Source organism: Brevundimonas basaltis (genome assembly GCF_014202075.1).
In the GTDB taxonomy this organism is placed as follows: Bacteria; Pseudomonadota; Alphaproteobacteria; order Caulobacterales; family Caulobacteraceae; genus Brevundimonas; species Brevundimonas basaltis.
Genome location: NZ_JACHFZ010000005.1, coordinates 109,060 through 160,478 on the forward strand (window position 1 = coordinate 109,060; position 51,419 = coordinate 160,478).

At 69.0% G+C, this 51,419-nt stretch carries 49 protein-coding genes, 6 tRNA genes and 1 pseudogene; 33 read left to right on the plus strand and 23 right to left on the minus strand.

Annotation, left to right across the window (positions count from 1 at the left end; genetic code table 11):
• Positions 1–53: 53 nt before the first annotated feature.
• Entirely contained in the window at positions 54–926 is an 873-nt protein-coding gene (locus HNQ67_RS12190; RefSeq protein ID WP_183255825.1) for an AAA family ATPase, read from the minus strand.
• A 286-nt stretch (positions 927–1,212) separates the two neighbouring features.
• Here HNQ67_RS12190 and HNQ67_RS12195 point away from each other — a divergent pair, with 286 nt between their 5' ends.
• Complete coding sequence (locus tag HNQ67_RS12195) at positions 1,213–2,043, plus strand: flagellin (protein WP_183255827.1); 831 nt, start codon at positions 1,213–1,215, stop codon at positions 2,041–2,043.
• A 55-nt stretch (positions 2,044–2,098) separates the two neighbouring features.
• On the opposite strand, the gene HNQ67_RS12200 is transcribed toward HNQ67_RS12195, so the two are convergent.
• The 7 genes from HNQ67_RS12200 to lipB all read right to left on the minus strand — a co-directional run bounded on the left by HNQ67_RS12200 (position 2,099) and on the right by lipB (position 8,043).
• Positions 2,099–2,782, minus strand: a complete 684-nt coding sequence (locus HNQ67_RS12200) for an exopolysaccharide biosynthesis protein (RefSeq protein WP_183255829.1) — start codon at positions 2,780–2,782, stop codon at positions 2,099–2,101.
• Between the two features lie 95 nt (positions 2,783–2,877).
• The gene (locus HNQ67_RS12205) at positions 2,878–3,066 is read right to left on the minus strand and encodes a DUF3008 family protein (protein ID WP_183255832.1); all 189 of its coding nucleotides are present in this window, start codon (positions 3,064–3,066) and stop codon (positions 2,878–2,880) included.
• Between the two features lie 57 nt (positions 3,067–3,123).
• The gene (locus HNQ67_RS12210) at positions 3,124–4,287 is read right to left on the minus strand and encodes an isovaleryl-CoA dehydrogenase (RefSeq protein ID WP_183255834.1); all 1,164 of its coding nucleotides are present in this window, start codon (positions 4,285–4,287) and stop codon (positions 3,124–3,126) included.
• A 37-nt stretch (positions 4,288–4,324) separates the two neighbouring features.
• Positions 4,325–5,650 carry a glycoside hydrolase family protein gene (locus HNQ67_RS12215; protein ID WP_183255836.1) on the minus strand — a complete coding sequence of 442 codons (1,326 nt, stop codon included), beginning with the start codon at positions 5,648–5,650 and terminating at the stop codon, positions 4,325–4,327.
• A 74-nt stretch (positions 5,651–5,724) separates the two neighbouring features.
• Complete coding sequence (gene mgtE, locus HNQ67_RS12220) at positions 5,725–7,137, minus strand: magnesium transporter (protein WP_183255837.1); 1,413 nt, start codon at positions 7,135–7,137, stop codon at positions 5,725–5,727.
• A gap of 59 nt (positions 7,138–7,196) precedes the next feature.
• A tRNA-Leu gene (locus HNQ67_RS12225) sits at positions 7,197–7,283 on the minus strand.
• Between the two features lie 52 nt (positions 7,284–7,335).
• Positions 7,336–8,043 (minus strand): lipoyl(octanoyl) transferase LipB, encoded by a 708-nt coding sequence (gene lipB / locus HNQ67_RS12230; RefSeq protein ID WP_183255839.1) that lies wholly within the window; start codon positions 8,041–8,043, stop codon positions 7,336–7,338.
• Between the two features lie 30 nt (positions 8,044–8,073).
• Here lipB and HNQ67_RS12235 point away from each other — a divergent pair, with 30 nt between their 5' ends.
• Positions 8,074–8,370 carry a FliM/FliN family flagellar motor switch protein gene (locus HNQ67_RS12235; RefSeq protein WP_183255841.1) on the plus strand — a complete coding sequence of 99 codons (297 nt, stop codon included), beginning with the start codon at positions 8,074–8,076 and terminating at the stop codon, positions 8,368–8,370.
• 127 nt (positions 8,371–8,497) lie between these two features.
• On the opposite strand, the gene HNQ67_RS12240 is transcribed toward HNQ67_RS12235, so the two are convergent.
• Both HNQ67_RS12240 and HNQ67_RS12245 read right to left on the minus strand, forming a co-directional pair.
• Positions 8,498–9,148 (minus strand): hypothetical protein, encoded by a 651-nt coding sequence (locus HNQ67_RS12240; protein ID WP_183255843.1) that lies wholly within the window; start codon positions 9,146–9,148, stop codon positions 8,498–8,500.
• Between the two features lie 102 nt (positions 9,149–9,250).
• The gene (locus HNQ67_RS12245; protein WP_343054914.1) at positions 9,251–10,573 is read right to left on the minus strand and encodes a S8 family serine peptidase; all 1,323 of its coding nucleotides are present in this window, start codon (positions 10,571–10,573) and stop codon (positions 9,251–9,253) included.
• 146 nt (positions 10,574–10,719) lie between these two features.
• On the opposite strand from HNQ67_RS12245, the gene HNQ67_RS12250 reads away from it, so the two are divergent.
• From HNQ67_RS12250 to HNQ67_RS12270, 5 genes are all read left to right on the plus strand, one after another.
• Positions 10,720–11,199, plus strand: coding sequence for an RNA polymerase sigma factor (locus tag HNQ67_RS12250; protein WP_343054915.1), 480 nt, complete (start codon positions 10,720–10,722; stop codon positions 11,197–11,199).
• Positions 11,196–11,930, plus strand: coding sequence for a hypothetical protein (locus HNQ67_RS12255; RefSeq protein ID WP_183255850.1), 735 nt, complete (start codon positions 11,196–11,198; stop codon positions 11,928–11,930). The genes HNQ67_RS12250 and HNQ67_RS12255 overlap by 4 nt, the downstream gene beginning before the upstream one ends.
• Before the next feature lie 48 nt (positions 11,931–11,978).
• Positions 11,979–12,146: a hypothetical protein gene (locus tag HNQ67_RS12260; protein WP_183255852.1), complete on the plus strand. Its 168-nt coding sequence runs from the start codon at positions 11,979–11,981 to the stop codon at positions 12,144–12,146.
• A gap of 182 nt (positions 12,147–12,328) precedes the next feature.
• The gene (locus HNQ67_RS12265; protein ID WP_183255854.1) at positions 12,329–14,317 is read left to right on the plus strand and encodes a terminase large subunit domain-containing protein; all 1,989 of its coding nucleotides are present in this window, start codon (positions 12,329–12,331) and stop codon (positions 14,315–14,317) included.
• A gap of 72 nt (positions 14,318–14,389) precedes the next feature.
• Entirely contained in the window at positions 14,390–15,091 is a 702-nt protein-coding gene (locus HNQ67_RS12270) for a hypothetical protein (RefSeq protein ID WP_183255856.1), read from the plus strand.
• Positions 15,092–15,103: 12 nt separating this feature from the next.
• Here HNQ67_RS12270 and HNQ67_RS12275 read toward each other — a convergent pair whose 3' ends face one another.
• On the minus strand, positions 15,104–16,495 hold the full coding sequence (locus HNQ67_RS12275) for a mechanosensitive ion channel domain-containing protein (protein ID WP_221247887.1): 1,392 nt from the start codon (positions 16,493–16,495) through the stop codon (positions 15,104–15,106).
• A gap of 225 nt (positions 16,496–16,720) precedes the next feature.
• Between HNQ67_RS12275 and HNQ67_RS12280 the strand changes: the two genes are divergently transcribed.
• Entirely contained in the window at positions 16,721–17,050 is a 330-nt protein-coding gene (locus HNQ67_RS12280) for a hypothetical protein (RefSeq protein WP_183255860.1), read from the plus strand.
• 59 nt (positions 17,051–17,109) lie between these two features.
• Here the strand turns inward: HNQ67_RS12280 and HNQ67_RS12285 are convergent, their stop codons facing one another.
• The 4 genes from HNQ67_RS12285 to HNQ67_RS12300 all read right to left on the minus strand — a co-directional run bounded on the left by HNQ67_RS12285 (position 17,110) and on the right by HNQ67_RS12300 (position 24,392).
• Positions 17,110–20,058, minus strand: coding sequence for a PAS domain-containing protein (locus HNQ67_RS12285; RefSeq protein WP_183255862.1), 2,949 nt, complete (start codon positions 20,056–20,058; stop codon positions 17,110–17,112).
• A 232-nt stretch (positions 20,059–20,290) separates the two neighbouring features.
• Entirely contained in the window at positions 20,291–20,656 is a 366-nt protein-coding gene (locus tag HNQ67_RS12290) for a hypothetical protein (protein ID WP_183255864.1), read from the minus strand.
• Between the two features lie 104 nt (positions 20,657–20,760).
• Positions 20,761–22,287 carry a phospholipase D-like domain-containing protein gene (locus HNQ67_RS12295; protein ID WP_183255866.1) on the minus strand — a complete coding sequence of 509 codons (1,527 nt, stop codon included), beginning with the start codon at positions 22,285–22,287 and terminating at the stop codon, positions 20,761–20,763.
• A gap of 122 nt (positions 22,288–22,409) precedes the next feature.
• On the minus strand, positions 22,410–24,392 hold the full coding sequence (locus HNQ67_RS12300) for an acetyl-CoA carboxylase biotin carboxylase subunit (protein ID WP_183255868.1): 1,983 nt from the start codon (positions 24,390–24,392) through the stop codon (positions 22,410–22,412).
• Positions 24,393–24,587: 195 nt separating this feature from the next.
• Here HNQ67_RS12300 and HNQ67_RS12305 point away from each other — a divergent pair, with 195 nt between their 5' ends.
• The 3 genes from HNQ67_RS12305 to HNQ67_RS12315 all read left to right on the plus strand — a co-directional run bounded on the left by HNQ67_RS12305 (position 24,588) and on the right by HNQ67_RS12315 (position 27,309).
• Positions 24,588–26,087: a hypothetical protein gene (locus HNQ67_RS12305; protein WP_183255870.1), complete on the plus strand. Its 1,500-nt coding sequence runs from the start codon at positions 24,588–24,590 to the stop codon at positions 26,085–26,087.
• A 90-nt stretch (positions 26,088–26,177) separates the two neighbouring features.
• Positions 26,178–26,678 (plus strand): peptide-methionine (R)-S-oxide reductase MsrB, encoded by a 501-nt coding sequence (gene msrB, locus HNQ67_RS12310; protein ID WP_183255872.1) that lies wholly within the window; start codon positions 26,178–26,180, stop codon positions 26,676–26,678.
• Positions 26,679–26,727: 49 nt separating this feature from the next.
• Entirely contained in the window at positions 26,728–27,309 is a 582-nt protein-coding gene (locus tag HNQ67_RS12315) for a RodZ family helix-turn-helix domain-containing protein (RefSeq protein WP_183255874.1), read from the plus strand.
• A gap of 39 nt (positions 27,310–27,348) precedes the next feature.
• Here HNQ67_RS12315 and HNQ67_RS12320 read toward each other — a convergent pair.
• Positions 27,349–27,423 (minus strand) — tRNA-Thr (locus HNQ67_RS12320).
• A gap of 100 nt (positions 27,424–27,523) precedes the next feature.
• On the opposite strand from HNQ67_RS12320, the gene HNQ67_RS12325 reads away from it, so the two are divergent.
• The 15 genes and pseudogenes from HNQ67_RS12325 to HNQ67_RS13695 all read left to right on the plus strand — a co-directional run.
• The gene (locus HNQ67_RS12325) at positions 27,524–27,706 is read left to right on the plus strand and encodes a hypothetical protein (protein ID WP_183255934.1); all 183 of its coding nucleotides are present in this window, start codon (positions 27,524–27,526) and stop codon (positions 27,704–27,706) included.
• Positions 27,707–27,812: 106 nt separating this feature from the next.
• Positions 27,813–29,102, plus strand: coding sequence for a UDP-N-acetylglucosamine 1-carboxyvinyltransferase (gene murA / locus HNQ67_RS12330; protein ID WP_183255875.1), 1,290 nt, complete (start codon positions 27,813–27,815; stop codon positions 29,100–29,102).
• Positions 29,092–29,571, plus strand: coding sequence for a DUF2948 family protein (locus HNQ67_RS12335; RefSeq protein ID WP_183255878.1), 480 nt, complete (start codon positions 29,092–29,094; stop codon positions 29,569–29,571). The genes murA and HNQ67_RS12335 overlap by 11 nt, the downstream gene beginning before the upstream one ends.
• Complete coding sequence (locus HNQ67_RS12340) at positions 29,568–30,032, plus strand: UPF0262 family protein (protein ID WP_343054916.1); 465 nt, start codon at positions 29,568–29,570, stop codon at positions 30,030–30,032. Before HNQ67_RS12335 ends, HNQ67_RS12340 begins: the two co-directional genes overlap by 4 nt.
• A 106-nt stretch (positions 30,033–30,138) precedes the next feature.
• Entirely contained in the window at positions 30,139–30,357 is a 219-nt protein-coding gene (gene infA / locus HNQ67_RS12345; RefSeq protein WP_003164348.1) for a translation initiation factor IF-1, read from the plus strand.
• Between the two features lie 12 nt (positions 30,358–30,369).
• Positions 30,370–30,948 carry a Maf family protein gene (locus tag HNQ67_RS12350; RefSeq protein WP_183255881.1) on the plus strand — a complete coding sequence of 193 codons (579 nt, stop codon included), beginning with the start codon at positions 30,370–30,372 and terminating at the stop codon, positions 30,946–30,948.
• A complete protein-coding gene (locus tag HNQ67_RS12355; protein WP_183255883.1) occupies positions 30,945–31,976 on the plus strand; it encodes a ribonuclease E/G in 1,032 nt (343 codons plus the stop codon). Before HNQ67_RS12350 ends, HNQ67_RS12355 begins: the two co-directional genes overlap by 4 nt.
• A 4-nt stretch (positions 31,977–31,980) precedes the next feature.
• Complete coding sequence (locus HNQ67_RS12360; RefSeq protein ID WP_183255933.1) at positions 31,981–32,145, plus strand: DNA gyrase inhibitor YacG; 165 nt, start codon at positions 31,981–31,983, stop codon at positions 32,143–32,145.
• Between the two features lie 63 nt (positions 32,146–32,208).
• Positions 32,209–32,284 (plus strand) — tRNA-Phe (locus HNQ67_RS12365).
• Positions 32,285–32,670: 386 nt separating this feature from the next.
• Positions 32,671–33,561, plus strand: coding sequence for a tonB-system energizer ExbB (exbB, locus tag HNQ67_RS12370; protein WP_183255885.1), 891 nt, complete (start codon positions 32,671–32,673; stop codon positions 33,559–33,561).
• A gap of 5 nt (positions 33,562–33,566) precedes the next feature.
• The gene (locus HNQ67_RS12375) at positions 33,567–34,004 is read left to right on the plus strand and encodes a biopolymer transporter ExbD (RefSeq protein WP_183255887.1); all 438 of its coding nucleotides are present in this window, start codon (positions 33,567–33,569) and stop codon (positions 34,002–34,004) included.
• 13 nt (positions 34,005–34,017) lie between these two features.
• Positions 34,018–34,737 carry a TonB family protein gene (locus HNQ67_RS13785; RefSeq protein WP_183255888.1) on the plus strand — a complete coding sequence of 240 codons (720 nt, stop codon included), beginning with the start codon at positions 34,018–34,020 and terminating at the stop codon, positions 34,735–34,737.
• A 119-nt stretch (positions 34,738–34,856) separates the two neighbouring features.
• Positions 34,857–35,615, plus strand: a complete 759-nt coding sequence (locus HNQ67_RS12385; protein WP_183255890.1) for a M48 family metallopeptidase — start codon at positions 34,857–34,859, stop codon at positions 35,613–35,615.
• Positions 35,616–35,786: 171 nt separating this feature from the next.
• Positions 35,787–35,863, plus strand: a tRNA-His gene (locus HNQ67_RS12390).
• Between the two features lie 28 nt (positions 35,864–35,891).
• Positions 35,892–36,338 (plus strand): annotated as a pseudogene (locus HNQ67_RS13695) (methyltransferase domain-containing protein); the annotation flags it as partial.
• Positions 36,339–36,558: 220 nt separating this feature from the next.
• Here the strand turns inward: HNQ67_RS13695 and HNQ67_RS12395 are convergent.
• From HNQ67_RS12395 to HNQ67_RS12410, 4 genes are all read right to left on the minus strand, one after another.
• Positions 36,559–38,409 (minus strand): patatin-like phospholipase family protein, encoded by a 1,851-nt coding sequence (locus HNQ67_RS12395; RefSeq protein ID WP_183255892.1) that lies wholly within the window; start codon positions 38,407–38,409, stop codon positions 36,559–36,561.
• A 95-nt stretch (positions 38,410–38,504) separates the two neighbouring features.
• A complete protein-coding gene (locus HNQ67_RS12400) occupies positions 38,505–38,906 on the minus strand; it encodes a DUF1489 family protein (protein WP_183255895.1) in 402 nt (133 codons plus the stop codon).
• Positions 38,903–40,810 carry an acetyl/propionyl/methylcrotonyl-CoA carboxylase subunit alpha gene (locus HNQ67_RS12405; RefSeq protein ID WP_183255897.1) on the minus strand — a complete coding sequence of 636 codons (1,908 nt, stop codon included), beginning with the start codon at positions 40,808–40,810 and terminating at the stop codon, positions 38,903–38,905. The genes HNQ67_RS12400 and HNQ67_RS12405 overlap by 4 nt, the downstream gene beginning before the upstream one ends.
• Before the next feature lie 804 nt (positions 40,811–41,614).
• Complete coding sequence (locus HNQ67_RS12410) at positions 41,615–42,520, minus strand: enoyl-CoA hydratase-related protein (protein ID WP_183255899.1); 906 nt, start codon at positions 42,518–42,520, stop codon at positions 41,615–41,617.
• Positions 42,521–42,584: 64 nt separating this feature from the next.
• On the opposite strand from HNQ67_RS12410, the gene HNQ67_RS12415 reads away from it, so the two are divergent.
• A complete protein-coding gene (locus tag HNQ67_RS12415; RefSeq protein ID WP_183255901.1) occupies positions 42,585–42,947 on the plus strand; it encodes a DUF2200 domain-containing protein in 363 nt (120 codons plus the stop codon).
• A 218-nt stretch (positions 42,948–43,165) separates the two neighbouring features.
• Positions 43,166–43,639, plus strand: coding sequence for a hypothetical protein (locus HNQ67_RS12420; RefSeq protein WP_183255903.1), 474 nt, complete (start codon positions 43,166–43,168; stop codon positions 43,637–43,639).
• On the opposite strand, the gene HNQ67_RS12425 is transcribed toward HNQ67_RS12420, so the two are convergent.
• The gene (locus HNQ67_RS12425; RefSeq protein WP_183255905.1) at positions 43,640–45,232 is read right to left on the minus strand and encodes a carboxyl transferase domain-containing protein; all 1,593 of its coding nucleotides are present in this window, start codon (positions 45,230–45,232) and stop codon (positions 43,640–43,642) included.
• 268 nt (positions 45,233–45,500) lie between these two features.
• Between HNQ67_RS12425 and HNQ67_RS12430 the strand changes: the two genes are divergently transcribed.
• Both HNQ67_RS12430 and metG read left to right on the plus strand, forming a co-directional pair.
• Positions 45,501–46,865 carry an MATE family efflux transporter gene (locus HNQ67_RS12430; protein WP_183255907.1) on the plus strand — a complete coding sequence of 455 codons (1,365 nt, stop codon included), beginning with the start codon at positions 45,501–45,503 and terminating at the stop codon, positions 46,863–46,865.
• 83 nt (positions 46,866–46,948) lie between these two features.
• Positions 46,949–48,673: a methionine--tRNA ligase gene (gene metG, locus HNQ67_RS12435; RefSeq protein WP_183255909.1), complete on the plus strand. Its 1,725-nt coding sequence runs from the start codon at positions 46,949–46,951 to the stop codon at positions 48,671–48,673.
• Between the two features lie 407 nt (positions 48,674–49,080).
• Here the strand turns inward: metG and HNQ67_RS12440 are convergent, their stop codons facing one another.
• Positions 49,081–49,947: a TerC family protein gene (locus HNQ67_RS12440; protein WP_183255911.1), complete on the minus strand. Its 867-nt coding sequence runs from the start codon at positions 49,945–49,947 to the stop codon at positions 49,081–49,083.
• A 50-nt stretch (positions 49,948–49,997) separates the two neighbouring features.
• Positions 49,998–50,876, minus strand: a complete 879-nt coding sequence (rlmB, locus tag HNQ67_RS12445) for a 23S rRNA (guanosine(2251)-2'-O)-methyltransferase RlmB (RefSeq protein ID WP_183255913.1) — start codon at positions 50,874–50,876, stop codon at positions 49,998–50,000.
• Between the two features lie 148 nt (positions 50,877–51,024).
• Here rlmB and HNQ67_RS12450 point away from each other — a divergent pair.
• From HNQ67_RS12450 to HNQ67_RS12460, 3 genes are all read left to right on the plus strand, one after another.
• Positions 51,025–51,108: transfer RNA gene (locus tag HNQ67_RS12450), tRNA-Tyr, on the plus strand.
• Between the two features lie 90 nt (positions 51,109–51,198).
• A tRNA-Gly gene (locus HNQ67_RS12455) sits at positions 51,199–51,272 on the plus strand.
• Positions 51,273–51,324: 52 nt separating this feature from the next.
• A partial coding sequence (locus HNQ67_RS12460) for a GTP-binding protein (RefSeq protein ID WP_209282537.1) occupies positions 51,325–51,419 on the plus strand: 95 nt, incomplete at its 3' end.

Below are 51,419 nucleotides of genomic sequence, written 5' to 3' on the forward strand. Positions count from 1 at the left end.
GAATCCAGTGAAATCGCGGTAATCGGAATGACGAAACCTGTTCATTGCTGTGTTCAGACGCCCGGCCGCGCGCCCTCGCGGCGGCTCAGGAAGGCCAGCCGCTCGAACAGGTGGACATCCTGTTCGTTCTTGAGCAGCGCGCCGTGCAGGGGCGGGATCAGCCGGTTCGGCGAGGTTTCGCGCAGGGCCGCGGGATCGACGTCGTCGACCAGCAGCAGCTTCAGCCAGTCAAGCAGTTCCGAGGTAGACGGCTTTTTCTTCAGGCCCGGCGTGTCGCGGATCTCGTAGAAGGTCTTGAGCGCTTCCGAGACGAGGCGCGGCTTTATCCCGGGAAAGTGGACCTCGACGATAGCCTTCATCGTCTCGTCGTCCGGGAAGCGGATGTAGTGGAAGAAGCAGCGGCGCAGGAAGGCGTCCGGCAACTCCTTCTCGTTGTTCGAGGTGATGATCACGATCGGGCGCACAGCGGCGCGGATGGTCTCGCCCGTCTCCTGGACGAAGAACTCCATCCGGTCGAGTTCCTGCAGCAGGTCGTTGGGGAATTCGATATCGGCCTTGTCGATCTCGTCAATCAGCAGCACGGGCCGGGCGGGAGCGGTGAAGGCCTCCCACAGCTTGCCGGGTTTGAGGTAGTTGCGCACGTCGTGGACGCGCTCCTCACCCAACTGGCTGTCGCGCAGGCGCGAGACGGCGTCGTACTCGTACAGGCCATTGTGGGCCTTGGTCGTGGATTTGACGTGCCAGGTGATCAGCGGCGCGTTCAGGGCGCGGGCGATCTCATAGGCCAGCACGGTCTTGCCGGTGCCTGGCTCGCCCTTGATCAGCAGCGGACGCTCCAGCGCGACGGCGGCGTTGACGGCGATCTTCAGGTCGTCGGTGGCGATATAATCCGAGGTTCCCTCGAACCGGTCGCTCTGGCGAGTCATGAACGGGCTCCGATGATGTCCGGACAGGGGTAGCGAAGGCGTGCGGGGTTAACAACGATCATGTGGGGTCCCGGGCAACGCGGCGAACCCGGAAAAGATCGGCGCCCCCGCCCGCCCGGGCGGACATTTCTGCCGGGTCTCCGGTGGTCTGCCCCGGAAAATGACCAAACCGATCAAAGGGTTGAAGGGGCGTGGTCCGGCCCGATCCTTGCGTAGCCGTGCGCGAACCAGAACCGGTTCCGCGGCCAGAAGGCCGGTCTCCCCGACCAGAATGGAAGGATATCCGATGGTTATGTCGGTCAACACCAACGTGGGCGCTCAAATCGCGCTCCAGAACCTCAACGCGACCAACGCCCAACTGGCGACGACGCAGAACCGGATCAACACCGGCAAGTCTGTGTCGAGCGCCAAGGACAACGGGGCCATCTGGGCGATCGCTCAAGGCCAACGAGCCGAAATCGGGGCGCTGAACGCGGTGAAACAGTCTCTCGATCGTGGCGTCGCCGCGGTCGATGTGGCGCTTGCGGCTGGCGAGACGGTCTCTGACCTCTTGCTGCAGATGAAGGAGAAGGCACTGGCGGCGACCGACGCGTCGCTCACGACCTCGGCTCGTGCAGCCCTCAATGAGGACTTCAAGGCCCTCCGCGATCAGATCGCCTCGGTAACCACCAACGCCGAATTCAACGGGATCAACCTGCTGAAGACCGGCGCCACCGGATTCCAGGCCCTGGCCAATGCGCAGGGTACGTCCACCTTGACGGTCGGTGCGGAAGTCATGGCTCTGGGCAGCACGACGGTATCCGTCGCCACCACGCAGTCGATCGACACCCTGACCAAGGCGACGGCCTCGCTTACGGCCGTCACCAATTCCATCGATGCGGTTTCGGGCGCGCTTGCGCGGCTCGGCACCAAGTCGAAGGCGCTCTCGACCCACATCACGTTCGTCGGCAAGCTGTCGGACGCGCTGGAATCGGGAGTGGGCAACCTGGTCGACGCCGATCTGGCGAAGGAAAGCGCCAAGCTCCAGGCCCTGCAGACGAAGCAGCAACTGGGGGTTCAGGCGTTGGGCATCGCCAACCAGACTCCGCAGCTCGTTCTGTCGCTGTTCCGCAACTGATTGTTTCCGGTTCTCGCAGGCGCCGGAGGGTTTGCCCTCCGGCGCCTCGTGCGTTTCAGGCCCCGAACAAGCCGGTTAGCCACGCCCACGCGTTGGCGGGAAGGCTCTGGGCCCACTCCCAGACCGGCAGCAGGTAGGGCGACACCCACTGCCAGGCCAGCCAGATGATCAGTCCCGCGAGGCAGAGCAGACCGACGGCGCACCAGGCGATCAGGATGGCCAGGCCGTCGCGCTGCATCAGGCCGAAGCCGAAAGTCGAGATAATCAGGGCCGGGATCAGATTGCCCCCCCAGATCGGCAGCACGAGAATGATGGCAAGCAGGAAGGTGACGATGCCGATCAGCACTTCCGATACTTCGCTGGTCATGATCGTCAGGCGTGGCTTCGACAGCCGTTCGACCTTCGTCAACCGGGGCAGGACCGTATCCAGCCCGTTGCGGTAGGCCACCCTGTCAATCCAGCGGCGCAGCGCCCATCTGGGCAGCCACAATTGATCCTGCCGGGTCGCCAGCTGCAGACCCATCAGCAACAGCGGCGCGCCCAGAATGGTCGTCGTTCCGGGAATTATCCCGATGGCGATGTTCATCAGGCCGAAGAACAGCATCAACGCCCCGAAGCCGCGCTCGCCGAACGCGTTCACCAGCTCGCCGAGGTAGAGCTTGGGGTCTTCCTTGGCTCCGATGTCCACCAGCACCTGCGAGAAGGGCCGTGTGTCGCTCTGATAGTCGTAGTCGGGCATGGGCGGCTGGCATACTCGCGCAACGGGTTTTCCGGTCTAGGCGTGACCGCGACGGCGCGCTACTTAACAAACGTCAATCGTTTGCGCCGGCGCCCTCAGGCTGCAGACGTGTGCTCCGGCTTGCCCTTGCGGCGGGTCCCCGCCATGTCTTCCAGTTCCTTCTCGCTCATCGAATCTTCCATCGATTTCGACGCGCCCTTCAGCTCGGATTTGGGCGTGTCGCCGCGTTTGGCCGACAAGGCTGCGCCGGCGGCCTTTTGCTGGGCTGCGGATTTGGTGGGCATGGCGGGTCTCCGTCTTCTCCGGCAAAGCAACCGAAGGCGAAGGCGGAAGTTCCAGGGTCAGCTGCCCAACAGTTCCCGCCCGATCAGGAAGCGGCGGATTTCGTTAGTGCCTGCGCCGATGTCGTACAGCTTGGCGTCGCGGACCAACCGCTCGACCGGCCACTCCTTGGTGTAGCCTGCGCCGCCGAGGGCCTGAACGGCCTCCAGCGATACCTTCACCGCGTTCTCGGAAGCCAGCAGGATTGCGCCCGCCGCGTCGTATCGCGTGGTCTTGCCGGCGTCACACGCCTTCGCCACGGCATAGACATAGGTGCGGGCCGAGTTAAGGGCCACGTACATGTCGGCGATCTTGGCCTGCATCAGCTGGAAGCTGCCGATGGCCTTGCCGAACTGCTTGCGTTCGCGGACGTAAGGCAGGACCACGTCCAACGCCGCCTGCATGATCCCCAGAGGGCCCGCTGAAAGCACGGCGCGCTCATAGTCCAGACCGCTCATCAACACGCCGGCGCCGCCGCCGACGGGACCCATGACGTTCTCTTCGGGGACCTCGCAGTCCTCGAACACCAGTTCGGCGGTGTCCGAGCCGCGCATGCCCATCTTGTCCAGCTTCTTCGAAACGCTGAAGCCCTTCATGCTCTTTTCGATCAGGAAGGCGGTGACGCCGCCATTGCCCTCGCCGGTGCGGGCATAGACCACCAGGGTGTCGGCCGAGGGAGCGTTGGTAATCCAGAATTTCGTGCCGTTCAGGACGTAGCGGTCGCCCTTCTTCACGGCCTGGGTGCGCATCGACATGACGTCAGAGCCGGATCCGGCCTCGGACATGGCCAGGGAGCCGACATGTTCGCCCGAAATCAGCTTGGGCAGATATTTGCGCTTCTGCTCGCCCGTGCCCCAGCGGCGAATCTGGTTGACGCACAGGTTGGAGTGGGCGCCGTAGCTGAGGCCGATCGAGGCCGAAGCTCGCGACACTTCTTCCATCGCCACCACATGCTCAAGATAGCCGAGGCCGAGGCCGCCGAACTCTTCCTCAACGGTGATGCCGTGCAGGCCCAGATCGCCCATCTCGGGCCACAGCTCGCGCCGAAACTGGTTTTTCTCGTCGATCTCGGCGGCCAACGGCGCCAAGCGATCGGCGGCCCAGCGTGCGGTAGTCTCGCGGATCATGTCGGCATTCTCGCCGAGGCCGAAATCCATGGATTGGGGTGCGTTGGGAATGCTCATGGCGGCGGCGTAGCACCACGCCGCGCGCCTGGCAAAGTCAGTCCCGGCGACCCCATTGCACGAACAGATTCCACGCCGAGACGCCGACGCAGATGACGCCGATCAGGGCTAGGATCCAGCCAATCACCATGAAGTCGTTCAGCGAGGACTCATCCACCATGGCCTTGCGGAACGAGGCGGCCGCGGCGGCGCAGGCGGCCAGTCCGGTCAGCCCCATGATCACCCAGGCGCCCGTCACGCTCCAATCGAAGCGGCGCGGAGCAGCGGGTTCGACCTCGTGGCGCAGCACCGACGGCGCAGGTTCCTGCTCGAACAGCACGGTGTCGCCGTCCGGCGCAGCGGCCACCGTTCGTTGACCGGGTTCCCAGGCGGTGCGGGCGGGTTCCCCGAAGTCCGCCTCGGTCGCGGGCGTCAGCACCAGCTGTTCGTCCATCGGCGGGAAGGGCGAGTTGCCCGGTGTAGGCGGGACCAGAGGAACGACGGGCTCCGCCGACTCGGCCTGCGCTGTCGTCGGGACGTCGGTCGGCGGATTCTCTGCGGCCGGTTCGGGCGTGGAATCGGGCTCGGGGACAGCCTTCGGCGATCCGGCGGGCGGGAACCCGGGCAGGGGCCCGATCCTTGAGCCTGCATAGGGCGAGTAGCGCTGCAGATGTATGGTGGTGACGGGTGTGGCCGTCTGGAATGCGGTGGGCTCGAACCCCGCCACCTCTTCCGGCAGGACCGCGTCCATCGAGTCTTCGGGCCGGTCCGACCCGGTTCGCGGGGCCGCCGGCGTTTCGCCAAGCAATGCGGCGACCGCAGCGGCCCGGGCGTCGCCGGGAGAGTCGGGAGGCGTCGGGAGCTCCGACGGTTCATCCTCGACCGGCGGCGGCGGCAGGGGCGCGGCCAGCAGGTCGGCGAGATGTATTGGCGTTGCCGGATCGGCGACGAACAGGGCGCGCTCGGCGGCCCTGCGACGCAGGCGGGCGTCGGGCGGCGCCGCCTCCGGCCAGCCGATCAGCGCGTCAGCGGCCTCTCCGGCATGGCCCTCGTTCAGCCGCTGCAGCACGTCGGAAGCGAGGAAGCGATCAACGCCCACGGAAATGGCGAAACTGGCGAGCGCGTCGAATTGGTGCTGATTGAGCGGGATCGACACTCGCTCGTTCAGGGCCTTCACCACGGGCAGCAGGTCGTACTGTAGCAGCAGTTCGGCATCGGCCTCGCCGACGGTCGAGCCCTCCCGCGCCGAGACCGTGTGGCCGTAGCCGATCACCCAGCGTCCGTCCTCGTTCCGCACCGCGCGTGGCCGGAAACCCTCGAAACTCTTGATGAGGACGACTCCCTCGCGGGAGACCTTCAGAGGTGGGGTGGTCGCGTCGGACACCGGATTGACCCAAATCGAGACGGAAGCGCTCGCTCAATGGGAGAACCAGCAAACCCCGCGCCGGTCCAGCGGGATCAGATCAGCACGATCGTGGCCAGACCGAGGAAGATCAGGAAGCCGAAGAAATCCGTCGTCGCCGTCACGAACACGGCCGAGGACACCGCCGGGTCGAACTTCAGCCGTGACAGCGTCAACGGGGTCAGAACTCCGACCGTCGCGGCGACCATCAGGTTGAGCACCATGGCCGCTCCGATGACCCCGCCGATGCGCCAGTCCTGCGACCACAGGCCGGCGGCCACCCCGATGAGGGGCGCAAGTACGAAACCGTTGGCGACGCCGACCACCAGTTCACGCCAGAAGGTGCGCGAGGCGTTGGAACTGTTCAGTTCACGGGTCGCCAACGCCCGGACGGTAACGGTCAGGGCCTGGGTTCCGGCGTTACCGCCGATGGCCGAGACGATCGGCATCAGCACTGCCAGGGCGATGACTTGCTGGATAGTGCCTTCGAACCAGCCGATGACGCTGGCGCCAAGCACGGCGGTGACGAGGTTGATCGCCAGCCACGGAACCCGGCTGCGCACAATCTCGGGCACGGAGGAGCCGCGGTCCTCGTCCGAAACGCCAGCGAGGCGGAGGATGTCCTCGCGGTTTTCCTCCTGGATGATGTTGACGATGTCGTCGACGGTGATCTGGCCGACGAGGCGGCCTGCGCTGTCGGTGACGGGGGCCGATATCAGGTGATATTTCTCGAAGATGTAGGCGACTTCTTCCTGATCCTGGTCGACGGTGATCTCGTTGACCGGCTCCATGATGTCGGACAGGGCGATCGTGCGCGGGGCGCGGAGCAGGCCGCTGACCGGCACGCTGCCGACCGGCCGGTTCAGCGGATCGACGACATAGATGTCAAAGAACAGCTCGGGCAGATCCTCGCCCTGTTTGCGGACGTGGTCGATGGTGTCGCCGACGTTCCAGAACTGCGGCGCGGCCATCACCTCACGCTGCATCAGACGGCCGGCGGAATCCTCCGCGTAGCCGAGCGAGCTCTCGATGGCGGCCCGGTCGACGTCGGGCATGGCGGCCAGCACACGCTCGCGCTGGTCATCCTCGAGGTCCTCGACCACGGCCGCAGCGTCATCGGAATCGAGCTCCTGCAGAGCCTCGGCCAAGGTCAGGTGCGGCACCCGCTCCAGCACGTCCTCGCGGATGCCGTCGTCGAGCTCCGGCAGCGTGTCGGCCAGCAGGTCAGCCGGCAGCCACAGCACCACGACGGCGCGATGCTCGGCGGTCAGAAAGCCCATCAGGTCGGCGACGTCGGCCGGGTGGAGGTCCTCCAGCAACGAACGGAGCTTGGTTCCGTCGCCGGCGTCGGAGGCGTCGACGACCTTCTCCACGAAGCCGGGCGTCAGGACGTAGTCCTCGTCGAGCGCGACGTGTTCGATCTCATCCTTGTGGTCAGAGGGCAGGGAGGCGGTTGCGGTTTTGCTCACGCTTGGCCTCCCTGTCTGTCAAATCAGCTTTAAGCCGATGATTTTCCTCATTTTTTCGATGGTGCGGTCGAGAAGACTCGAACTTCCACTCCGGTTAGGGAACAGCGACCTCAACGCTGCGCGTCTACCAATTCCGCCACGACCGCTCGCATCGGAGGGGGGCTGATAGCGGAGAGCGGGGCGGAAGGGAAGGGGCTTTCAGCGGGCTGCGACGGTCGGGCCGAAGACCCGGTGGAAACTGGCCCGCAGGGCCTCGTCGGCCTCGTCCATGGTCGCCGGCACGCCGAGATCGACGAGGCTGGTGACGCCGTGCTCATCGATGCCGCAGGGGACGATGCCGGTGAAATGGCCGAGGTCGGGTTCCACGTTCAGGCTGACGCCATGGAAGCTGACCCATTTGCGGACCTTGACGCCGATGGCGGCGACCTTGTCCTCGCGGGACCAGCCCGGCCCCTTGCGCTCGACCCAGACGCCCACCCGGCCTTCGCGGACGTCGGCGGGGACGCCGAATTCGCCCAGCGCTCCGATGATCCACTGCTCCAGCCCCCGCACGAAGGCGCGCACATCCCTGCCGCGCCGGTTCAGGTCCAACATCACATAGGCCACGCGCTGGCCCGGCCCGTGATAGGTGAACTGGCCGCCCCGCCCGGTGCGGTGGACCGGGAAGCGACCGGCGTCGAGCAGGTCGTCGTCCCGCGACGACACCCCCGCCGTATAGAGCGGCGGATGCTCGAGGAGCCAGACCAACTCGCCCGCCTCGCCCGTCGCGATGGCCGCCGCCCGCGCCTCCATGGCCTCGACCGCGAGCGGATAGTCGACAAGGCCCGGCGAGACCGCCCATTCGACGGGCGCGTCATCCTCGCGGATCAGCTTCGATACGGCCGGGCTTAAGGACTGGGAAAGCATGTCGCCCTCAATGTGGGGATAGGGAGCGTCATGCAACAATCGCCCGTCCAGTCCCAGTCAGCGTCAGAGTCCCCCGTGTCACAGATCGAAGCCGTAGACGTTGAGATTTCGGTCGTCCTGGGGCGCTCTGTTCTGCCGATGAGCCAGCTGCTGCGGATGGGCCGCGGGGCGGTGATCCCGCTCGACGCTTCGCAAACCGACGAGGTCTGGATCCTCGCCAACAACCACCCGGTCGCCCGCGGCGAGATCGAGATCCGCGAGGACCGCATCGCCATCACCGTGACCCGGCCAGCGGACGTCTACGATTTCATGGCCGGCGCGGCCTAGGTTCGGCCACCTGTCCAGAACGCCCGCCGCCTCGCCTTCCGGCCGCGGGCCTCCACCACACACAAACGGCAGTCCCCGCCCGCGGAAGCGGACGGGGGCGACGGCGGGGGAGGCTGTTCGCCGCGGGTCAGCGCGGGCGCGCGGCGCCGCTGGCGCTGGCGCTGGCGCCGGCGTTGACCGACGCGCCGTTGCGGTCCGCCGAGGCCGAGCCGTTTGCGGAAGCGTCGGCGTCCACCCGGCGCTCGCGGCGGGCGCGACGATCCTGACGGGATTCCGCAGCCGTTTCCGCCGAGCCCGAGCCCGAGCCGGCGGCGTCACCGGCGAGCGCGCCCTGACCCACCTGGGCCGAGCCGTCCAGCATGCCGGACGCCGATCCCTCGACCGATCCGGCCGCGCCCCGGGCCGAGCCATAGGCGCTCGACGCGGCGCCCACGGCGGCTCCGCGCGCCTGATCGGCAGTCGCTTCCCCGCGGGCCCGGGCCTGTTCAGCCGCGGCGGCGGCACGCGCCTGCGCCTGGGCGGCGCGGCGTTCGGCCCGTTCGCGCAGGCGCTCGGCGCGGGCGGTGGTCTCGCCGAGACGATCGCGGGCGAACGAGCCGTCGACCGAGCCGGTCAGGCCGCCGGCTGCATTGCCGCCAATCTGGCCGCCGAGGCCGCCGACCTGGCCGCCCAGTCCGCCGGTCAGACCACCCGAGCCGCCCAGCACCTGGGCGTTGGCGGCGCCGGCGAGGACCATGGTGAAGGCCGCCGTGGTCACGAGCATAAGGGTCTTGCGCATGTCGTCTCTCCTGCAATCAACTGGACGGAGACACCGTCCTCGCAGAGTCCAACGACGGGCCCGCCGGATTTCATCCGCACGGCAGGAAATATCGGCGGCAGATCAGCGCGCCAGCCGACCTCTCGCCCCGACCGCGCGGGGCTCGACGCGCAGATCCGCGGCGACGAGACCGCGGCCATAGACCGGGTCCGGGCCGCGCGCGCCCATATCGCGGGCCTCGGCCTCGAGCGCCCGGACGGCCCGGTCACCGCCGCCGCGACGGGCCAGCAGGCCGGCCACCAGCGGCGCTGCGAACGAGGCCCCGCGCACATTGACGTATCCCGCGCCCTGGCCGGCGGCGGCCATGTCGGCCCCGGGAGCGGCGAAGTCGACCTGAGGTCCCCGGGCGGCTTCTGGCAGGGTCCGGCCGCGCGCGTCGACGGCGGTGACTCCGATCACGTCAGGATAGCTGGCTGGATAGAGGGGCGCCGCGGCGGGGCCGTCGTTGCCGGCGGCGGCGACGATCAACAGGCCGCGCCCGGCGGCCCGCCGCACCGCCGCCTCGACCAGCGCATTGCGTGGCCCGACGAGGCTGACGTTGACCACGGGCACGTTGTTCTGGACCATCCAGCCCAGCGCCTCGGCGACCTTGGTGGAGGCCCCGCCCGAGGGCGACCCCCCGTAGACGTCGGCGACGAAGAGGGCGGCGCCGGGGGCGGCTCCGGAGAAGGGGTTGGACCGACCGGCCAGTAGGGACGCCACGGCCGTGCCGTGGGCGCCGGGCCGGTCGCCGTCGGCGAAGCCGCGCTGGCGGATGGTCGCACCGGAAAGGGCCGGATGACGCGCATCCACGCCAGTGTCGATCAGGCCTATGCGCACGCCGCTGGCCTGAACCGGTGGCGCCGCGGGCAAGGCCGGGGGAGGCGCAGGGGTGTCAGCCAGCGCACCGGCGGGGCTGTAGATGTGGTTAAACTCGAAGGTCCCGGCGGGGTCGAGGTCGCGGAGGCGGTCGAGGGCGCGGCGGAGCGGCAGGCCGTGCGGCGGGCTGAGCACCACGACGGCGAGGTCGAGGCCGTCGAGCTGCTGTTCGCGCACGACCGAGAAGCCGGCGTCCAGCGCGGCCCGGCGCCCGGCGGGGGAGAGGTCGACCGCGACGATCTCGGCCCGCAGCACGGGCCAGCCGTATGGGTCGGCTTCCAGCGCGCCGTCCGAGCGCCCGATCAGGTCGCGCACCCGCCGGGGAGCCTGCAGCGCCCGGTCAACGCGGCCGCGAACGCCGTCCTGCAGCCGGTCGGTGTCGACCGGCAGACGGTTCGGCAGGTCACCCGGCAATCCCCTCACGCCGGGGACGCCGCCGGGCAGGCCGATCTGGGCGCTGGCCGGCGCCGCGGCCAGCAGAACCGCCAACCCCGCGAAGACGGAGGCGGTCAGAATGCGTATCGTCACCGGCTTGCTCCCTGGCGGCAGTTGATGAAAGGCCATTGGCGTCAACGCCACAATGGCTGAAAAGGCCTCGCGGATGAAACGCCCCGGCCCGGACGTTTCATCCCCATGACCGGAGTTTGCTTTTGGACGGGTTTCAGACGGAGCTGGTGGCGCTTCTGCCAAGGCTGCGCCGTTTCGCGCGCGCCATCTGCCGCTCCGACGCCGACGCCCAGGACCTGGTGCAGGCGACCGTCGAGCGCGCCCTGGCAAAGCGAAGCGGCTACCGGTCGGGCACCCGCCTGGACAGCTGGGCCTTCACCATCATGAGGCGGATCCACATCGATCAGGGCCGGTCGGCGACCCGCTGGGGCCGGGTTGTGACGCCCGAGGACGCCGCCACGCCCAATGTCGCCGACGCGGCGCAGGCGGACGAGGACCTGCGCGCGGATGCGCTGGCGGTGCGCGATGCGATCGGCCGGCTGCCCGAAGACCAGCGGCTGGCCGTGGCCCTGGTGCTGGTCGACGGCCTGTCCTACGCCGAGGCCGCCGAGGTGCTGGAGGTGCCCGCCGGGACCCTGACCAGCCGACTGGTGCGGGGCCGCCAGAGCCTGATCCAGACCCTGACGGAACAGGGAGTGAGCGCATGACCGACCCCTTCGACGACGAAATCCTGATGCGCCGCGTCGACGGCGAGCTCAGTCCCGAGGCGGGTGCGGCCATCGACGCCGCCGCCGCCGCCGATCCGGCCCTCGCCCGACGGCTGGAGCGGCTGCGCGGTCTGCGGACGCTGGCCCGTGAGGCCTTTCCCGCCGCGTCCGATTCCCGCGACGCCGATCTGGCCCGCATGATCGCGGCTGCTCCGGCGCGGCGCGAGCCATGGACCGCCCGCCTGTCGCGCACCGCGCGCGCCGCCTTCGCGCCCCGCCATGCGCCGCTCTGGGGCGCGGCCGCAGCGGCCAGCTTCGTGCTGGGTCTGTCGGTGGGCTGGCTGGGGCAGGACCGGGCGCCGGGCGGCTTTGTGGTGGCCGCCGACGGGAGCCTCGCCGATGCGGCGCTGGTGCGGGTGTTGGACGACGGCCTCGCCGGCGACGGGTTGGACGCCGGGGGGCGGGCGGTCGGCCTGACCTTCCGGGACGCCGACGGCCGCTGGTGCCGCACATTCCGGTCGGGCCAGGCCGGAGTGGCGGGCCTCGCTTGTCGGAACAATGGCGTCTGGCGGCTTGAGGCCCTGGCGCCCTTCCAGCCCTCTTCCTCGGAGGTCCGCACCGCCGGAGCGGATACGCCCGCCGCCGTGCTGGCCGCCGTCGACGCCCTGATCGCCGACGAGACCCTCGACGCCGCCGCCGAGGCGGAGGCCCGCGACGCCGGCTGGCGCTGAGGTTCAGACCCAAGGGATGAAACAGGCTTTGCCGGTCGTTGGACCGGCATGGATGAAGACACCCTGCGCGCCCGCGCCGACCTCTGGCGCCGCCGCGCCGCCGAAGCGATGGACCCGCGTCAGCGCGAGGCGAGCGCCCAGCTGGCCGCCGAATACGAGGCGCTGCTGGCCTGGCTGCTGGAATGCCGCGCGCGCGCGCATGTCGCCGAGGGGTGAGGTCCGTCCCGACGGTCAGTCTCTGTCTTGACCGGGCAGGCGCCAAAGGCAGGCTCGGGAATGCTGACATTTCGCCGCCAGCCGTCATAATCTTGCGATCCAAGTCATTGATTTCGCGCCGATCAGCCGTCGATCGAGCGTCCTGAACCCGCCTGAGGGCGGTGCGGCCTGATAATAGGCGGATGGACAGGACAACGAACATCACGGCTCAGGACGCGACGGCGGAGACGCCGCCGTGGCCGGGCGACAAACCCTTCAGGCAGAGCCCTTCGGGGATGTCGCCGGACCGCTATCGCGCCGGGCTATCGCGATATCTCGCCGGGGAGCCGCTGGCGGTGGTCGCGGCGGACTACAAGGCCTCGGTCAGCAGCTTCTACCGGCATGCCCGGATCATGGGGCTGCGCAAGCGCGACGTAGGGGCCCCGACCCGGCGCAAGGGGCCGGCGCCGGTGGTGGTGCAGGCGCTGGAGGGCGGCGTGGCGCTGGCCTGCGGTACGGTCGTCGTGCGCCTCTATCGGGAGCAGCCGGAGCGGACGGTGGATCTGCTGCTGGACCAACTCGACGCCCTGTTCGGGATCAATGACATGAGAGGCGCGTCCGTGCGGCTGCGGCTGATCGAGCAGTTTCGGCGGGTGATGATGGGTTGGCGCGGCGGACGACCGCCCATGGCGGCCGCGCCGGACGAGGAAGGGGACGAGGCGCCGGGAGAGGCGCTGGAACTGCGCCCGTCCCAGCGGCCTCCCGCCGGCGACTGGTCGACCTGGCTGTTTCTCGGCGGGCGCGGGGCCGGCAAGACGCTGGCGGGGGCCAGCTGGCTGGCCGATCAGGCCGAGGCGCTGGGGGCCGGCGGGCGGCTGGCGCTGATCGGCCCGACCCTGCACGACGTGCGCGAGGTGATGATCGAGGGGGCCAGCGGCATCCGCTCGCTGCCGCGCTGGACCCGGGCGACGCGGCCCAGATTCCAGGCGTCGCGGCGGCGGCTGGTCTTCGCCAATGGCTGCCAGGCCTATGCGTTTTCGGCCGAGGACCCCGACAGCCTGCGCGGGCCGCAGTTCAGCGCGGCGTGGGCTGACGAGTTCTGCGCCTGGCGGGGCAGCGGGCCGCGCGGAGCGGCGGAGACGCTGGCGTTGCTCAGGATGGGATTGCGGCTGCCGTTGGCGCCGAGGGGCGGTGCGCCTGTCGACCCCTCCACCCCTTCGGGGTCCCCCTCCCCGCGAAGCGGGGAGGAGACATCGGACGCGGCTGCCGTCTCGTCCCCATGCAAGGGGAAGGGCGACCGCGAAGCGGTGGAGGGGTCATCGACCCATCCTCGCCTGGTGGTGACCACCACCCCGCGTCCGACCCGCGCGCTCGTGCGGCTGCGCGACGAGGCGGGCTGCGCCCTGAGCCACGCGCCGACCGCCGACAATGCGGCGCATCTGTCGGCCGGCTTCCTCGACGGGCTGGAGGCCCTGTATGGCGGCACACGGCGGGCGGCGCAGGAGCTGGAGGGGAAGATCGTCGAACTGGACGGGTCCCTGTTCACGGCGGCGATGATGGCGGCGGCAAGGGGCGAGGGACGAGGGGCGAGGGGCGAGGAAGGAGACAGTGAGGGCGCGGGCGGCGGGGCGCAGGCGGCGTCATCCTCGCCCCCTCGATCCTCATCCCTCCCCTACGACCGCGTCGTCGTCGCCATCGACCCCAGCGCAACGGCGCGGAGCGACGCTTGCGGACTGATCGCGGCGGCGAGTCACCGGCGCGCGGACGGGGTGCGATGCGCCGTGGTGCTGGCCGACCGGTCGGTGGCCGGGCTGGGGCCGGATGCCTGGGCGCGGCGGGCGGTGGCGCTGGCCGCCGAGTTCGGGGCCACGACGCTGGTGCCCGAGGTCAACCAGGGCGGCGACATGGTCAAGGCGGTGCTGAAGACCGCCGGCTGCCGGCTGAAGATCCGCGAGGTCCACGCGACGCGGGGCAAATACGTCCGCGCCGAGCCGGTGGCGGCCCTCTACGAACAGGGCCGCATCCACCACGCCGGGACGTTCGACGCGCTGGAGGAGGAACTGATGGCCTTCGGCGGCGAGATGGAGGCGGCAGGGTCGCTGGACCGGGCCGACGCGCTGGTGTGGGCGATCACGGATCTGCTGATCGACGCCCCGGACGGGGAGCGGGGGCCGAGGGTGCGGTGGCTGTGAGGGGGTGCGAATCGACCCGACCGGGGCCTGTGCTACAAGGACCGCCGGTATTCCGGCTGACGGGGGAGCGCGATGCTGGGGCTTTTCAGACTGGTGCGTCGGATCATCGAGGGGTCGGTCATCTCGATCCTGATCCTCGCGACGGTGGCGGTGCTCGGCGTTTCGGAGACGATCGGCAGCCTGCTGGCGGACCGCAGCGCGGCGGCGTTGCTGTTCCTGCTGGTGCTGGTCGTGGTGCTGGCCGATCTGATCGGCAAATTCATCTCGATCCTCAGCGCGACCTTTCCCGATCTGGTGCCGGCCGTCGGCGACGACGAACGCCGACGCGCCTCGCTGATCCAGCGGCTACGACCGGTGCAGACCGTGGGGTTGCTCTCCGGGGCCTATGCGGCGCGGCTGGGGATGTTCCTGGTGCTGTTCGCCCTGATGGGGGCCAGCTACGCCCATGCCCCGGGGGCGGTTCAGGACAGTCTTTTCGGGCCGCTGGGCGCCGGCGAGGCGATCGTGACCTTCCTGCGCGAGGGGATCGCGGGGTCGGTCGGCTATTTCCTGTTCTTCCTCGGGCCGGACGCCTTGGGGTCGATCACTGGCCGGATCGTGGACGCGCCGCTGGCGCCGGCGACGGTGGACGGGGAGATATTGCTGGTCGGCATCCGTCTGTACGGGCTGGCCTTCGCCCTGTCGGTGCTGCGCACCCTGGCGACGCCGATCATCTATCTGCGGGCGCGGCGGCGGGCGGAGAGTCTGCCGGCGGCGGCGGAACAGGCGGCCTGAGGCGGGCGGCGGCTATTCGACCGGGCGGGCCGGCGAGAGCAGGTCCTCTTCCTGCGTCGCGCGCCGCTCGGCCGCGATGGTGCGCTCGATGTGGGCGTCGGGACGCACCGACAGGGCGGGCTCGGGGGCTGTCCGGGGTGAGGCGCGGCGCGGCTTGCGGGGCGGGGCGGCGGCGGCCCCTTCCAGATCGGGCAACTGGTCGAAGCGCAGGCGGTAGATCGGCTCGGGCAGGGTGAAGCCGGCCGTCTCGACGGCGATCTTGGCGGCGCGGATGCCGGCGCTGCGGGCCTTGAGGAAGTCGGTCCCGGTCTGGTCGATCCAAGCCATGAAGCGGAGCACGATATTGCTGTCGCCGACGGTGACGATGACCCCGGTCGGGGCCGGATCGGACAGGATGAAGTCGAGCCCGGTCAGGGCCGCCACGCCGACGGCGATGGCCGCCTCCGGATCGTCCTCGGCGTCGACGCCCAGCTCGAACTCGAGCCGCCGCTCCGGATTGCGGGTGTAGTTCAGGATCACCGCCTTGAAGACGATCAGATTGGGGATGCGCAGGTGGTTGCCGTCCAGCGTCATCAGCACGGTGGCGCGCGAGGTGAGGCGGACGACCTTGCCCTCCTGCCCGTCGATGACGACGTGGTCGTTGGCGCGGAACGGCTGGCGCAGGCTGAGCATGATGCTGGAAATGTAGTTCTCGAGCGTGTCGCGGAGCGCGAAGCCGACGGCGATGCCGATCAGCCCCGCCCCGCCGAGGACGGTGCCCATCAGGGCTGTGGCGCCGAGCAGGTTGAGGGCCAGCACCACGCCGACGATGACGCTCATCGCCCGCACGGCCTGGGCCAGCAGGTCGCCGACGAAGGGGTTGGGCGTCAGCCGACGCCAGAAGCGACCGAACGAGGCGGCCCACCAGCCCAGGGCCACGCACGCGACGACGATCAGCAGGCTGAGCACGATCAGCGGGCCGCTCTCGACCGCCGAGCGCAGAAGGCCCGTCAGCTTCTGCAGGAAGGGGGAGACGCGCTCGCCGACGTCGACGCTGGCCTCGACGTCGTTGCGCACCGCGACGACGCCCTCGACCCGGCCGGCGATCTGTTCGGCGCGAACCAGATCGGCGCGCTCGGCCACCTCGCCGGCGAGGGTGACGACGCCGCCGGACGCCCGCACCCGCACGCCCGAGAGTTCGTCCAATTCGGCGTAGATGCGCTCGAGGCGGGCGGCGATGGCGGCGTCCGAGGCGGCGTCGCTGTCGGTGCCGATCGGCGCCGGCGGGGGGGTGGCTTCCGCGGGAGCGGCGGCCGGGGCGCCCGGGATCAGCGCGGTGGCGGCCGCCGGGGACGCGATCGCGACAAGAAGCGCCGCGAGCGCCAGGCAGAGGGCCGGCAGGACGCGGAGACGGTCGGCGCTCACGGACGCGATCGGGCAGGGTTCATGGCGCCATCCTGTCATCCGCCAACCGGCCTGTCACGCCGCCCGCGCGGCCGCCCGGCCGGGGAACAATCCCCCCCAGCCTGTCGTTGACCCGACGACTGTGACCCCCAAGGGCAAGTCGGCCGGACCATCGCAGCGCGCCCACGGCGCGGGCGAGGCCGGCAGGGATCACGGCCAATCGTCCCGATATCCAAGGAGATTGATATGTCGATCAGCATCAAAACCGGCGGCGCCGCCGTCGCCGCCCTCGCGATCACCCTGGCGGCCGGCGCCGTTCACGCGCAAGATCGGGGTCCCGCCCAGGAGCAGGCGCCCGCCACCCACGCGGAATCGCCCGTTGTGGTCGAGCGCGGACCAAACGGCCGCGCCACCGCTGTTCGCATCGGCGCCACCACCTACAAGGTCTGCCAGACCGAGCGAGAGGACGGCTGCATCCAGCCGCGCGCCGCGGGCCTCGGCTGGGGCGACCGTCCGCTGCAGAGCTGGCCGGGTGAGTCGCGTGGCGACCGCGCCGCCGCCCGTTCGGGGCGCTGAGGCTCAAGCCGTCCGGACCGGGGAATGAGCCTCCGGCCCCGGGAAATTGAAATCCGCGTTCAGGCGGCCCGGACCGGCTGGTCCAGCATGTCCCGCAGCCTTGCCGCCAGAAGCTCGGCGGTGAAGGGTTTGGCGATCATCTCTGTGCCGGGCTTGAGCCGGCCGTCCTGACCGATCGCGTTCCGGGTGTAGCCGCTGGTGAACAGCACGCGAATGTCAGGACGGAGTTCGCGGGCGGCGGTCGCCAACTCGCCGCCGGACATGCCAGGCATGACCACGTCGGTGAACAGCAGATCCACGGCCCGGGCCTGGCGCTCGAGCAGGCGTATGGCCGATACGCCATCGTGCGCTTCGAGGACGCGATAACCGAGACCGCGAAGCACCTCGACCGTGAAGGTCCGGACGTCGTCATCGTCCTCGACCACGAGGATGGTCTCGGATGAGGCTCCGGGCTCCAGGCGGGGGGCGGTCTCCGCCGCATCGGCGGCGTCCGGCGCCTGCGCCATGCGGGGGAGATAGAGGCGGACGGTGGCGCCTTCGCCGGGCTCAGACTGGAGATCAACGTGGCCGCCGGACTGGCGGGCGAAGCCGTAGACCATCGACAGGCCGAGGCCGGTGCCCTTGCCGACCTCCTTGGTGGTGAAGAAGGGCTCGAACACCTTGCCGAGCACGTCGGACGGGATGCCCGATCCGGTATCGCTGACGGTGATGCAGACGTAGTGACCCGGCGCGACCTCGGGCCGCCGGGCGGCGTCGGATTCGTCCAGTTGGACATTCGAGGTCTCAATCGTCAGCCGGCCGCCGTCGGGCATGGCGTCGCGGGCATTGACGGCCAGGTTCAGCAGCGACGCCTCAAGCTGGTTGGGGTCCGCCTCGATGCGCCACAGGCCGGGCGAGGTGACGATGTCGAGCTCGATGGTCTCGCCGAGTGACCGGTGGAGCAGATCGGACATGCCGACGGCGAGGGCGTCGACTTCGACCACCTTGGGCGCGAGCGGCTGGCGGCGGCTGAAGGCCAGCAGGCGCTGGGTGAGCGCGGCGGCCCGCTCGCCGCCCTTCTGGGCGCTGCCGAGCAGGCGTTCAATGCGCGGGTTGCCGCCCGCTTCGCGCAGGGTCCGCACGGCGAGATTCACATTGCCGAGCACGACGGTGAGCAGATTGTTGAAGTCGTGGGCGATGCCGCCGGTCAGCTGGCCGACCGCCTCCATCTTCTGGGACTGACGCAAGGCCTCCTGCGCGCTTTCGCGCTCGGCGACCTCGCGGGACACCCGCTCCTCCAGAGTTTCATTCAGGTCCCGCAGCGACCGTTCGACGGCGCGTTGTTCGGTGATGTCGGTATGGACGCCGACCCATTCCCGGATCTGGCCGTTCGCGTCGATGCTTGGCACAGCCCGGATCGAGAACAGCCGCCACTGTCCGTCGGCGCGTTTCAACCGGTGTTCGAAGACGAACATCGAGCGCGCCGCGACCGCCTGTTCCCAGGCGTCGATGGTCGGCTGGGCGTCGTCCGGGTGAACGGCCCCGGCCCAGCCATAGCCCTGGTAGTCCTCAAACGACTGACCGGTCAGCGCGGCCCAGCCGGGCTGTTCCCCGACCATCCGACCGTCGGCGTCATTGGTCCAGAGAATGCCCTCGACGGCGTCCACGGCTGCCCGGAAACGGTCGTTGCTCTGCTTCAGCAAGGACTCGGCGCGTCGTCGTTCCGTCAGGTCCAGCATGGCCCCGATCATGCGCGTGGCGCGACCCTCCGCGTCCCGAATGACGTAGCCGCGGTCGAGCACATAGACATGCGAACCATCGGCGGTGAGAAAGCGGTACTCGTCGGTCCAGTCGCTGCCGGTGCCGTCGATCACGGCGTGAATGCTGTGCGTCACCCGCTCGCGATCATCGGGGTGGATACGGGACACCCACCATTCCGCATCGGGACCGACCTCGTCTTGCGAGTAGCCGAACAGCTCGCGGACCGCGTCGTTCCAGAGCACCAGATTGGTGGCGAAGTCCCAGTCCCAGATGGCGTCGCGGGTGGCGCGGGCGGCGAGGCGGTAGCGCTCGGCTGTCTCGGTCAGCGCGGCCTGGGTGCGCCGCCGTTCCTCGATGTCGAGCAGGACCCCGGGAAACCGCAGCGGCGTCCCGTCGTCGGCTCTCTCGACCCTGCCGTTCGCCTCGATCCAGTAGTAGCGCCCATCGGCGCGTTTCACCCGATACTGATGCGCATAGGCGTCGCCGCTGGCGACCGCCTGTTCAACCGCCGCGGTGAGACCCTCCCTGTCATCGGGATGCACCGTGGCCATCACCTGGTCGAGGCTGAAGCCCTCGCGGCCGAGCGCCGGATCGAGACCGAACGCCTCGGCGAAGGCCTGGTCGACACTGAACTGGTCGGCGGGGATGTCCCAAACCCAGGTGCCGATGATGGCCCCGGCGGCGAGGGCCAGCTGGACACGCTCGCTGTTCTCGCGCGCCATGGCCTCGCTGGCGCGCAACTGACGTTCCGCCATGATCTGGCCGGTGATTTCGCGACAGGCGCAGAAGAAGCCGGCGACCTCGCCCGACTCGTCGCGGACCGGGGTGTAGGAAAAGGCGAAATGGGTCTCCTCGCGGTAACCCCTGCGCTCCATCCACAGCTCGATGTCGTCCATCTGGACGGGCTCGCCGGCGAACGCCTGAAAGACGATCGGCTCGAGGTTGGCGCGGATCTCGTGCCACGCCTGTAGGAAATCGGCGCCGAGGGCCGCCGGGTGTTTCGACGCCAGGATTTCCATATAGGCGTCGTTGTAGAGCAGCGTCCGGCCCGGACCCCAGGCGATGAACATCGGCTGGCTCGAGCCCAGCATCACCTCGACCAGGGCCTTGAGGGCCAGCGGCCAGCCATCGGCCGCCCCCAAGGGGGTCGCGGTCCAGTCATGAGCGCGAATCCGGCCGCCCATATCGCCGCCGCCGGTCAGGAATTTCGGCTCCACTTCCGCGCGGCCGTCCCCACGGGACCCGTCATTCGAAGTCGAGTCTTTCACGCGTCCGTCCGGCCCGCCGCGGTCGCCGGTCGCCGCGCGTGCGAAAATGTGTCTGAACCTGTCATCCCGCTCCCCCGGTCGGCGTCCGAATGGGCCGCGACGAGGCGATTCTCCCCGGACATGGTTCCCCGAAACGCGCGTATCGACAGGCGGTTGCACCCCGCGCGCGTCTCCGACGGGGATCCGGCCAGCCTCGTCGATGGCCCCGAGCAGGGCCGGTTAGACGCCGGCATCAACCCGCGGTGTAGGCTACATTGAACTTGCCTTCGTTCAGGCCGCCGATGCCCCAGTTCAGGGTCTGGCCGCCGGCGAAGGTCACCGCATAGATCTCCACCCGGCCGCCGGGCCTGTCCTCGGCGCGCACGAAAGTCACCGATTCGATCGCGCCGAGGCTGGACAGGCCGGCGGACATCTGCGGCAGTTGCAGCTCGCAGGCGGCCAGCAGGCCCTCGCCCATGATGTCGGCAGGACAGGTCCCGGCCGCGGTCTCGGCGATCATCCGGCGCAGGGCGGCTTCGTACTGGCTGTCCTCGGCGGTGGCGGGAAAGGCCATCACGCCCGCGGCGAGGGCGGCGGCGAGGCTCAAGGTCAGGCGCATAAGGGTGTCTCCGATGGGAGAGGGAGTTTGGCGCGGGCGGCGGGAAGGGACAAGCGGTTGCGTGTTGTCCGAGGCCGCGACGACCGGCGCCCACGCCTGCGAGCCTAGACCGACTTCTTGCTGAGATGGCGGGGCGGGGTCGGCAGTCCTGCGCGGGCGACCTTGCGGGCCGCGGAGTCGAGGGCGGCCTTGAGCCGCTTGCGTCGGGTCCACGGCCGCCAGGCATCCCCGGCGGTGATCGGGTCGCCGAGGTGGAAGGTGGCGATGAACGTGGCCATCGGCCCGAGCTCTTCCGGCTCCAGCGGGCGCAGGCGACAGTAACCGGCCTGACGCAGAGCCTCGATGGCCTTGCCGAGGCTGGCGTGGGACTCGAGGGCGGTCTGGACGACGGCGGCGTCGCAGCCGAACCAGTGGGCGAGGATGCCTGTGCGCAGGTCGGTGATGCGGCTGCGGGTGGCGGCCCCGGCCGCGCCGCGTCGGGCCTCGATCGACAGGTCGCACTCGGTGTCGAAGCCGAATGACCGGTTGTTGAGATTGCTGGATCCGACCCGCAACAGCACGTCGTCGATGATGGCCATCTTGGCGTGGACGATGATGGTCCGGCCAAGCGGGGTGACCGGGCTGTAGGCGTGGAAACGACCGTGCTTGTCGGCGTCCTTGAGCCGTTTGAGGAACATCGACCGGGTCCGGTCCATCGTCATCTGGTCGAAATAGCTGGGCGAGTGCTGGGTCGAGATCAGCACCACCTCGGGCCCGCGGGCCTCGCCCAGGCGCCGCGCCAAGGCCTCGGCCATGAGCGGCGAGGTGAAATACTGGTTCTCCAGATAGATGCAGCGTTTGGCGGCGGCGAACGAGGCGAGATACAGCGCCTCGCTCTCGCGCACCTGGGCGACATCCCGCCAGGCCGCGACGCTTCGCGACAGCCCGACCGGGACCCTGCGGAAGTCGGGTTTGACGCGGGCCGGCCAGGCCGAGGGCGCGGCGACGGCGCCGGGCTCGGGCAGGGTCTCCCCGGTGGCGCGCAGCCAACGTTCGCGGAACAGCCGGCCGAGGGTCCGGGCGGGCTCGCCGTCGACCAGGGTCATCACCTCGTGGCGGGAATCGAAACATGTGTGATCGCGCGGGGTCTTCTCGCGCCGGGGATTGTCGTCGAGGTGATCCGAGGTGTCCCAGCGGTCGGGCCCGATGTCGCCGCCGCCGCAGAAGGCCACGGCGTCGTCGATGATGAGAACCTTCTGGTGGTGCGAGGCCCCTATCGGCAGGGCGCCGTCCAGCACGAATTCGACCGGGGTGCCGGCAAAGCACTGACGCGCCTTGAGCGGGAAGAAATTCTGCGTCGCCGCGATGGGCAGAGCCGATTTCCAGCACAGCACCCGGACGTCGAGTTCAGGACGGTCGCAAGCCAATGCCTTGAGGAAGGCCCCGAAGCGGTCGCCGTCCGGCCCGGTGCAACCCGGCTGGGGGTCGAACAGGGTGTCGGGATCGAAGGCCCAGTTGAGCAGATGCACCGAGCGTTTGGCCTTCGACATCGCCTCGCGCGCGGCGAGAAAATAGTCGGCCATGTCGAGCAGGAAGGCGGCGCGCGGGGCGGTCCCGACCTGCCAGCAGGTGGCGCCCTCTTTCAGCAGCATGGGCCAGGTCTCCGGAAGGCGCGCTGCCGAGGATCGGCTGCGAAGGTCTATGGGGCCGCCCGGACCCGTGAAGCCTGGCCAACGACCGGGCCAACCGCGCGGTTCCGATGGCCCGGTGGTCCCTAGCCGAATTCGACCAGCACATCGTCCGCGGCGACCGGGTCGCCGGCCTTGGCGGACACCGCCTTGACCACCCCGTCACGCTCGGCCTTGAGGATGTTCTGCATCTTCATGGCTTCGATGATGGCCACGGTCTCGCCGCTCTTGACCTCCTGGCCGACCTCGACGGGGATGGCCACGACGAGGCCGGGCATGGGCGAGGTGATCAGCTTGCTCGTGTCGGCGGCCTGTTTCTCGGGCAGGCGGGCGTAGAGGGCGGCGACGGCGGGGGTCAGGACGCGGACGCGGGCCCTGGCGGCGCGGTGGCGGATGGTGAAGCCGTCGGCGACGCGGGCCACCTCGGCGGTGAAGGGCTCGCCGCCCAGCTCGGCGCGGAACTGGGCCAGGCCCGGGCGCCAGTCGATGTCGCTGAGGCGCAGGGCGCGGTCCTCGCCGGCCAGGTCGAGGGTCAGGGCCTCGTCGTCGTCATAGGACAGGGTGACGCCATGAGCGTCCTGACCGATCAGCACGGTCCATTCGGTGCGGTTGGACGGGTCGCCGGAGAGCTCGGTGAGGATCTCGTTCATGGCCGCGGCGGCGGCGATCAGGATGTCGGTCTGGCGCCGGTCGGGGGCGAGGCCGTGGAAGCCGTCGGGGAATTCGTCCTTGATGTAGCTGGTCGAGATCTGGCCCGAGCGGAAGCGCGGCTGGTCCATGACGGCGGCGAGGAAGGGCACGTTATGGCCGACGCCCTGCAGGTGGGTGTCCTCGAGCGCACGGGCCATGCCGTCGATGGCGCCGTCGCGGGTGGGGGCCCAGGCGCACAGTTTGGCGATCATAGGATCGTAGAACATCGAGATCTCGTCGCCCTCGCGGACGCCGGAGTCGTTGCGGACGGTGTAGTCCCCTTGATCGCCTTCTTCGGCGGTGTCGTAGCGGACGAGGCGGCCAATGCTGGGCAGGAAGCCGCGGTAGGGGTCCTCGGCGTAGATGCGGCTCTCGATGGCCCAGCCGTTGATGGCCAGGTCCTTCTGGGCGAAGGCCAGCTTTTCGCCCCAGGCCGAGCGGATCATCTGCTCGACCAGATCGACGCCGGTGATCAGTTCGGTGACCGGATGCTCGACCTGCAGCCGGGTGTTCATCTCGAGGAAGAAGAAAGACTTGTCCTGGCCGGCGACGAATTCGACCGTGCCGGCGCTGTCGTAGTTCACGGCCTTGGCGAGGGCGACGGCCTGAGCGCCCATGGCGGCGCGGGTCGCCTGATCGAGGAGCGGACTTGGCGCCTCCTCGATGACCTTCTGATTGCGGCGCTGGATCGAGCATTCGCGCTCGAACAGGTGGACCACGTTGCCGTGCTTGTCGCCGAGCACCTGGATCTCGATGTGGCGGGGATCGACGATGAATTTCTCGAGGAAGACCCGGTCGTCGCCGAAGGCGTTCTGCGCCTCGGCCTTCACGGCGGCGAAGCCCTCGGCCATGTCGGCGTCGGAATGGGCCACGCGGATGCCCTTGCCGCCGCCGCCGGCGGAAGCCTTGATCATGATCGGGTAGCCGATCTCGTTGGCGATCTTCACCGCCTCTTCCGTCGTCTCGATCAGGCCCATGTGGCCGGGGACGGTGGAGACGCCGGCTTCGGCGGCCAGTTTCTTGGAGCTGATCTTGTCGCCCATGGCCTCGATGGCCTCGGGGTTGGGGCCGATGAAGGTGATGCCCTCGTCGCGCAGGCGGCGGGCGAAGCCGGCGTTCTCGCTGAGGAAGCCGAAGCCGGGGTGGACCGCTTCCGCGCCCGTTTGCCGCACCGCTTCGACGATCTTGTCGGCCAGCAGATAGGATTGCGCCGCGGGAGCGGGGCCGATCAGCACCGCCTCGTCGGCCATCTCGACGGCGAGGGATCCGGCGTCGGCCTCGGAATAGACCTGCACCGTGGCGATGCCCATGCGGCGGCAGGTCTTGATGATGCGGACGGCGATCTCGCCGCGGTTGGCGATCAGGATTTTGGAGAACATGCTGCGGTCTTTGGCGTCTGTAACTCTGAAGCGAATGTGATCGCGGCGTGAGGGAAGCGCCCCGATTAGGCCGCGATCCCGCGGGAGTAAACTCATGGGGGCGTTCATCCGAACGGGGTACGGGCTTGGCAAGGTCTGTCCCGATGGGCTTTAACGCTGCCCGATCCCTGTTCCCACGGCCCGGAGCCCGACTTGATGTCCCGTATCCTCCCCGTCGCCGCGACCGCCGCGGCCCTGACTGTCAGCCTGACCCTGGGCGCCGGAACGGCCTCGGCCCAGGACTGGCGCGCCCTCGCCAGCCAGGACCTGCAGGCGGCCCGCGCCGAGCTGGCGGCGAACCACCCGGCGCCCGTCGTGCCCGGGCAGGCCAGCCAGACCTTCCAGGCCTGGCTCGACGCCGGTCTGCAGGACGCTCTTTCAAAGGTCGGCCAGTCGAACAGCGGCTCCAGCCACGCCTATCTGCTGCGCTACTACGCGGCCGGCTTCCGCGATTCGAACATCGTCATTCGCCCGAGCTACGAGACGGCGGCGGACCGCTTCTCGGCGATCAGCTGGCCGGGCCTGTCCACCGGGTGGCGCGACGGCCAGTATGTGGTGACCTATGTGCAGCCGGGCGTGCGCGGCCTGCCGCCGGTCGGCGCCGTGGTCACGGAGTGCAATCTGACTCCGATCGAGGAATACGCCCGCGAAAAGCTGGACCTGTGGGAAGGCGACCTGAACACCGAGGCCGGCCGCGTCACCACGGCGCCCTATCTGCTGTGGAACCGCAACAATCCCTATGCCAGCGGAACACCCTCGACCTGCAAGTTCAAGGTCGGGCGCCGCGAGCGCGACTATGAGTTCCGCCCGGTTCCGGTGGTGCCGGCCAACCTCGAGGCGGCCTATCGCGCCACCGTGTACACGCCCGGGCCGGTGCCGCTGGCGATCGAGACGGTCAACGGCCGTCCGTGGATCAACGTCCACTCGTTCGCCGACGACGCGGGTTGGGACGCCTTCAACGCCCAGTTGGTGTCGCAACTGCCGACGATCCAGGGACCGCAAGGCTTCGTGCTGGACCTGCGCGGCGGGAGCGGGTCGTCAAACCTCGGCTCGACCGCCCGCGGTTACGGCGTGCTGAACCGCCTGTGGACCCCGGAATTCACCCAGAGCCGCCAGCCGACGGGCGGAGACTTCGTCTATCGCGCCACCCCGGCGAACCGCGAATGGTACGCCCAGGTCATCCAGCGGATGAAGCAGGACGCCCGCTTCGTCTATGAGGCTCCGGAGGTGATCGCCCAGACCGAAGCCGTTCTGGCCGCATTCGACGCCGCCATCGCCGCCGGTCAGCCGAGCTTCACCCAGCCGCTGCCCGAGAAGGCGGCCGATCCCAATGTGGCCAACCCGGTTCAGGGGCCGGTTGTCGTTCTGGTCGACGCCGGCTGCTCGGGCGGCTGCCTCGACACCCTCGATCTGGTCAGCCGGCTGCCGAACGTGCGCATCGCCGGATCGACCACGGCGGCTGACTCGATCTTCATCGAGCAGACCGTCGAACGCCTGCCCTCGACCTATGCCAACCTGAGCTACGGTCACAAGGCTTGGGTCTCGCGTCAGCGCGGCAACAACCAGCCGTTCATCCCGGCGCAAGGCCTGACCTACACGGGCAACCCGGTCGACGAGACCGCGGTGCGGGCCTGGGTGGGATCGCTGTTTCAGTAACGCCGCCGCGCGTCGCCCTGCGTGAGCGCGGACGGAACTTCAGGGCCGGACGGGGTGGAAGCCGCGTCCGGCCCTTCCTATTTCGAAGGCATGTCCGATATCGCCCCGGCCCGACGCTCGCCCTCCGGTTTTGACCTGACCCCGCCCGACGACGACGAGCGGGCGCGGCTGGAGGCCGATCTGTCGCCCGAGGAGAAGCGCGTTCTGCTGGCCCACGGCACCGAGGCGCCGTTCTGCGGAACGCTGCTGGGCGAATCGCGGGCGGGTGTGTTCTGCTGCCGGGAATGCGGCCTGCCGCTGTTCCGCGCCGGGGCCAAGTTCGAGAGCGGCACCGGCTGGCCCAGTTTCACCGAGCCGGTTGATCCGACCCATGTGAGGGCGATCACCGACCGCTCGCACGGCATGACCCGCACCGAGACCCGCTGCGCCCGCTGCGACAGCCACCAGGGCCACGTGTTTCCGGACGGTCCGCCGCCGAGCGGGCTGAGGTACTGCATCAACTCAGTGGCCTTGAGCTTCGCGCCGGACGGGGAGCCGCTGCCGGACCCGCTGGGGCGCGGCGACGCCGCCGCGGGAATCGGGGCGGCCTGACCTTGGCCGCATTTGAGGCTAGGGTGAGTTCCTCGCAGGAGACGACGCCATGCTGATCCCCGTGCTGCTGACGGCCCTGGCCGCCGCGTCGGTCGCCTCGCCCGAGGGACCCGATCAGGACGGCGTGGTGACCACCGCTCCGGCCACGCCCCCGGTCCTCGCCGGGGCCCAGGCGCCGGTCGCCCCGGAGGTCGCCGCCGGCGCCGGCGCGCAGTCGGCCACGCCGCACGGCCTGAGCACTGACCAGCAGATCGCGCAGTGGCTGGCGGCCCGGTCCCCAGACCCGATGCCCGCCGCTGATTCGTCACCGTGGCGCGACGACCGCAAACCGCATGGCGAGTTCAGCGTCGGCATCGGCACGGGCGGCTACCGCGACTATGCGGCGGTGGTGTCCCTGCCGGTCGGCGAGAGCGGCCGGCTGGATATCAGCATCCGCCAGTCCGAGAACGATCCCTACCGCCACCGCTACGGCTATGGCGGGGGCTACGATCCGTATTTCGCCGACAGCGGCTACGCCTTCCCCGGCCAGGCCGCGCCGGGCGCCGCCATCGGCTACGAGCGCCATCTGTCGCGGGCCGATGGCCCGCCCTGGGTCCAACCCTCGCCCCGGTCGCAGCAGCCGGCGAAATAGAAAAAGGCCCGATCCGGCGGATCGGGCCTTTTGCATCAGTGGTGCCGCCGGGGGGAATCGAACCCACGACCTCAGCCTTACCAAGGATGCGCTCTACCACTGAGCTACGGCGGCGGAAACTGAGGAAGCGGCCCTATAGCCAACGGGGGACAACGGGGGAAGCCCTGATTTCCCCCGCTTGCGGAAAACTTTGTCCGCGGGTCATCATCCTCCGATGGATGAGTCGAAAAATCCGGCGCCCCTCCCGAAGCTGCCGCCCAGCTTGCCGGATCCGTTGGCGCCACCGAAGACGCCCGCTACGGAGCGGGCGCAGCGGCTGGCCACGGCGCTGAGAGACAATCTGAAGCGGCGCAAGGCGGCGACCCGGGCCGCCCGGACCGAAAAGCCGAGCAACTGAAAGTCATCGGTCGACGGGCGGACGGACTTTCGCTCGCCGGGGCGTCCGGGCTAGATAGCCGCCCCGCGCCCCGGACAGCTCGATCGGGGCGGGCCTGTGAGACGACATGGACAGCATCGCCATCCAAGGCGGCGCCCGGCTGAACGGAACCATTCCGGTCAGCGGCGCCAAGAATTCCGCCCTCAAGCTGATGGCCGCCTCGATCCTGACCGATCAGCCGCTGCGCCTGACCAATATGCCGCGCCTCGCGGACACCAAATTCCTCGGACGGCTGCTGCGTGAGCTCGGCGTCGAGGTGACCGAGAACGGGCATGGCGGCGAGCAGGAGACGCTGTTCCACGCCGCGCGGATCAAATCGACCTTCGCCCCCTATGACCTGGTCCGGCAGATGCGGGCCTCGTTCAACGTGCTGGGGCCGCTGCTGGCGCGCACTGGCGAGGCCAAGGTGTCGCTGCCGGGCGGTTGCACCATCGGGGCCCGGCCGGTCGATCTGCACCTGCAGGCGCTGACCGCCATGGGCGCCGAGATCGAACTGGACGAGGGCTATGTCATCGCCCGCGCGCGGAACGGCCTGAAGGGGGCGGAGATCGAGTTTCCCTTTGTCTCCGTCGGAGCCACCGAACACGCCCTGCTGGCGGCGGTGCTGGCCGACGGCGTCACGGTTCTGAAGAAGGCGGCGCGCGAGCCGGAGATCGGCGACCTGGCCCGCTGCCTCGTCGCCATGGGCGCCAGGGTTGAGGGCATCGACACCGACGAGCTGGTGATCACCGGGGTGAGCTCGCTGGGCGGAACAGACTGGCCGGTCATCGCCGACCGGATCGAGATGGGGTCCTACGCCGTCGCCGCGGCCATGGCCGGGGGCGAAGTGCGTCTGACGCGGGCGCGGCCGGAGCTGATGTCGGCCCTGACCGAGAAGATGATCGCGGCCGGCGTCGAGGTGACGCCGACGGCCGACGGGGTGATCGTGAAGCGCGACCCGGCCGTCCGGCTGAAGGGTGTCAACGTCGCTACCGAGGTCTATCCGGGCTTCGCCACAGACCTGCAGGCCCAGTTCATGGCGCTGATGACCACGGCGGAGGGCGACAGCGTCATCCACGAGAACATCTTCGAGAACCGCTTCATGCATGCGCCGGAGCTGATGCGGCTCGGGGCCGACATCCATGTCCACGCCGGCGAGGCGGTGGTGAAGGGGGTCGAGGTGCTGCACGGCGCCCAGGTCATGGCCACCGACCTGCGGGCCTCGGTCAGCCTGGTGATCGCGGGTCTCGTCGCCGAGGGCGAAACCACGGTCGGACGCGTGTATCATCTGGATCGCGGGTTCGAGCGGCTGGAAGAGAAGCTCGGGGCCTGCGGCGCGCAGATCCGCCGAATCAGGGGCGAGGACCATGAGCACTGAGGCGACCGCCGCCGACGACATGCCGCCGCCGGGAACGGCGGCCGAACCGCTTCGCCTTCTGGCCGAGGACGCCGACGACCTGCACATCATTTCCGCGGCGTTGCAGGACGCGATCATGCGGCCGGTCGATATCGTCTGGGAGCCGTCGGCCCGGCGGGTGACCCTGGCGCTGAGCCGTTTCTGCTGGGAGTGCGGCGGCGCCCGGGTGATGGCGGCGATGCAGTTCGGCGACGTGATCGCCGTCAAGAGTCGTCGCCTGCCGCGCGGGCCGGAGCATGCGCTGGAGCTGCTGGCCATGGATTTCGAGCCGGGCGAGGCGCCGGGCGGGCGGGTGACGCTGATGTTCGCCGGAGGCGGCGATCTGCGCATCGACGTCGAATGCCTCGACGCGGTGCTGACCGACCTTTCGGAACGCTGGCCCGCCCGGGTGGCGCCGACCCACAATGGCGACGAACCGGAGCCGGCGTGAGCGAGCACCGTCTGTCCTCGGTCGAACTGGATGCGGCCACCCTGCCGGCGGCGACGGCCGAGATCGAGCACGAGCGCCGTGTGGCCATCTTCGATCTGGTGGAGAAGAACAGTTTCGAGCCGGCCGGGGCCGACGGCGGGCCCTATGCGCTGAAGCTGTCGCTGCTGGACGGGCGACTGGTGTTCGATATCGCCGGGCCGGAGTTCGCTCGCGCCCACGGCCTGTCGCTGAACCCGCTGAACAAGGTGGTGAAGGACTATATCGCCATCTGCGACAGCTATTTCGAGGCGTTGCGGGGAACCTCGCCGAGCCAGATCGAGGCCGTCGACATGGGCCGGCGCGGCCTGCACAACGAAGGCGCCGAGCTGCTGAAAGCGCGGCTCGACGGCAAGATCGCGGTCGACCACGAGACGGCGCGGCGGCTGTTCACGCTCGTGACGGCGCTTTATCGGCGCGGTTGATCTCTCGACTATGGCGAGGTTTTCGGGCATAGGCCCGCTCTCTTTTCGACGTGCGCTCCCGCCCGGCGCGCGTCCAGACTTGTATTCACCGGGCGTGAGAGGCCGCATGGCTAAGGAAGAACTGCTCGAGTTTCCCGGCGTCGTCAGCGAACTGCTGCCGAACGCGACGTTTCGCGTGACGCTCGAGAACGACCACGAGATCATCGCCCACACCGCCGGCAAGATGCGCAAGAACCGCATCCGCGTGCTGGCCGGCGACAAGGTCCTGGTCGAGATGACGCCCTACGACCTGACCAAGGGCCGCATCACCTACCGCTTCAAGTAAGGACGGGCTCGGATGAGCCGTCCGGAGCTTGTGCTGGCGTCGGCCAGCCCGCGCCGCGTGGAATTGCTGGCGCTGGTCGGGATCGTCCCCGACCGCATCGAACCCGCCGACATCGATGAAACGCCGCTGAAGGACGAGACGCCGCCGCGTCTCGCCGCCCGGCTGGCGCGGAGCAAGGCCGAGGCCGTGGCGGCCCGCGCGCCCGACTCCGTGGTGCTGGCCGCCGATACGGTGGTGGCCGTCGGCCGCCGCCTGCTGGAGAAGGCCGCCGACGAGGCCGAGGCGGTGCGGTTCCTGAAACTGCTGTCGGGGCGCAATCACCGGGTCTTCACCGGCGTGGCCGTGGCCGCCGGGGGCGCGATCCGGCATCGGGTCGTCGAGGCGCGGGTCAGCATGAAGGTGCTGTCCGGGGACGAGATCGCCGCCTATGTCCGTTCGGGCGAATGGCGCGGCAAGGCCGGGGCTTATGGGATTCAGGGCCGGGCCGGGGCCTTCGTGACCCGGATCGTCGGCAGCTATCCCGCCATCGTCGGCCTGCCGCTGCACGAGACCGTCAACCTGCTGGCCGGGGCCGGCTGGCGCGCAGAGTGAGCGCGCTCGAAACCTTCCTCGACGAGACGCCCGGCGAGGTCCGGGGGATGGTCGTGCGGGGCGGCCGGTTCGAACGCCTGATCATCCAGAGAGAGAGCGACCCTCCGCAGCATCGTTTGGGGGCGCGGTCTGTCGGGCGCGTGACCACGGTCGATGCGGGGCTGAAGGGTGCGTTCGTCGACATGGCCGCCGGGGAGCCGTTCGGCTTTCTGCCTCTGCGCAAGAGCGATCGGGTCGCCGTCGGCGACAAGGTCGAGGTCGAGGTCTCGGCCGAACCGCGCGAACACAAGGGGGTGACGCTGAGCCTGATCGGGGCGGGGGAGGGCGAGGCCCGCTTACTGCGACCCGGGCCGACCGTGGCCGAGACGCTGACGCGGCTGGCCCCCGGCGTCGAACCGCGCGCCGGGGCGGCGGCGATGCGGGCCAGCCTCGAGGCCGAGGAGGAAGCAATGGCCCCGGGCGCACTGTTCGCCCATCTCGGCGTGCGGCTGATGGTGGAGCGGACGCGGGCGCTGGTGGCGGTGGACATCGACCATGCGCCGACCCCGGGCCGCGACGGGCGGCGCGACAAGACCCGGGCCAACCGCGAGGGGCTGGCGCAGGCGGCGCGGCTGATCCGGCTGAAAGGCTGGGGCGGGCTGGTCGCGGTCGATCTGGTCGGGACCGGGCATGACGGGGCGGCGATTCTGGCGGCGGCCCGGGCGGCTTTCGGCGATGATCCCGGGGTCGCCTTCGGGCCGGTGAACCGGTTCGGCGTGCTGATGGTGTCGCTGCCGTGGCGCGAGACCCCGATCGAGGAGCGTCTGCGGGGAGCGGACGGGCGGCCGAGCCTGGAGACCCGGGCCGTGGACGCCGTGCGGCGTCTGGGTGTGGCGCTGGCGGACGACACGGCGACGCCCTATCTGACCCTGCGCTGCCCCCCGGCGGTTGCGCCGATGGCTGGAGCGCTGGCGGCGCGGCTCGGTCCGCGGGCGCGGGTGAAGGCCGATCCGGCCCTGACCGGCGGCGTGGAAATCGATGAAGGCTGAAGCGATGGCGACCTGCCCCATCTGCCGGCGCGCGCCGGCCGACCCGAAATACAAGCCGTTCTGCTCCAAACGCTGCGCCGACGTGGATCTGCAGCGCTGGTTCACGGGCTCCTACGCCATCCCCGGCCCGGTGGAGGACGAGCCGCCGCGGGACGGAGAGGAAGGCTGACAAGACCGCTGGACACCTGAAAACGGCTCGCCTATAGACGCCGCTCTCGCGAATGGACGCCTCGCCTGGGTAGCTCAGTTGGTAGAGCAGCGGATTGAAAATCCGCGTGTCGGTGGTTCGAATCCGCCCCCAGGCACCACCATCCCCGCGCGCCGGCGGAATTCGGCGACACCAATCACGAAATTGTCGCTTTCGGCCCCAATCCTCGGCTTCAAGCGCGCTTGCTCTCCCGCAGGGGGAAAAGCGCGGTTGCGCACTTGACGCTCTGATAACCGTTCGCCAAAGGAGCTTGACCGCTTTCCTAGGCAAGCGGTCGGCGGAGGCGGGATTTCTCGAGATCCCGACGCCGTCGGCACCGCCCCGGAAGCCGAGAGGCAACCGGAAGCGTCAGGAGGCGTTTCGCAGACCGGGGTTCCAATGGACCCCAGCGCTGCGAACGAGATTTTCATGGAGGGGCGGTCGTCGTCTGCGGCCGTTTTCTCAGGGTTTCACGAGTCAGACCAAAAAAGCAGGAACTGGCGAACTATGCTCGATATCAAGAAGACCAACATCCTCCTGGCCATGGCCGGCGCCGCCGTCCTGATGGCCGGTACGCCGGTCCTCGCGCAGGATGCCACCGCTCCGGCCGCGGCCGAAGCCACCGCCGCCGCGCCGGCTGACGCCGCCGCCACCACGGCTCCGGCCGCCGAAGCCGCCCCGGCCGCCGAGGAGCCCGCCGCCGAAAGCCACGGCAAGCTGACCCCCGCCAAGATGTTCATGGAAGCGGACATCGTCGTGCAGGTCGTGATGATCGGCCTGCTGCTCGCCTCGGTGTTCAGCTGGGTGATCCTGCTGATCAAACTGTTCGAGTTCGGCGCCCTGAACCGCAAGACCGACCAGTTCCTCGAGTCCTTCCGTCAGACCCGCACGATCGCCGACATGCGTCGCGTGGCCACCTCGGAAGAGTTCGAAGGCAACCCGCTGGCCGATATGGCTGCCGCGGCCACCGACGAAGTCGAACTGTCGCGTCAGGCGGGCCTTTCGGTCACCGGCGATCACCGCGACGGCGCTCTCGGCCGCGCCCAGGCCGCCGTCAACGCCGTTCAGGCCGGTCTCGGCAAGCGTCTGTCGGGCGGACAGCAGTTCCTGGCCTCGACCGGTTCGACCGCGCCGTTCATCGGTCTGTTCGGCACCGTTTACGGGATCATGAACTCGTTCATCGGCATCGCGAACACCAACACGACCAACCTGGCCGTCGTCGCCCCCGGCATCGCCGAGGCGCTGCTGGCCACCGGTATCGGCCTGTTCGCGGCTATCCCGGCGGTTATCTTCTACAACTACTTCAACACCCGCATCGCCTCCTACGGCACCCGTTCGGACGGCTTCAACGCCGAGCTGATGAACGCCGTGTCGCGTAACCTCGACAAGGGGGCGTAAGTCGGATGGCCGCCAAACTCTCAGGCGGCGGCGGCGGCAAGTACGCCATCGAGCAGAACAGCGAGATTAACGTCACGCCGTTCGTGGACATCATGCTTGTCCTGCTCATCATCTTCATGGTGGCGGCTCCGCTCGCCACCGTGTCGGTGGAGGTGAAACTTCCGGTCGCGGTCGCGCCGATGCAGCAGAATCCGCCGAAGCCGTTCTACGTCTCGATCCAAGCCAACTCTCGGGTTTACCTGGGGGATGACGAGGTGGACATCGACTCCGTGGGGTCCGAACTGCTTGGTCAAATCGGCAATAAGGTGCCGTCGGATGAGCGGATCTTCATCCGGGCGGATCAGACCACCCGGTACGGCGATTTCATGCAGGTCATGAATTCGCTTCAGGACAGTGGTTTCTACAGCGTCGCCCTGGTCGGCGAAGACCAGTCGGCAGAGTAGGAGCGATGAAAATATGACCGAAGTCGAATATCATCGCAGTCTGTACGACCCGCCGAAGGCGAAGGGCATTTTCGGGGTCCCCCCGCATGTGTTTATCGCCAGCGTCGTGGTGGTGTTCCTGCTGTTCGCCCTGCTGGCGTTCTATTTCATCAACGCCCAGTTCAAGCTGCGCGAGGTGAACTACTCGGACGACTCCGTCGACGTCGAACTGATCGAACCGATCCCGCCGCCGCCGCCGCCCCCGCCGCCGCCGCCGCCGCCGCCCGAAACGGCGCCGCCGCCCAAGCTGCAGGTGCGCGTCCCGGCTCCGGTCCCGGTTCAGATTCCGGTTCCGCCGCTGCCGGTGCCGCCGACGCCGAAGGAAGAGCGGGTCGCCTCGACGATTCCGCCGGGCCGTATCGATGGACCGGTGACGATCCCGCTGCCGCCCCCGCCGCCGAAGCCGTCGGTGATCACCAATCCGAGCTGGTCGCGTCAGGTCAGGCCGGATTATCCGGAGCGGGCCCTGTCTCGGGGTATCGATTCCGGCTCGGTGCGCCTGAGCTGCCTGGTTCGGCCCGATGGTAGTCTCGATGACTGCCGTATCGTGTCGGAGGATCCCAGCGGCGCAGGCTTCGGCCAGGCGGCTTTGGCCGCCGCGCGCCGGTCGCGGATTTCGCCCCGGACCGTTGACGGGGCCGCTGTCGGCGCCCGCGTCGAATGGACGACCAGCTACCGGGCCGCGCCCGAATAGATCGGGACCTGCGATCCCGGAACGCCCCGGCCCCCACGGCCGGGGCGTTTTCGTATGGGGGGTGGAGCGTTTCGGGCGGTCCAGGCGTTGTCCCGCGGAGTTGAACCGGAGCCTGCCTCATGACCCGCATCTTCCCCCGCCCGCTTACCGCCGCCTTCGCCGCGACCGCCGCCCTGTCGCTGGCCGCCTGCGCCTATAACGAGACGCTGGGCCGCAACCAGTTTCTGATCGTGGACGACGCCGCTCTGACGCAGCAGTCCGACGCGGCCTGGGCCGAGGCCCTGCGCACCCAGCCGACCTCCAGAGACGCGGCCGCCAATGAGCGCGTGCGTCGTGTCGGGGGACGGATCGTTCAGGCCGCAGGCCTGACCAACCGCAGCTGGGACTATGCGGTCTTCGTCAGCAACAGTCCCAACGCCTTCGTCCTGCCGTCGGGCAAGATCGGCGTCACCACGGGCCTGCTGGGCCTCGTCCGCAACGACGACCAGTTGGCCGCCGTGCTGGGTCACGAGGTCGGCCACGTCGTCGCCCGCCACGCCGCCGAGCGCTACTCGACAACGGCGCTGAGCAGCGTGGCCATCAGCGGCGTCCAGAGCGTCGCCGGCGACTACGCCAAGGCCGCGGGAGCCATTGGCGGTCTGGGCGCTCAATTGGGCGTCCTGCTGCCATTCTCGCGCAATCATGAGCTGGAGGCGGATCGGCTTGGCGTCGACTACATGCAGCGCGCCGGCTACCGACCGTCCGAGTCGATCGCCCTGTGGCGGATCATGGCCGGGCAGCGTCAGGGCTCGACGCCGGAGTTCGCCTCGACCCACCCGTCCGACGCCAGCCGGATCGCGGCGCTGGAACAGTATATCGCGAGTCAGGGCTGGTCGTAGAGGACAGGGGCCAAGGGTCGAGGGACCGAGGGGCGGTTAAGGTAGAGACTGGTTCGGTCTGGTCCCCGCAGCCTGATTTCCTCGCCCCTCGACCCTCGGCCCTCGACCTTCTTCCAAATCGACCTTGATCGACGCCAGCGACCCCGCTAGACACGCCGCTCGCGACAGCGCGCCGCCTTAGCTCAGTTGGTTAGAGCGCCGGTTTGTGGAACCGGAGGTCCTCAGTTCAAGCCTGAGAGGCGGTACCATCCTCCCCGATCTGGAGCGCGTTACGGCATGACCGACACGCCGCCGGCCTGGGACTCCCTTCAGTACAGCCGTTTCGAACGCGAGCGCGACCGCGCCGCCCACGATCTGCTGGCGCGACTGCCCGATGAGCTGACTCCCGGCGAGATCTGGGACCTGGGTTGCGGCGCGGGGCAGCACGCCGTCTGGCTGACGAGGCGTTTCCCGAAGGCTCGCGTCCATGGTCTGGACACCAGTGAGGCGATGCTGGAGGCCGCGCGGGCCTGGGACGTCGATGTAGACTGGCGGTTGGGCGATATCGCCGGTTGGGCGCCGGACCGGCCGGTCGACCTGATTCTGGCGAACGCCTCACTGCACTGGTTGCCCGATCACGAGGCCCTGCTGGGGCGGCTGACGGAAGCGCTGGCTCCGGGCGGGGTCATCGCCGTGCAGATGCCGATGGCGTATGAGACCCGGCATCATTCGCTGATGCGCGAGGTCGCAGCCGACGGGCCGTGGGCCAGGGCCCTGGCCGGAGTCGGGACGGTCGCGCCGCTGCTGCAGCCGGAAGACTATTATTCCGTGCTGGCCGAAGGATGCGGCGACGTCGATGTCTGGTCGACGACCTATCTGCAGGCGCTGACCGGGGCCGACGCCGTGCTGGAGTGGATGAAGGGGACCGCGCTGCGGCCCTTCCTCGCGGCGCTGCCTGACGGCGTCATGCGGCGGGCTTATCTGGCCGCGCTCGGCGAGCGGCTTTCTTCCGCCTTCCCACCACGGCGGGACGGAGTGACGCTGATGCCGTTTCCGCGGCTGTTTCTGGTGGCGCGAAAGCGCTGAGGGGCATGCGACGGCGAAGATAGGTGACCGGGCAGACGAGATCGGCCAGCGTCTCCCGCGTGGCGCTGTAGCCCGCATCGACCCCCGCCTCGAACCCCTTCCAGTCGCGAATATCGAGACCGTCCGGCGTGGGCTGGATCAGCAGGTCGGTGGCGGCGCGGGAACTTTCGAGATCGGCGTCCGTGGTCAGGGTGGCCGAGCGCATCAGGATCGAGACGATCGGCGGTCCCCGTCGCCAGGCGCCGGTGGCGATCAGCCGCCAGATCGACGGCGGGTGCTCTATCAGGTCCGGATCGACGCCCCGCGTTTCGGACATGTCGATGGCGATGACCGGACCGGAGTTCATCTGGCGCATCACCTCGGCCGGGAGGTTTTTCAGCACCGCGCCGTCGACCAGCACCTGGCCATCGATGACCACGGGCGGCAGGATGCCGGGGATGGCGATGGAGGCCCGCATGGCGCGCCGCATCAGGCCGCGGCGGTGCACCTCCAGCTTGCCGCTGGTCAGGTTGGTGGAGGCCGCGAAGAACGGGCGGTGCAGGTCGGCCAGGTCGATATCGCCGTAAGCCTCGAGCAGCAGGCGGTCGACCTTGTGCGCGCGGGTCATGGCCAGCATCGGGAAGGCGAGATCGGACAGCGGGTCGCTCTCCACGAACGCCTTGCGGATGCCGGCTTCGAGCTCTTCCTGCGACCAGTTCAGGGCGGGGCCGGCGGCGATCACCGCGCCCATGGACGCCCCGCCGACGAAGTCGATCGGCACCCTCGCCTCGCGCAGGGCCCGCAGGGCGCCGATGTGCGAATAGGCCCGGGCGCCGCCGCCGGAGAGGACCACGCCCACGGCGGAGCCGGTGATGACCCGGCCGATCCGCTCGGCGTCGGCCTGGTCGCCCTCGACGGCCTGGAACCAGCGGCCGGGGCCGACCGCGTCGATCCACACGTTGGTGTTTGCCGGGTTGGTCATGCGGGGATCGCGCAGCAGGATCAGGTCGGTGCGGCGCTGGGCGTCGAGCACGCCGGCGTGGGGCAGGGGTCGGTTGGGCGGGGTCATCAGGCCTGACCCGACGACGAAGACCCGGTCGACCTGGCGCGCGCACAGCGCGGCCCAGGCGGGCTCGTCCATCTCGGCGACGTAGAGGACATAGTCGTGGGAGTCCTCGACCCGGCTGAACCAGTCGCTGGCGGAGGACAGGGCCGTCTGGTCGATGACCTGGCAGGTGAAGCCGTCGGCCTCGATGGCCGCCGCGATGCGCTCGACGAAGGCGCGGATCGGGCGCGGCCGGGCCGAGATGAAGCCGAACACGCTGGGCTCGCCGCCGCCGGAGCGCCGGTCGCGGGCGCGCTGGATCATCAGCCGGGACAGTTCGACCATGAGGTCGGGCTCGGTGCGGGCGGCCTCGAAGAAGGCGTCCCGCGGCAGGGCGATGACCTCGGAGTCGCGCAGGGCGACGACGTCGGCGGTATGAACCGTGCCCGCCAGCATGGCCATTTCGCCGGCGGGCTCGCCGGGCCGGATGACGCCGACGAACTGGGGCGGGCGATCCCCGACGGGTTCCCGCCGGAACACGCCGAGGCGGCCCGAGCGAAGCAGGTAGAGGGTGTCAGCCGTATCGCCCTCGAGGAACAGGCTTTCGCCGCCGGTCAGGGCGAACCAGCTGGCGCTGGTGTTCGTGCCGCCCGTGAAGATGCGGTGCAGGGCGTCTTCGAGGCGGTCGGAGCGGGTCGGGGCCATGGCGCGGGGCCTGGGGGCTAAGGGCTAGTCAGAAGAATCGGAACAGGCCATCGTCGCACATCCCAGCGCAATCCCTAGCCCCTGGACCCAAGCCCCTACCAGGCCCCCATCTCACGCAGTTGCTTCGCCAGGTCCTCGGGCAGGTCGCCGGCGTCGAGGGTCGTCAGGTCGGGCGGGGCGTCCTTCGGTTCAAGATAGCGCCAGCCCTGGAAGGGCCGCCGGGCCTGGGGGGCGGTGCGGACGACCTCGGGCGACAGCTTGATGTGGCACATCGAGGCCTTGCCCTCGCCCCGCGTCGAGATGTCGAGGATGGGCATGCGGCAGACCACCGAGCCCTTCATCACCCAGAACAACGAACCGCCGTCCTCGAGTTCGGCGGCGCGTTTGGGAGTCATCCGGGTGTGGACGGTCAGCCATTCGCCCTTGGCCGCGCGGCGCTCCAGCGTCTCGACCCTGGCGACGCCGACGCACAGCTTGATCATGTGCAGGGTGGTCATGACGCCGGAGCGGCGGCCTCGACCGTAGCCAGCACCGTCCCGTCCGCGACCTGATCGCCGACCGAGACGGCAATCTCGCCGACCACGCCGTCGAACGGGGCGACGAGGGCGTGTTCCATCTTCATGGCCTCAAGCACCACGACGGGCTGGCCCTTGGTCACCGTGTCGCCGGACTTGGCGGGCGCGGCGACGATCTTGCCGGGCATGGGGGCGCGCAGGGCGCCGTCGGAGGCGGGGCCGGACCCGGCTCCCGCCCGGGCGAAGGCGCGGATCTCGAAGGCCGAGCCGTTCTCGAAGGCGACGCCGGCGCGCGGGGATAGCGGCAGATAGCTGATGACGCCGTGGGCCTCGTCGCGCATGGCCACCGTCTGGGGCCGGCCGTCGACCACCAGATGTTGGTCGGTTCGCGCCGCGGCATTCGCGCGGAAGCCCCTCGGGCCGTAGCCACCGTCCCACGGACTGGTCGGGTCTCCGCTTTCATCAGGCGCGGCGTCGGTGCGCAGGTAGTAGGCGGCGTCCTCCAGCGCCATGGCTGAGAGGGGCTCGGCGGTCAGGGCGGGTTCCTCGGCGGCGATGAAGCCAGTGTCGATGTCCCCGCTGTTGAAGCGCGGATGCTCGAGGCATTTCATCACGAAGGCGGCGTTGGTCTTCACCGGCCAGACCTCGACCTCGCCAGCGGCCTCGGCCAGCGCCTCGGCGGCCTCTTCCCGTGTCTCGCGATGCACGATCAGCTTGGCGATCATCGGGTCGTAGAACTGGCTGACCTCGCCGCCTTCCATGACGCCGGTGTCGACGCGGATGTCGTCGGGAAGGCGGAAGTGATCGAGCTTGCCGATCGAGGGCAGGAAGCCGTTGGCGGGGTCCTCGGCGTAGAGGCGGGCTTCCATGGCCCAGCCGTTCAAAGGGATGTCGGCCTGTTTCAGCGGGATGGGCTCGCCGGCGGCGACGCGCAGCTGCCATTCGACCAGGTCGACGCCGGTGATCGCCTCGGTGACCGGGTGTTCGACCTGCAGACGGGTGTTCATCTCCATGAACCAGATGCGGTCGGCCTTGAGGCCGTCGGAGGCGTCGGCGATGAATTCGATGGTGCCGGCGCCCTCGTAGTTCACGGCTTTCGCGGCGCGGACGGCGGCGGCGGTGACGGCCTCGCGGGTGGCGGCGTCCATGCCGGGGGCCGGGGCCTCCTCGATGACCTTCTGGTGGCGGCGCTGCAGCGAGCAGTCGCGTTCGTGCAGGTGGACGACCGTGCCGTGCGTGTCGCCGAAGACCTGCACCTCGATGTGGCGCGGACGGGTGATGTATTTCTCGATCAGGACGCGGGGGTCGCCGAAGGAGGCCTCGCCCTCGCGCTGGGCCCCGGCCAGCCCTGCGGCGAAGTCCTGGGCGCGCTCGACCTTTTTCATGCCCTTGCCGCCGCCGCCGGCGACGGCCTTGATGAGCACCGGATAGCCGATGGCGTCCGCCTCTTTCTGCAGCCGTTCGAGGGACTGGTCCTCGCCGAGGTAGCCGGGGGTGACCGGCACGCCGGCCTCCATCATCAGGGATTTGGCGGCGTCCTTGAGGCCCATGGCGCGGATGGCGGCGGGCGGCGGGCCGATCCAGACCAGGCCGGCGGCCATGACCGCCTCGGCGAAGTCGGCGTTCTCACTGAGGAAGCCGTAGCCGGGGTGGATGGCCTCGGCGCCCGTCTGTTTGGCGGCGGCCAGGACCCTGGCGGTGTCGAGGTAGGATTCGCGGGCGGCGGCGGGGCCGATCAGCACGGCCTCGTCGGCCTCGCGCACGTGCAGGGCTTTCGCGTCGGCTTCGGAATAGACGGCGATGGTGCGCAAGCCCATGCGGCGGGCGGTGCGGAACACGCGGCAGGCGATCTCGCCGCGATTGGCGACCAGGACGGATTTGAACATGGGATTTTCTTAGAGGGGCGGGGGTCGAGGGTCGAGTAGAGCAGGCGCGATTCTTCGTCTTCCGGGGCGGGAGCCGCGGAAGGGTGGGGAGGGCGCGGGACAGCCGGGCCTCGCCCGGTTGGGATGTGAATACCGTTTCGACGAGACAGACTGTCCCGCGCGGTCGTTTTCCACGCGCCCTCCGGCTGGCGGCCCTGTCATTCGAGCCTTGCCGGATCACCGCCAGGGTCATTGCTGAACCCGACGCGGGGCGGACATGACGGCATGTTGCTGACGTCAGCAGCCCGCTTCCATTAGCGCGCGGCGAGCAAGCGGGCAGGATCCATCCCTGCCCGACGAGGACCCCCGGACTCTCCGTCGCCCGGGCTTCATCGCTCGACCACAGCCCGCCGACATCGAGAACGTGGATCCGACGCCCTCCCCACCGACGGGAAGCCCCTATACTAAACCCCCTCCGCCCTCAGGCGGGTTCAGGACGCTCGATCACGAACGGAGTCCGGGGAAAACAACGGGTTGGGAGATTTCTATAGGCGGATTGCACATTAACTTGCAGCGCAGCAATTGCCCTTGAGAGCCGAGGTTCATCACAACGGGCACAACGGATTCACGACGGACACGACGGGGCCGGAGGGGCGGCGGCGACCGTCGGGGAGACGCAATCGATGGATGGCGGGCAAGGGCCCGCGAAGACGAAGCGGGGCCGGGTCCCGTCGTGCCCGTTGTGACCTCGCCGTGGTCGTTGTGATGAACCCGCGTCGGGCAGCGGCCCGCACCGCCGGCCCCGGGATGACGAAGTGGAGGGTCCTATTCCGCCCAGCGCGGCTTGCGCTTGTCGAGGAAGGCGCGGACGCCTTCCTGGCCTTCGACGGAGGTTCGGGCGTGGGCGATGCGGCGGGCGGTGTCTTCCATCAGGCCGTGATCGACCTTCTCGTGGGCGACGTCGTGAACCAGCCGTTTGGCGTCCCCCATGGCGCCGGGGGCGCAGGCCTTGAGGCCCTTGACGAAGTCGGAGACGAAGGGACCGATGGCGGCGGCGTCGGGCAGGACATGGCCGATCAGGCCGTAGGCGCGGGCGGCGTCGGCCTCGAACAGGTCGGCGGTCATGAACAGGGCGCGGGCGGTGCGGGCGCCGACGGCCTCGATCACATAGGGGGCTATGGTCGCCGGGATCAGGCCCAGCTTGACCTCGGAGAAGGCGAACTTCGTCCCCTTGACCGCCACCGCCATGTCGCAGGCGGCGACGATGCCGGCCCCGCCGCCCATGGCCGCGCCCTCGACGAGGGCGACGGTCAGGGCCGGAATGTCGTGCAGCGCCTTGAGCATCTTCGCCAAGCCCATGGCGTCGGAGCGGTTGTCGCTCTCGGACCAGTCGGCGGCGTCGCGCATCCACTCCAGGTCGGCCCCGGCGCTGAAGGTCCCGCCCGCGCCGCGAATGAAGACGACGCGCACATGGTCGGCGCCGTGCAGGGTTTCGAAGGCCTCATAGAGGGCGGCGATGGTGGCGGCGTCGAAGGCGTTGCGCTTTGACGGCCGGTTGATGGTGACGAAGACGACGCCGTCGAGCGTGGACTCGATCCGCACCAGCCGGTCGTCGGCGTCGGGGGCCGGGTCGGCCAGCAGGGGGTGGGCGATGGCGTTGATCTTCGCCGCCTCGCCCGGGGTGACGTCGAGGGCGTTGATGTCGGCGGGGGAGGGTTTGCGGTCGGTCATGGTGTCTCCTGCGGCTTCACCGGTATAACGCGCGGCGGGCCGAACGGAACATGGGGGAAATACGATGGCGACCAGCACGACCGACCGGGTTCGGCGGATGAGCGTGGCCAGCGTCCATGTCCACTATGTCGCCAAGGTCGAGAAGAAGGGCCGGACACGAGCCGAGGTGGATGAGGTCATCCGCTGGCTGACCGGCTATTCGCAGGATCAGCTGGAGGCGCTGCTGGCCGACAAGACCGACTTCGAGACCTTCTTCGCCAAGGCGCCGGCGATGAACCCCAACCGCTTCCTGATCACCGGGGTGATCTGCGGCTATCGCGTCGAGGAGATCGAGGACCCGTTCATGCGGGAGCTGCGCCACCTCGACAAGCTGGTGGACGAGGTGAGCAAGGGGAAGGCGATGGAGAAGGTGCTGCGGGCGGGTTGAACTCGTCCACAGCTTTCCAAGGAGAACATATTGCCAACCGGAACAAACCGGGTACATCTTCACGGCGCAGGTTAGAAAGGCCTCCTTCTTCGTTAAGGGTACACCTAATGCCGACAAAACTACCGGGCGGACGGACCACCGCGATCGGGTATGCGCAGGCGCTTAACGGGTTTCACGCCACGAGGTATGCGACACGACGGGGGCGACCTCTCAATCGAATGGTCTCGGTCAACTTCGCCCGCCTTGGTCTCGACGAAGAGAAGTGCGGACCGCTCTTTAGAGAACTGCGCGATCGCATCGCTCGCGCGTGGAAGTATGCCGACGCCAACGGGGCCGGTTTAGGCAGCTTCGACTACATTCTTGCTCACGAGAATCCCGGCGCGCGACGCAACGTCCATTGTGCCATCCACGTCCCGGCGGAGCAGACTGACTGGTTCGACCAACTGGTTCGCCACCGGCTGGCAAAGCTGATCGGCAGGCCGTTGCCGCAAGGAACTCTCGACTTCACCGAGATCAAAACACCCGGCAACACGACGAAATACATCCTCAAGGGAGTGGATCGGCGCTACGTCCAGCACTTCCACATGAGAGACTGGGCCGCCGACCAAGGCGTGGTTTCGGGCCGGAGATTCGCCACCAGTCGCAGCATTGGGAGAACCGCCCGACGCCGGAATAACTGGCGAAGGTCCTAGTCACATCCTGAACACGCCGAAGGTCGTCTCCGGGATCGGGGCGTTGAGGCTGGCGCTGATGGCGAGTCCCAGCACGTCCCGCGTCTGCGCCGGATCGATCACCCCGTCGTCCCACAGCCTCGCGGTGGCGTGGTAGGGGTTGCCCTCGTCCTCGTATTTCTGACGGATCGGGGCCTTGAAGGCCTCGGCCTCCTCGGGCGTCCAGCTGTCGGCGTCGCGGTGGACGGTGGCCAGAACCGCCGCTGCCTGTTCGCCGCCCATGACGCTGATGCGGCTGTTGGGCCAGGTGAACAGGAAGCGGGGCGAGTAGGCGCGGCCGCACATGCCGTAGTTGCCGGCCCCGAAGCTGCCGCCGATCAGGACGGTGAATTTGGGCACCTCGGCGCTGGCGACGGCGGTGACCAGCTTGGCGCCGTTCTTGGCGATGCCCTCGGCCTCGTATTTGCCGCCGACCATGAAGCCGGAGATGTTCTGCAGGAAGACCAGCGGGATCTTCCGCTTGCAGGCCAGTTCGATGAAATGGGCGCCCTTGAGCGCGCTCTCGGAGAACAGCACGCCGTTGTTGGCGAGGATGGCGACCGGATAACCCCAGATGCGGGCGAAGCCGCAGACCAGGGTCGTGCCGTACAGGGCCTTGAACTCGTCGAACTCGGAGCCGTCGACGAGGCGGGCGATGACCTCGCGTACGTCATAGGGGGCGCGGACGTCGTCGGGGATGATGCCGTACAGCTCCTCGGCGTCGAAGGCGGGGGCGCGGGGTTCGCGCACGTCGAGGTCGACGCGCTTCACCGTGTTGAGGCCGTCGACGATGGTGCGGACGATCTCCAGCGCGTGCTCGTCGTTGTCGGCCACATAGTCGACGACGCCGGACTTGCGCCCGTGCGTCTCGGCCCCGCCCAGTTCCTCGGCCGAGATGACCTCGCCGGTGGCGGCCTTCACCAGCGGCGGGCCGGCGAGGAAGATGGTGCCCTGTTCGCGCACGATCACCGTCTCGTCCGACATGGCGGGCACATAGGCCCCGCCGGCGGTGCAGGAGCCCATGACGCAGGCGATTTGCGGAATGGACTTCGCCGACATCCGCGCCTGGTTGAAGAAGATGCGCCCGAAATGGTCGCGGTCGGGGAAGACCTCGGCCTGGTGGGGCAGGTTGGCGCCGCCGGAATCAACCAGATAGACGCACGGCAGGTTGTTCTGTTCGGCGATCTCCTGGGCGCGCAGGTGCTTCTTGACCGTCATCGGGAAATAGGCGCCGCCCTTCACCGTCGGGTCGTTGGCGACGATCATCACCTCGCGGCCCGAGACCCGGCCGACGCCGCAGATCATGCCGGCGCCGGGGGCCTCGCCCTTGTACATGTCGCAGGCGGCCAGCTGGCCGATCTCGAGGAAGGGCGAACCGGGATCGAGCAGACGTTCGACGCGATCGCGGGGGAGGAGCTTGCCGCGGGCGACGTGGCGTTCGCGCGACTTCTCGGGACCGCCGAGGGCCGCCTCGGCGACTCGGGCGCGGAGCTCGTCGCGCAGGGCGCGGTTGTGGGCGTCGAGCGCCTTGAAGGCGGGGCTGTTCGGGTCGATGGCGGACGTCAGCTTGGGCATGGGGGCTGGTTTAGGGCGGTTCTGAGAGACGCTCCATACCTTTCGTCATCCCGGGGCGTGAAGCGACCCCGGGACCCAGCGGCGCGCGGCAGCGCGAACCTGTCGCGAACTCCGTGGTTGCCGGCATCGCCTTCGCTTCGCTTCGGCGCCGCTGGGTCCCGGCCTTCGCCGGGATGACGAAAGAAGAGAATGGGGCTCACTCCCCTTATGGCAGCCCGCAGCAAATCCAGTTGACCCGGCCGCATCCCCGTGGCCTGTCCCGCCTCCCATGTCCGCCCTGAGCCTCGAGACCCCCGCCACCCTGAAAGACCTGCTGCACCTCGCGTGGCCGGTGGTGCTGGCGCGTATCGGCATCATGACCATGGGCCTGACCGACGCCATCGTGGTCGGCAACTGGTCGGGGCTGGAGCTGGCCTACAGTTCGCTGGCCATGACCCCGACGATGATCGTCGTGACCACCGCCGTCGGTCTGTTGATGGGGGTGCAGGTGATGACCGCCCGCTATCTCGGCGAGGGACGGCGTCATGAGGTCGGGGCGGTGCTGCGGCGGGGGGTGACCTATTCACTGCTGCTCGGCGGTGGGGCCATGGTCGCCCTGATCCTGCTGGGGCCGTGGGGTTTGCGGAGCCTGGGTCTGGCCGACGGGCTGGCGGAGGGAGCCTCGCCGGTGCTGATCGTGCTTGCCCTGTCGATGCCCGGCTATCTGGTCAGCGTGGCGGCGCAGCTGTTCCTCGAGGCCCTGCACCGGCCGCGGGCGGGCATGTGGGCCATGTGGATCGCCAATGGCGTCAATCTGGCGCTGAACCTGCTGCTGGTGCCGGACGTGCTGGGGCTCGGGATCGACGGCGCCGTGGCGGCGGCCTGGGCGACGCTGTTCGCACGGACATCGCTGGCGGTGTTCCTGATCGTCTACATCGTGCGTATGCCCGAGGCGCGGGCGCTGGGCGTGTTCAGTCGCCCCCGCCGAGACCCGCCCGCCGAGCGCGACCAGCGCAAGGTCGGCTACGGCGCGGGCAGCTCCTATTTCATCGAGGTCGCCGCCTTCGGGGCGATGACCTTCATCGCCGGCCAACTGGGCGCGCTCGAGACGGCGGCCTGGACCATCGTGATCAACGTCTCGGCCATCGTCTTCATGGTCCCGATGGGGCTGTCGTCTGCGACCGCGGTGCTGGTCGGCCGGGCCTATGGTGCGAAAGACGGACGCGGCGTGATGCGGGCCGGGCTGGTCGGGCTGGGCGTCGTCAGCGCCCTGACGTTGGCGGTGGCGCTGGCGCTGTGGCCGACGGCGGAGTGGGTGGCCAGCGCCTACAACCGCAATCCGGCCCTGCTGGCGATGGTGACGCCGGCGCTGGTGCTGGCGACCCTGTTCTTCGTGGCCGACGGCATCCAGGTGGTCTCGGCCTCGGCCAACCGCGCGGCGGGCGACGTCTGGTGGCCGACGATCATGCATTTCGCCGCCTACAGCCTGATCATGATGCCGCTCGGCTGGTGGCTGGCCCATGAGATCGGGGTCAACGGCCTGGTCTGGGCGGTGATCATCGCCAGCCTGGTGTCAGCGACGCTGCTGACGGGGCGGTTCGTCAGGGTAGCGCGGCGGCTTCCGCAGGGTCTGGGGACTGGGACCGGGGGCTAGGGAAGGCGTCGGGGTTGCGGTATCGCGCAGCACTCGCCACTAAGCCCTAAGCCCTACTCCCCACGCCCTTCCTCCCGGAATCCATGTCCCGCATCCTCATCACCTCGGCCCTGCCTTACATCAACGGCATCAAGCATCTGGGGAATCTGGCGGGCTCGATGCTGCCGGCGGATGTGTTCGCGCGGTTCAAGCGGGCCCAGGGGCATGAGGTGCTCTACATCTGCGCCACGGACGAGCACGGCACCCCGGCCGAACTGGCCGCCGCCGCCGCCGGGCAGGACGTGCGCACCTATTGCGACGAGCAGCACGAGATCCAGAAGCGGGCCGGCGAGGCCTTCGGGCTCAGCTATGACTGGTTCGGGCGGTCCTCCAGCGACGCCAACCGGCGGCTGACGCAGCATTTCGCCGCCCGGCTGGAGCAGAACGGCCTGATCGAGGAGCGGGTCGACCGGATGATCTATTCGGTCGACGACGCCCGCTTCCTGCCGGACCGTTATGTCGAGGGGACCTGCCCGCATTGCGGCCACGTCGGTGCGCGCGGCGACCAGTGCGACAACTGCGGGCGGCTGCTGGACCCGACCGACCTGATCGATCCGTATTCGGCGGTGTCGGGATCGCGCAATCTCGAGGTCCGGGACACGCGTCACCTCTATCTGCTGCAGACCAAGCTGGAACAGCGCATCCGCGACTGGATCGGGACCAAGGGCGACTGGCAGACGCTGGCCCGGTCCATCGCCCTGAAACATCTCGACGAGGGGCTGATCGACCGGGGCGTGACCCGCGACCTGAAATGGGGCGTGCCGGTGGTCGGGCCCGACGGCGGGCCGCGTCCCGGCATGGAGGGCAAGGTCTTCTACGTCTGGTTCGACGCCCCGATCGAATATATCGGCGCCACCGAGGAATGGGCCGAGGCGACCGGCCGGACCTGGCGCGACTGGTGGCGCACCGACGAGGGCGCCGACGACGTCCGCTACGTCCAGTTCATGGGCAAGGACAATGTGGCCTTCCACACCGTCAGCTTCCCGGCGACGATCCTCGGATCGGGCGAGCCGTGGAAGACGGTCGATACGCTGAAGGCCTTCAACTGGCTGAACTGGTACGGCGGCAAATTCTCGACCAGCCAGAAGCGCGGCGTATTCATGGACCAGGCGCTGGAGCTGCTGCCCGCCGACTATTGGCGCTGGCATCTGACCGCCTATGGGCCGGAAGGGTCGGACGCGGCCTTCACCTGGGAGCAGTTCCAGTCGACGACCAACAAGGACCTGGCCGATGTGCTGGGCAATTTCGTCAACCGCATCGTCAAATTCGCGGAGAGCAAGTTCGACGGCGTCGTGCCGGACGCGGGCGAGCCGGGGCCGCTGGAGGCGAAGCTGGAGGCCGATGTCCGGGCCGGCATCGCCGAGGCGACCGCCGCCTTCGAAGCCATGGAATTCCGCAAGGCCTGCCAGGCCCTGCGCGCCGTCTGGGTGCTGGGCAACGAATATCTTCAGGAGGCGGCGCCGTGGACCGCCTTCAAGACCGATGTCGACCGGGCGGCGGTCGGGGTGCGCACCGGCCTCAACCTGGTGGCGCTGTTCGCCCGGCTCGCGGCGCCGGTGATGCCGGCCTCGGCGGAGAAGATCGCCGCCTCGGTGGGGGCCGCGGACCTGAGCTGGCCGACCGCGGACGAGCCGTTGCTGGACGCCCTGCCGCGCGGCCAGGCCGTGACCGCCCAGGGGGTGCTGTTCACCAAGATCGAGGACGCCCAGGTGGCGGAATGGAAGGAACAGTTTGGCGGAGGCGTAGATTCGATTAACGTTGAGTCGTGAAGTTCAGAGGGGTTTGAGGATGCTTGGAATTAGAAAGTTGGCTGTCCTGATTGCTGCGGCGGGCTTGACCGTCGCCGGCTGCGCTGAGCTCACGGAGTTCAATGATTGGCTGAACGAGCCCATGTCGCCCGAGGCCATCGCGCACCGGGACGCCCAGCGGGCCTCTCAGCCCTACATCCCAAATTACACGACAATCGGAACGCCTTACGACACCGGGGCATCCGGAACATCGGGGGCATCATCACGGCCGTCGAGCGACAGCGGAGTGAGTTCTGGTACTGGGCAGTGCCGGGCAGGGCTGGCACCCGCGCCTTGTCGTTTCCCGGACGGCAGCTGGGGCACCTGCTGCGCCAACCCCCAATAATGCACCGTCGAAGAGAGGCGATGAAAGCCCGTCCCATAAGTGATCAAGGTTGATCCGTCGTCGCCTTCTTTGTCGAAACCGTCTGCGCCGGTGGCGTATCCGCTGAACTGGTCGGGAGGGGTGGGGTCTCAAGTTCATTACTCTCGCCCCGGGTTCCCTTCAGATGCTTGGACGCCTCCTTCTCGCCGATGTCGAGGAAGGCGGGGGCGGCGGCGTTGAACGCCTCCATCCGGTCGGTGCGCACGATCACCGAGCGGCCGCCGTCCCAGATCATGTGCAGGGCGACGTAGAGGACCACGAACAGGCCGACGTAGCCGATCCAGCGGTGCCGGGTCAGCAGCTTGGCGATGAAGGTCGCCGCAACGCCCATCAGAGCGATCGACAGCACCAGGCCGAAGACCATGATGACGGGATGGTCGTGCGCGGCGCCGGCGACGGCCAGCACATTGTCCAGCGACATGGTGATGTCCGCGATCATGATCTGGACGAGGGCGGCGCCGAAGGATTTGCGCTTGAGACCGAGGGCCTCGGGCGGCGGGCCGCCGCCATGGTGCACCGACATGGCCGTCTCCAGTTCGGCCTCGGCCTCGGCCTGGTCGTGAGTGGCCTGCTCACGCAGTTCGCGCCACATCTTCCAGCACACCCACAGCAGCAGGAAACCGCCGGCCAGCAGCAGGCCGACGATGGCCAGAAGCTGCACGGTGATGAGGGCGAAGCCGATGCGCATCACCACCGCGGCGGCGAGGCCGATCAGAATGGCCTTCTTGCGCAGCTCGGGGGCCAGGGCGGCCGCGGCGAGGCCCACGGCCACGGCGTTGTCGCCCGCCAGCACCAGGTCGATCATCAAGACCTTGCCGAGCGCGCTGAGGGCTTCCGGGGTGAACAGTTCGGCGGAGCTGAGAAATTCCATGCGCGCGCTCTAGGGCAGGGGAGTGGGTTTGGGCAAGCCGGATACGCCGATCAGTCCCGCGTCCGCGCGCGCGTGGCTTCATAGAGGGCGATGGCGGCGGCGTTCGACACATTGAGGCTCTCAAATCCCCCGGGCATGGGGATTTTCGCCATCACGTCGCAATGCTCGGCCACCAGGCGGCGGACGCCGTCGCCCTCGGAGCCCATGACCAGGACGGTGGGCCGGCGGTCCAGGGCCTGCTCCAGCGTCAGCTCCGCCGCCCCGTCCAGCCCGACGGCCTGCCAGCCGAGGTCGGACAACCGCTCGAGCGCCCGGCTCAGATTGGTCACCCGGGCGCAGGGCAGGCGCTCGGTGGCGCCGGCCGAGGCCTTGGCCAGCGCCCCGGCCAGGGCGGGCGAATGCCGGTCCTGCACCACGACGCCCTTCGCGCCGAAGGCCAGGGCCGAGCGGAAGATGGCGCCGACGTTCTGGGGGTCGGTCAGCTGGTCGAGCATGACGATGACTCCGTCTGCGGGTTCGGTGAAGTCCTCAAGCGCCACGCCCTCGAGCGGCTGGACCTTGAAGGCGAGGCCCTGATGCACGGCGCCGGCCGGCAGCATGCGGGCCAGGGCCGTGCCGTCGACGATCTCGACCCGGTGGCCGTTCGGCGCGAGACCGTCGCGCTCGATCTCGGCGGCGCGGTCCGCGGTGGCCAACAGCCGCCCCATGCCCTTGCGGGCCGGATTGGCCAGGGCCGCGAGCACCGGATGACGGCCCCACAGCCAGTGGTCCGCGTCGACCTTGGGCTTGCGTTCGCGAGCCGGAGAATCGGCGCCGCCCCGCGCCGGCGGATTGGGCGTCCAGCCGCCGGTTTTCGGGGCCTCGGGACGATCCCGGAAGCCCGGCTTTTTACCGGTTTTCCGGTCGTTGCGTTCTCTGTTTGACGACACTATAAGACGCCCTCCGATTTGGGGCCCAAGGGCATTCCGGTCAGGCGCTTCCTCTAAACCAGGGTTTGCCGGACTTCGAAGGCTTTTGTTCGGGAGCGGTTGTTTCGACCGCTTTCGGGCGTTCCGGATCGGTCTTCACATCGCGCGAGGGGGAATGTCCCGAGCGGCAAAGGGGGCGGACTGTAAATCCGCTGCGTAAGCTTCGCAGGTTCGAGTCCTGCTTCCCCCACCACGCGCTGTCGAAGACCGGCGGAAACGGACCTCGAAAAGGCCGGTTGCTTAGGCCGTGTGTCCTGCGGGGCCGGGCCGACGCAGTCTCCGCGCGGGTATAGTACAATGGTAGTACAGCAGCCTTCCAAGCTGAATATGTCGGTTCGATTCCGTCTACCCGCTCCAGATTTCTATTGCTGACCCAATCGCCCCCTTCCGGGCCACAGGAGTTTTGGCCATGGCCAAGGAAAAGTTCGAACGTAACAAGCCGCACTGCAACATCGGCACGATCGGTCACGTGGACCACGGCAAGACGACGCTGACGGCGGCGAT

Bases quoted from the DNA above. Each gene is read 5' to 3' on its own strand.
- HNQ67_RS12190 (WP_183255825.1), bottom strand. From the start codon at position 926: ATGACTCGCCAGAGCGACCGGTTCGAGGGAACCTCGGATTATATCGCC.
- HNQ67_RS12195 (WP_183255827.1), top strand. From the start codon at position 1,213: ATGGTTATGTCGGTCAACACCAACGTGGGCGCTCAAATCGCGCTCCAG.
- HNQ67_RS12200 (WP_183255829.1), bottom strand. From the start codon at position 2,782: ATGCCCGACTACGACTATCAGAGCGACACACGGCCCTTCTCGCAGGTG.
- HNQ67_RS12205 (WP_183255832.1), bottom strand. From the start codon at position 3,066: ATGCCCACCAAATCCGCAGCCCAGCAAAAGGCCGCCGGCGCAGCCTTG.
- HNQ67_RS12210 (WP_183255834.1), bottom strand. From the start codon at position 4,287: ATGAGCATTCCCAACGCACCCCAATCCATGGATTTCGGCCTCGGCGAG.
- lipB (WP_183255839.1), bottom strand. From the start codon at position 8,043: ATGCTTTCCCAGTCCTTAAGCCCGGCCGTATCGAAGCTGATCCGCGAG.
- HNQ67_RS12235 (WP_183255841.1), top strand. From the start codon at position 8,074: ATGCAACAATCGCCCGTCCAGTCCCAGTCAGCGTCAGAGTCCCCCGTG.
- HNQ67_RS12240 (WP_183255843.1), bottom strand. From the start codon at position 9,148: ATGCGCAAGACCCTTATGCTCGTGACCACGGCGGCCTTCACCATGGTC.
- HNQ67_RS12255 (WP_183255850.1), top strand. From the start codon at position 11,196: ATGACCGACCCCTTCGACGACGAAATCCTGATGCGCCGCGTCGACGGC.
- HNQ67_RS12260 (WP_183255852.1), top strand. From the start codon at position 11,979: ATGGATGAAGACACCCTGCGCGCCCGCGCCGACCTCTGGCGCCGCCGC.
- HNQ67_RS12265 (WP_183255854.1), top strand. From the start codon at position 12,329: ATGGACAGGACAACGAACATCACGGCTCAGGACGCGACGGCGGAGACG.
- HNQ67_RS12270 (WP_183255856.1), top strand. From the start codon at position 14,390: ATGCTGGGGCTTTTCAGACTGGTGCGTCGGATCATCGAGGGGTCGGTC.
- HNQ67_RS12280 (WP_183255860.1), top strand. From the start codon at position 16,721: ATGTCGATCAGCATCAAAACCGGCGGCGCCGCCGTCGCCGCCCTCGCG.
- HNQ67_RS12290 (WP_183255864.1), bottom strand. From the start codon at position 20,656: ATGCGCCTGACCTTGAGCCTCGCCGCCGCCCTCGCCGCGGGCGTGATG.
- HNQ67_RS12295 (WP_183255866.1), bottom strand. From the start codon at position 22,287: ATGCTGCTGAAAGAGGGCGCCACCTGCTGGCAGGTCGGGACCGCCCCG.
- HNQ67_RS12300 (WP_183255868.1), bottom strand. From the start codon at position 24,392: ATGTTCTCCAAAATCCTGATCGCCAACCGCGGCGAGATCGCCGTCCGC.
- HNQ67_RS12305 (WP_183255870.1), top strand. From the start codon at position 24,588: ATGTCCCGTATCCTCCCCGTCGCCGCGACCGCCGCGGCCCTGACTGTC.
- msrB (WP_183255872.1), top strand. From the start codon at position 26,178: ATGTCCGATATCGCCCCGGCCCGACGCTCGCCCTCCGGTTTTGACCTG.
- HNQ67_RS12315 (WP_183255874.1), top strand. From the start codon at position 26,728: ATGCTGATCCCCGTGCTGCTGACGGCCCTGGCCGCCGCGTCGGTCGCC.
- HNQ67_RS12325 (WP_183255934.1), top strand. From the start codon at position 27,524: ATGGATGAGTCGAAAAATCCGGCGCCCCTCCCGAAGCTGCCGCCCAGC.
- murA (WP_183255875.1), top strand. From the start codon at position 27,813: ATGGACAGCATCGCCATCCAAGGCGGCGCCCGGCTGAACGGAACCATT.
- HNQ67_RS12335 (WP_183255878.1), top strand. From the start codon at position 29,092: ATGAGCACTGAGGCGACCGCCGCCGACGACATGCCGCCGCCGGGAACG.
- infA (WP_003164348.1), top strand. From the start codon at position 30,139: ATGGCTAAGGAAGAACTGCTCGAGTTTCCCGGCGTCGTCAGCGAACTG.
- HNQ67_RS12350 (WP_183255881.1), top strand. From the start codon at position 30,370: ATGAGCCGTCCGGAGCTTGTGCTGGCGTCGGCCAGCCCGCGCCGCGTG.
- HNQ67_RS12360 (WP_183255933.1), top strand. From the start codon at position 31,981: ATGGCGACCTGCCCCATCTGCCGGCGCGCGCCGGCCGACCCGAAATAC.
- exbB (WP_183255885.1), top strand. From the start codon at position 32,671: ATGCTCGATATCAAGAAGACCAACATCCTCCTGGCCATGGCCGGCGCC.
- HNQ67_RS12375 (WP_183255887.1), top strand. From the start codon at position 33,567: ATGGCCGCCAAACTCTCAGGCGGCGGCGGCGGCAAGTACGCCATCGAG.
- HNQ67_RS13785 (WP_183255888.1), top strand. From the start codon at position 34,018: ATGACCGAAGTCGAATATCATCGCAGTCTGTACGACCCGCCGAAGGCG.
- HNQ67_RS12385 (WP_183255890.1), top strand. From the start codon at position 34,857: ATGACCCGCATCTTCCCCCGCCCGCTTACCGCCGCCTTCGCCGCGACC.
- HNQ67_RS12395 (WP_183255892.1), bottom strand. From the start codon at position 38,409: ATGGCCCCGACCCGCTCCGACCGCCTCGAAGACGCCCTGCACCGCATC.
- HNQ67_RS12400 (WP_183255895.1), bottom strand. From the start codon at position 38,906: ATGACCACCCTGCACATGATCAAGCTGTGCGTCGGCGTCGCCAGGGTC.
- HNQ67_RS12405 (WP_183255897.1), bottom strand. From the start codon at position 40,810: ATGTTCAAATCCGTCCTGGTCGCCAATCGCGGCGAGATCGCCTGCCGC.
- HNQ67_RS12410 (WP_183255899.1), bottom strand. From the start codon at position 42,520: ATGACCGACCGCAAACCCTCCCCCGCCGACATCAACGCCCTCGACGTC.
- HNQ67_RS12415 (WP_183255901.1), top strand. From the start codon at position 42,585: ATGGCGACCAGCACGACCGACCGGGTTCGGCGGATGAGCGTGGCCAGC.
- HNQ67_RS12420 (WP_183255903.1), top strand. From the start codon at position 43,166: ATGGTCTCGGTCAACTTCGCCCGCCTTGGTCTCGACGAAGAGAAGTGC.
- HNQ67_RS12425 (WP_183255905.1), bottom strand. From the start codon at position 45,232: ATGCCCAAGCTGACGTCCGCCATCGACCCGAACAGCCCCGCCTTCAAG.
- HNQ67_RS12430 (WP_183255907.1), top strand. From the start codon at position 45,501: ATGTCCGCCCTGAGCCTCGAGACCCCCGCCACCCTGAAAGACCTGCTG.
- metG (WP_183255909.1), top strand. From the start codon at position 46,949: ATGTCCCGCATCCTCATCACCTCGGCCCTGCCTTACATCAACGGCATC.
- HNQ67_RS12440 (WP_183255911.1), bottom strand. From the start codon at position 49,947: ATGGAATTTCTCAGCTCCGCCGAACTGTTCACCCCGGAAGCCCTCAGC.